This window comes from Ditibartonella apihabitans, from assembly GCF_002007485.1.
Taxonomy (GTDB): domain Bacteria; phylum Pseudomonadota; class Alphaproteobacteria; order Rhizobiales; family Rhizobiaceae; genus Bartonella; species Bartonella apihabitans.
In genome coordinates this window covers 2076170-2133840 of the sequence record NZ_CP015820.1, presented here as the reverse complement: position 1 = coordinate 2133840, position 57671 = coordinate 2076170, and the positions used below count along the sequence as shown (strand labels likewise).

Annotated in this window: 42 protein-coding genes (2 of these 42 running past the window's edge); 16 read left to right on the top strand and 26 right to left on the bottom strand. The window is 45.9% G+C overall.

All coding sequences use genetic code 11. From position 1 onward, the window contains the following. From BBC0178_RS09460 to BBC0178_RS09405, 11 genes are all read right to left on the bottom strand, one after another. Positions 1–257, bottom strand: the beginning of a protein-coding gene (locus tag BBC0178_RS09460; RefSeq protein WP_078039989.1) for an ABC transporter substrate-binding protein. Its footprint begins 931 nt before the window's first position; 257 of the gene's 1188 nt are visible here — the first part of the coding sequence; the start codon lies at positions 255–257; its stop codon lies off the left edge, out of view. Continuing rightward, positions 247–1038, bottom strand: coding sequence for an ABC transporter ATP-binding protein (locus BBC0178_RS09455; protein ID WP_078039988.1), 792 nt, complete (start codon positions 1036–1038; stop codon positions 247–249). The genes BBC0178_RS09460 and BBC0178_RS09455 overlap by 11 nt, the downstream gene beginning before the upstream one ends. 25 nt (positions 1039–1063) lie before the next feature. Beyond that, complete coding sequence (locus BBC0178_RS09450; protein WP_078039987.1) at positions 1064–2122, bottom strand: acyl-CoA dehydrogenase family protein; 1059 nt, start codon at positions 2120–2122, stop codon at positions 1064–1066. A gap of 732 nt (positions 2123–2854) precedes the next feature. Beyond that, complete coding sequence (gene lldD, locus BBC0178_RS09445) at positions 2855–3991, bottom strand: FMN-dependent L-lactate dehydrogenase LldD (protein WP_078040447.1); 1137 nt, start codon at positions 3989–3991, stop codon at positions 2855–2857. Positions 3992–4236: 245 nt separating this feature from the next. Continuing rightward, positions 4237–5880, bottom strand: coding sequence for a lactate permease LctP family transporter (locus BBC0178_RS09440; RefSeq protein ID WP_078039986.1), 1644 nt, complete (start codon positions 5878–5880; stop codon positions 4237–4239). Between the two features lie 674 nt (positions 5881–6554). Beyond that, entirely contained in the window at positions 6555–7409 is an 855-nt protein-coding gene (locus BBC0178_RS09435) for a siderophore-interacting protein (protein ID WP_078039985.1), read from the bottom strand. A gap of 142 nt (positions 7410–7551) precedes the next feature. Further along, entirely contained in the window at positions 7552–7773 is a 222-nt protein-coding gene (locus tag BBC0178_RS09430) for a hypothetical protein (protein WP_078039984.1), read from the bottom strand. 109 nt (positions 7774–7882) lie between these two features. Further along, positions 7883–9667 carry an ABC transporter ATP-binding protein gene (locus tag BBC0178_RS09425; protein ID WP_078039983.1) on the bottom strand — a complete coding sequence of 595 codons (1785 nt, stop codon included), beginning with the start codon at positions 9665–9667 and terminating at the stop codon, positions 7883–7885. Then, on the bottom strand, positions 9664–11538 hold the full coding sequence (locus BBC0178_RS09420; protein ID WP_078039982.1) for an ABC transporter ATP-binding protein: 1875 nt from the start codon (positions 11536–11538) through the stop codon (positions 9664–9666). Before BBC0178_RS09420 ends, BBC0178_RS09425 begins: the two co-directional genes overlap by 4 nt. Before the next feature lie 536 nt (positions 11539–12074). Beyond that, positions 12075–14186 carry a TonB-dependent copper receptor gene (locus BBC0178_RS09415; RefSeq protein WP_418214919.1) on the bottom strand — a complete coding sequence of 704 codons (2112 nt, stop codon included), beginning with the start codon at positions 14184–14186 and terminating at the stop codon, positions 12075–12077. A gap of 491 nt (positions 14187–14677) precedes the next feature. Continuing rightward, a complete protein-coding gene (locus tag BBC0178_RS09405; RefSeq protein ID WP_078039979.1) occupies positions 14678–15121 on the bottom strand; it encodes a hypothetical protein in 444 nt (147 codons plus the stop codon). 506 nt (positions 15122–15627) lie between these two features. On the opposite strand from BBC0178_RS09405, the gene BBC0178_RS09400 reads away from it, so the two are divergent. Continuing rightward, the gene (locus BBC0178_RS09400; protein WP_078039978.1) at positions 15628–16389 is read left to right on the top strand and encodes a dihydrofolate reductase family protein; all 762 of its coding nucleotides are present in this window, start codon (positions 15628–15630) and stop codon (positions 16387–16389) included. 267 nt (positions 16390–16656) lie between these two features. Here the strand turns inward: BBC0178_RS09400 and BBC0178_RS09395 are convergent, their stop codons facing one another. The 3 genes from BBC0178_RS09395 to BBC0178_RS09380 all read right to left on the bottom strand — a co-directional run bounded on the left by BBC0178_RS09395 (position 16657) and on the right by BBC0178_RS09380 (position 19732). Beyond that, positions 16657–17487, bottom strand: a complete 831-nt coding sequence (locus BBC0178_RS09395; RefSeq protein ID WP_078039977.1) for an SDR family oxidoreductase — start codon at positions 17485–17487, stop codon at positions 16657–16659. Positions 17488–17919: 432 nt separating this feature from the next. Further along, the gene (locus BBC0178_RS09385; RefSeq protein ID WP_078039975.1) at positions 17920–18816 is read right to left on the bottom strand and encodes a LysR family transcriptional regulator; all 897 of its coding nucleotides are present in this window, start codon (positions 18814–18816) and stop codon (positions 17920–17922) included. A gap of 259 nt (positions 18817–19075) precedes the next feature. Beyond that, the gene (locus tag BBC0178_RS09380; protein WP_078039974.1) at positions 19076–19732 is read right to left on the bottom strand and encodes a GntR family transcriptional regulator; all 657 of its coding nucleotides are present in this window, start codon (positions 19730–19732) and stop codon (positions 19076–19078) included. 234 nt (positions 19733–19966) lie between these two features. Between BBC0178_RS09380 and BBC0178_RS09375 the strand changes: the two genes are divergently transcribed. The 10 genes from BBC0178_RS09375 (at position 19967) to BBC0178_RS09330 (ending at position 34473) form a co-directional block, all read left to right on the top strand. Continuing rightward, positions 19967–20728: a LamB/YcsF family protein gene (locus tag BBC0178_RS09375; protein ID WP_078039973.1), complete on the top strand. Its 762-nt coding sequence runs from the start codon at positions 19967–19969 to the stop codon at positions 20726–20728. A 17-nt stretch (positions 20729–20745) separates the two neighbouring features. Continuing rightward, positions 20746–22578, top strand: a complete 1833-nt coding sequence (gene pxpB, locus BBC0178_RS09370; RefSeq protein ID WP_078039972.1) for a 5-oxoprolinase subunit PxpB — start codon at positions 20746–20748, stop codon at positions 22576–22578. A gap of 114 nt (positions 22579–22692) precedes the next feature. Then, positions 22693–24441, top strand: coding sequence for an acetyl/propionyl/methylcrotonyl-CoA carboxylase subunit alpha (locus tag BBC0178_RS09365; RefSeq protein ID WP_078040446.1), 1749 nt, complete (start codon positions 22693–22695; stop codon positions 24439–24441). Between the two features lie 583 nt (positions 24442–25024). Continuing rightward, entirely contained in the window at positions 25025–26101 is a 1077-nt protein-coding gene (locus tag BBC0178_RS09360; protein ID WP_078039971.1) for a DmpA family aminopeptidase, read from the top strand. A 411-nt stretch (positions 26102–26512) separates the two neighbouring features. Then, on the top strand, positions 26513–28414 hold the full coding sequence (locus tag BBC0178_RS09355) for an ABC transporter ATP-binding protein (RefSeq protein ID WP_078039970.1): 1902 nt from the start codon (positions 26513–26515) through the stop codon (positions 28412–28414). Next, positions 28411–29943, top strand: coding sequence for a glutathione ABC transporter substrate-binding protein (locus BBC0178_RS09350; RefSeq protein ID WP_078039969.1), 1533 nt, complete (start codon positions 28411–28413; stop codon positions 29941–29943). The genes BBC0178_RS09355 and BBC0178_RS09350 overlap by 4 nt, the downstream gene beginning before the upstream one ends. 88 nt (positions 29944–30031) lie before the next feature. Next, positions 30032–31561 (top strand): glutathione ABC transporter substrate-binding protein, encoded by a 1530-nt coding sequence (locus BBC0178_RS09345; protein ID WP_078039968.1) that lies wholly within the window; start codon positions 30032–30034, stop codon positions 31559–31561. A gap of 117 nt (positions 31562–31678) precedes the next feature. Further along, a complete protein-coding gene (gene gsiC, locus BBC0178_RS09340) occupies positions 31679–32599 on the top strand; it encodes a glutathione ABC transporter permease GsiC (protein ID WP_078039967.1) in 921 nt (306 codons plus the stop codon). After that, on the top strand, positions 32596–33483 hold the full coding sequence (locus tag BBC0178_RS09335) for an ABC transporter permease subunit (protein ID WP_075869114.1): 888 nt from the start codon (positions 32596–32598) through the stop codon (positions 33481–33483). Before gsiC ends, BBC0178_RS09335 begins: the two co-directional genes overlap by 4 nt. Before the next feature lie 60 nt (positions 33484–33543). After that, positions 33544–34473: an isoaspartyl peptidase/L-asparaginase family protein gene (locus BBC0178_RS09330; RefSeq protein WP_078039966.1), complete on the top strand. Its 930-nt coding sequence runs from the start codon at positions 33544–33546 to the stop codon at positions 34471–34473. 330 nt (positions 34474–34803) lie between these two features. Here BBC0178_RS09330 and BBC0178_RS09325 read toward each other — a convergent pair whose 3' ends face one another. The 3 genes from BBC0178_RS09325 to BBC0178_RS09315 form a co-directional block, all read right to left on the bottom strand. Further along, positions 34804–35625, bottom strand: a complete 822-nt coding sequence (locus BBC0178_RS09325; protein WP_078039965.1) for a M55 family metallopeptidase — start codon at positions 35623–35625, stop codon at positions 34804–34806. 278 nt (positions 35626–35903) lie between these two features. Next, positions 35904–36629, bottom strand: a complete 726-nt coding sequence (locus BBC0178_RS09320; protein ID WP_078039964.1) for a CbtA family protein — start codon at positions 36627–36629, stop codon at positions 35904–35906. A 12-nt stretch (positions 36630–36641) separates the two neighbouring features. Further along, positions 36642–36863: a CbtB domain-containing protein gene (locus BBC0178_RS09315; RefSeq protein ID WP_075915101.1), complete on the bottom strand. Its 222-nt coding sequence runs from the start codon at positions 36861–36863 to the stop codon at positions 36642–36644. Positions 36864–37126: 263 nt separating this feature from the next. On the opposite strand from BBC0178_RS09315, the gene BBC0178_RS09310 reads away from it, so the two are divergent. Beyond that, complete coding sequence (locus BBC0178_RS09310) at positions 37127–37681, top strand: histidine phosphatase family protein (RefSeq protein ID WP_149867478.1); 555 nt, start codon at positions 37127–37129, stop codon at positions 37679–37681. 321 nt (positions 37682–38002) lie between these two features. Continuing rightward, positions 38003–38509, top strand: coding sequence for a flavodoxin family protein (locus BBC0178_RS09305; RefSeq protein ID WP_225868310.1), 507 nt, complete (start codon positions 38003–38005; stop codon positions 38507–38509). Positions 38510–38899: 390 nt separating this feature from the next. On the opposite strand, the gene BBC0178_RS09300 is transcribed toward BBC0178_RS09305, so the two are convergent. From BBC0178_RS09300 to BBC0178_RS09260, 9 genes are all read right to left on the bottom strand, one after another. Next, complete coding sequence (locus tag BBC0178_RS09300) at positions 38900–42739, bottom strand: SIR2 family protein (protein WP_188317726.1); 3840 nt, start codon at positions 42737–42739, stop codon at positions 38900–38902. Positions 42740–43278: 539 nt separating this feature from the next. Beyond that, entirely contained in the window at positions 43279–44229 is a 951-nt protein-coding gene (locus BBC0178_RS09295; RefSeq protein ID WP_078039960.1) for a PLP-dependent cysteine synthase family protein, read from the bottom strand. A 15-nt stretch (positions 44230–44244) separates the two neighbouring features. Further along, positions 44245–45132 carry an ABC transporter substrate-binding protein gene (locus BBC0178_RS09290; RefSeq protein WP_188317791.1) on the bottom strand — a complete coding sequence of 296 codons (888 nt, stop codon included), beginning with the start codon at positions 45130–45132 and terminating at the stop codon, positions 44245–44247. 144 nt (positions 45133–45276) lie between these two features. Continuing rightward, positions 45277–46227, bottom strand: a complete 951-nt coding sequence (locus BBC0178_RS09285; RefSeq protein WP_078039958.1) for an ABC transporter substrate-binding protein — start codon at positions 46225–46227, stop codon at positions 45277–45279. 49 nt (positions 46228–46276) lie between these two features. After that, complete coding sequence (locus tag BBC0178_RS12235; RefSeq protein ID WP_269466608.1) at positions 46277–48028, bottom strand: amino acid ABC transporter permease/ATP-binding protein; 1752 nt, start codon at positions 48026–48028, stop codon at positions 46277–46279. A gap of 120 nt (positions 48029–48148) precedes the next feature. Further along, complete coding sequence (locus BBC0178_RS09275) at positions 48149–48733, bottom strand: GNAT family N-acetyltransferase (RefSeq protein ID WP_078039956.1); 585 nt, start codon at positions 48731–48733, stop codon at positions 48149–48151. Between the two features lie 14 nt (positions 48734–48747). Next, complete coding sequence (gene msuE / locus BBC0178_RS09270; RefSeq protein WP_078039955.1) at positions 48748–49362, bottom strand: FMN reductase; 615 nt, start codon at positions 49360–49362, stop codon at positions 48748–48750. A 17-nt stretch (positions 49363–49379) separates the two neighbouring features. After that, entirely contained in the window at positions 49380–50711 is a 1332-nt protein-coding gene (locus BBC0178_RS09265; RefSeq protein ID WP_078039954.1) for an LLM class flavin-dependent oxidoreductase, read from the bottom strand. 21 nt (positions 50712–50732) lie between these two features. Next, a complete protein-coding gene (locus tag BBC0178_RS09260) occupies positions 50733–51737 on the bottom strand; it encodes an MsnO8 family LLM class oxidoreductase (protein WP_078039953.1) in 1005 nt (334 codons plus the stop codon). A 260-nt stretch (positions 51738–51997) separates the two neighbouring features. Here BBC0178_RS09260 and BBC0178_RS09255 point away from each other — a divergent pair, with 260 nt between their 5' ends. The 3 genes from BBC0178_RS09255 to BBC0178_RS09240 form a co-directional block, all read left to right on the top strand. Continuing rightward, complete coding sequence (locus tag BBC0178_RS09255) at positions 51998–52342, top strand: DUF3088 domain-containing protein (RefSeq protein WP_078040445.1); 345 nt, start codon at positions 51998–52000, stop codon at positions 52340–52342. A gap of 766 nt (positions 52343–53108) precedes the next feature. Further along, positions 53109–53882 carry an acetoin reductase gene (locus tag BBC0178_RS09245; protein WP_188317725.1) on the top strand — a complete coding sequence of 258 codons (774 nt, stop codon included), beginning with the start codon at positions 53109–53111 and terminating at the stop codon, positions 53880–53882. 672 nt (positions 53883–54554) lie between these two features. Further along, a protein-coding gene (locus BBC0178_RS09240) for an Ig-like domain-containing protein (RefSeq protein WP_078039950.1) crosses the window boundary here: on the top strand, positions 54555–57671 show its beginning. The gene runs 15105 nt beyond the window's last position; only the first 3117 of its 18222 coding nucleotides appear in the window; it begins with the start codon at positions 54555–54557; its stop codon lies beyond the right edge, outside the window.

The window sequence follows — 57671 nt, the reverse complement described above, 5'->3', positions numbered from 1 at the left end:
AAGGCTTCCACGATCTGTGACCAGCTACGAAAGAGAACCGGTTTTTCGGCTTTCAAACCTTCGCTTTCAAAAAAGCCTTTACCATGAGCCACAAGCAGTGCTGTTGCATCGGTGATTGGCAAATAGCCGACTTTTACCGGCTCATCCTTTTCCTGCGATTTTGCTTTTCCAATATTTAAAAACGGCAAAGCGCCACTTGCCGTCAATAAAGCCGATAGCCGCAAAATGTCGCGGCGGGAAAAATATTCATCTTTCATATTTCATCTCTTTTTTAAGTCCTGCATCTCTCAAAGCTGCAAGTATTTCGATACGGATTTTGCCAAGTTCTTCGACAAAGTTATTGCGTGGTTTCGGGAAATTGATTGTCCATGTGCCGATAATGTTTGCCGGTTTTCCGCCAAGCAGAATAATGCGTTCGCTGACAAGCAATGCTTCGTCAATATCGTGAGTGACAAGAAGTGTTGAAGCGGAGAATTCTTTAACGAGTTTAATCAGCAGATTTTGCATATCTTGGCGCGTCAATTCATCAAGTGCGCCGAACGGTTCGTCGAGAAATAGCAGTTCCGGATTTCTTGCAAAACAACGCGCCAATCCTGCTCGCTGTGCCATGCCGCCGGACAGCTCGGAGGGGCGAAGTTTGCGCGCATAATCAAGCCCCACTTCGTGGATCGCTTTATTCACCCGATTTTGCCGTTCGCTTTTTTCAAGCTTTTCGCGGTTTTTGAAATCAAGGCCAAAGGCCACATTTTTTTCCAATGTCAGCCACGGCAATAAACCCGGATTTTGAAAGGCCACAGCAATATTCGGGTCAACTCGGGTAAGCTCTTTGCCGTGAACAAGAATATGGCCGCCATTGGGCTTTTGCAGGCCGGAAAGCACACGTAAGAGGCTCGATTTTCCGACACCGCTTGGCCCCAGAATGGAAACGGTTTCATTCCTTCCGATTGCAAGGTTGAAATTTTCAAGAATAGCGGGCGCATCGTCGCGATACCGCAAAACGATGTTTTTGGCTTCAAGAAGGGGGGCTTTTTCTGTCATGAATTTGAACGGATAAACGGGTTAATCATGCCAAGGCTTTTTTAAGCTGAGTGACACTGGGGGTAATAATGGGAACAAAACTGGCCTCGCGCAAACGACGGGGAAATCCTTCGGCAGTCTCCATGAGATAGGCACCGCCACCGCGGGTTTCCAATTCAAGCAGAACTGCTTTCCAGAGCCAGTCGGTCAAACTGATGCGGAGCTTGAACAAGTCTTCGGGAGCGCTGACAAAATGGTTGTTGTTTACGCCCTTGATAAGTGCATCGCGCAAGCTTGAAAGCTTTTTGTCTACCTCGTCTATGTCGCCTTTAATCGACGTTCTTCGGGAATTGAAATGTTTTTTGGCTTCGTCAATAAAGCGCGCTGCCAATCCTGAAAATAGCCCGCATTGGAGTGCGATAAATGCCGGACGTAAGGTTTTCAGCCATTCGGCAATATTGTCATGTAAAATCCGGTCAGCCGTTAAAGCAACCTTATCCATGGTGATCGCTTTTGTCCCACTTGAACGCAAAGCCAATAAATCGAGCGATTGGACATTCACCCCTTTGTCACTGTTTTCAAGGCTGAAGACCACAGCGCGCCCGTTATCAAGTTCGGCTGCACAGGCTGCAAAAAAGCCTTGTTGGTCGATATTGGTAATCCACGGCATTTTACCGGTGAGGTAATAGATGCCATTCTCAAGCGAGGCAAAATTTTCCATTTTTTCGAGGCCCGAAAGATGCTTCATCAAATTGGAAAGACCGGCAGAACCGGCCATTTTACCTGATGTCAAAAGCGGTAATTGACGGCTTTTGAGCGCTTCATTCGGGCTTTCTAAAACGCATTCGATATAAGCGCGGTGCGCCCATAAGACGAAGGCAGCCGTGAACGAGGAATAGGCAATGTCGGAAATCGTCAAAATAGCGTCAGCAATGGTTTTGCCATCGCCACCGAATTTTTCCGGAACGCCAATGCCGGTCAATTTTTCTTTTGCGAGGCTCTCCAATATAATTTTCGAGGATTGGACCGTGGTGTCCCATTCCTCTGCATGGGCTTCAGCCCACGGATAGAGCTTATCCGAGCTCTTCAAACGAGGGGATAACATTTTAAAATAGCCTATTGGTGAGGGGAGAAGAAAAAGACAAACACTGTTTTTTCGCGCCGCTTGTTGAAGAAAGGCGCGATTGAAAAACGTTGAATTGTGAAGGAAGAGACATTTTAATTCCCCGCAAACTTGCTATGGACATCGTTAATATTTCTTGTTTTTTAGAAATGTTCAACCTTTTATTTTTTCATCAAGAAAACCCGCATGCATTTTTAAAAATTTTTAAATGAAAAAGCTGGTTTAAAATCGGGCCCGAGGCAACAAATCACATGCCTGTTACACAAGCGGGGGCAATCTTTGGCTCCGAAAAAAGCGGAATGATAAAATTGTTGAACAATTTATCATTGGAAACAAGAGTTTTTAAAAAAATAGTTCTTTAAATTGCCGATAAAAAAGAAAGGAAGCGACATAATTTTTCGCGGGAAGTGGGAAACCGACAAGTTTTTTGAACAGGCAAATGACCATTCATTTTCCAAACAGAAAATCACTTCAACTCCGCTTTAAATAAAGCAAAAAACAGGCAATGCTTGTCATAAAAACAAAAGCTGCGAGATGTGGATTGCGAGATGGAGACTGCGAAATGGGGACTGCGAGATGGCATCACCATTCTGGCAGTCCTTTTTTCAAAAGCAATTTTCAACAGAAGCCAAAAGCGATTTATGAGGTTCTGATGCATTGATTGAAAATCGGCTATGTCGAGACTTATGCAGCTTTAAATCCCGACACAGTTTTTTAGTCTTTGACGAGCATGTCCGCATTAATGTCGCTTATTTTCTTGGCTCCTGTCAGCGTCATTGCAACACGCATTTCCTTTGCTATGAGATCAAGCATATTGGCAACGCCCTTTTCGCCATCGGTTCCCAAGGCATAAGCAAAGGCACGGCCAAGCATAACCGTATCGGCTCCAAGTGCAATCATGCGCACAACATCAAGGCCTGAGCGCACACCGCTATCAACGAGAACTTTGAGATCGGGTTTTAAAACTTCGGCAATTTTCGGCAATGCCTTGACGGTTGAAGGCACGCCATCAAGCTGGCGCCCGCCATGGTTGGAAACAATAACGCCGTCTGCTCCGAAACGCACAGCATCGCGGGCATCTTCAACGTCGAGAATGCCTTTGATAAGCATTGGACCTTTCCAGAATTCACGAATCCATTCAAGGTCTTTCCAGCTTATCGACGGGTCGAAATTGGCACCAAGCCAACCGATATAGTCTTCCAGATTGGTCGGTTTTCCGCGATAGGTGGAAATATTGCCGAGGTCGTGCGGCCTTCCCATGATGCCGACATCATAAGCCCAGGCAGGATGAAGAACAGCTTGTGTATATTGGCGCAATTTGGCAAACGGGCCTGACATGCCCGAATGGCGGTCACGATAACGGGCCCCCGGAACCGGCATATCAACAGTGAATACCAATGTTTTGATGCCTTGGGCAGCCGCTCTTTCGAGTACATTTTTCATGAAACCGCGATCTTTGAGAACATAAAGCTGGAACCAGATCGGATTTGGAACTTGTGACTGGACCTCTTCAATCGGACACACTGAAACAGTCGAGAGTGTAAAGGGGATACCGCGTGATTGGGCAGCCTTTGCAGCCTGAACTTCACCACGGCGCGCATACATGCCGGTAAGCCCCACCGGTGAAAGCGCCACCGGCATTTTCATTTTTTCGCCGAAAAGCTCGGTTTCGAGACTAAGCTCCGACATATTTTTCAAAATGCGTTGGCGAAGCGCAATATCGGACAGATCGGTTGTATTGCGTTGCAGGGTTCGCTCGGCATAAGCCCCGCCATCAATATAATGAAAAAGAAATGGAGGGAGTTTGCGCCGCGCACCTTCGCGATAATCCGAGATAGAAGATATAATCATTTCATTACCCGTCTTGGTTGTTTTATGGCTCGAACGCCGGAGCCAATTCGGCAAAGAGATGAATAAAAATTTTATCCTTTGAAAATGTTGATATTGGTATTGAATGTTTTTCGAGAGGCGTAATAAAATTGACCTTTTACGCCTCCGAAATTCCGCTTTAACTTCCGGTTTTATTTCTATGTTTCAGGAAGACTGTCAGTATTTCCGATATTAACAAGAAACAGTAACGGGAAGTAAAATCAATATTACGGGATCATCCACGAAAGAACATATCCCTGAAGCGTTGTCATGATACCGGCAATGGCACAAAGCCCCAGCGAATATTTGACAGTATAGCGGAAGAGGTCGGATTCTTTCCCGACAAGTCCCACCGCCGCACAGGCAATTGCAATCGACTGCGGCGAAATCATTTTGCCGGTGACACCACCCGTACTGTTGACTGCAACAAGCAGAACATCGGAAACGCCAATCTGATGGGCTGTGGTTGCTTGCAAGGCACCGAACAGCGCATTGGAAGACGTATCCGAACCGGTCACAAAAACGCCGAGCCATCCGAGAAATGGCGAGAAGAACGTAAAACTTTTACCCGTATGTGACAAAGCCAGCGCCAAAGTGGATGAAAGTCCCGAATAATTGGCAATGAAAGCAAAAGCAAGAACAATGCCGATCGAATAAATCGGAAGGGCAAGTTCTTTCAACGTCATGCCGAAAACGCCAATGGCGCGAGCAGGGCGCATTTTCAAAACAAAAGTACTGACGATTGCGGCAAGGATAATTGCAGTTCCCGTGGCTGAAAACCAGTCGAATTTATAAACAGCGCTGATTTTGGCATCGGTTGCAACAATGGGCGCCGTTTTGACAATGATATTATTGAGGAATGATACGTCGAAACTCAACACCCAGCTTTCCAAGGCGCCACCTTTGGCAAATAGTTTTTTGAAAGGCGCAATACTCCAAACCATAACAAAAATCGTCAATATGATAAAAGGTGACCATGCTTTGATAATTTCTCCCATTGAATAATGGGGAACATCTTCTTTGGGCGCAGCTTCGCTTTCGTCAAAGCGGAAAATGCTTTTTGGCTGCCAGAAACGCAAGAACAGCGGCAAAACAACGAGTGTTGCAATAGCGGCTGTAATATCAGGCAATTCCGGCCCGAAATAGTTGGAAGTCAGGAATTGGACAATCGCAAATGTGCCGCCACCGACAAGCACAGCCGGCCAGGTTTCACGAACGCCGCGCCAGCCATCCATGATAATGACAAGCAGGAAAGGAACAAACACCGAAAGAAATGGCAATTGGCGCCCTGCCATCTGGCTTAATAAAAACGGGTCGAGATTTGAAACCTGTCCGGCAACAATAATCGGAATTCCCATGGCGCCGAAGGCAACCGGAGCGGTATTGGCAATAAGACAAAGACCGGCCGCATAAAGCGGGCGAAAGCCCAAGCCTGCAAGGAGCGCCGCAGTAATTGCAACCGGTGCACCGAAACCGGCAGCACCTTCAAGAAAAGCGCCGAAAGCAAAACCCACCAGAATGAGCTGCAGGCGCTGGTCTTCGGTAATTCCTAAAATGGAATGGCGAACAATGTTGAAGTCACCGGTGACAACCGAAATCTTATAAAGAAACACCGCGCCAACGATAATCCATGCGATTGGCCAAAGACCGTAGAAAAAACCATATATCGCAGATGAAACCGCCGGTCCGATGGGCATGCCATAGACAAAAACGGCAATCAGGAATGACAGGATAACAGTGATTGTACCAGCCACATGCCCTTTCATGCGAAGAAGAGTTAAAGCCAGGAAAAAGAAAATAATCGGTATTGCGGCAATTAATGCCGAAAGCCAAATATTTCCAACCGGAATATAATTCTGCATCCACGTCATTGTTTTCTCCTCCCAATACGTGTGCGATAAATGTTGGCTGGTAGGTAGTAAGGCTGAAGAAAACTAAAACGTCAATTTATTTGAGCTTAAAATTTGCATATTATGAACCAAAAATAGGTTTTTATTGGAAAATATTCGGATTTTTATTATAAAAATTATAAAAATGACGTTTTTTAAAAGCAAAGCTGTTATTTAAGACGTTTTGCCATAGTGTTTCATGATTTTTTGAGGCCAGAAGCCAAGCTTTCAAAAACAGGTTAAAAAATATCTGTGTTCCGCATTTGGCTAAGCAGACAGGCGCTCATCAACGCATAGCGCTAATTTTTGAATAAAATACCGATCTACTCAAGAAGGAGTATGCTCTCGAAGAAAAGTCAGCTCTTGAAAAGTGATAGACGCCGGTTTTGACGAGGGCTATTTTTTGGGGCTCGGTATGAGAATAAAAAGGGGAAAAGAAAAATCCAATTCCTTTCACCTCTTTGACCGCCGGTAAAGGCTGGGCAATTTTTAAAAAGGGGAACGCCTCTTGTTGGAGCCGGTATGTCGGTCATATCGGCTTTTCCATCATTTATATTTATTTACCAGTCACCGATCAGCTATTTATCATCGGTCGCTGTTTACCTTTAGGGGACATCTCGTAAATATTGATATTCTATTTTCGAGCCAGCCGCCTATCAAGCCGGAATGTCGAATTCATCGAAATCTTTTTCGGTTTTTCCCTGTGCAATAAGCTCGTTATAATATTTGCCGCGAATTTTTTCGATTTCCGAACTGGCAAGCCCACGGCGCCAATATCCGACGGCTTTGATATTCTGCTTTTTCACATTGCAGTTCGCCATGAAATGTTTCCTGATAGCACGGGCTTCTTCGCGTTCACAGGCAATCCAGATGGAGCAATCTTCGGCATCGGTAATCTTTTCAGCCGAATGAACAAGAAAACCGGTTTGCCCGGGATATTCTTCTTCCTTTCGCACATAGATATGTTTTTTGACCCCCTTGTTATCGGGGAGTTCACCGGCTGCTTCTGCAGTTGCGGATTCGATATAGATTTCGGCTTCGGTATTTTCCGGCCAATGGGAAAGAATGGAAAAAATGGCCGGAATGGCGGTTTCATCAGCAAAAAGCTTCAGTTTTTTATTTTTATATTCTTCCGTTGAAAATTGCGGGCGCGGACCAATCAAATAAGCATGCGCACCGGCTTTCAAACTTTGAAGCCAGTTGATAGCGGGGCTTTCCCCTTCATGTTTGACAAAATCGACTTCGATTTCATGTGTCGCGGTATTAAAAGAACGGATTGTATAAATTCGGTAAACCTTACGGCCTTGTCCGGTTTCGCCTATCTCGAAGCGAACGGCAACATTTGCCTGTTGCCATTCAATCGGGTTCGTCGGGCTGATTGTTCCGGTCAGGCGGATGAGGTGGGGAAAAGGTTCATAAATCCGGCTGACCGTGAGTTCAAGGCGTTCCATCCCGTCCATGTGGTTTTCCGGCGTTAGTTCAGCCGCATTCCTGTTTTCTGTCTTTTCCATCTCTTAAGCTCCCGCACCGATTGTTTTTTTAGGTTATAAAACTATAGATGAATAATAATGAATATAATAGTCAAGTTTTAGTAATCTGGTATTGAAGAAAACTTTGATGTCTGTCAATCAGGTTTTCATGTCGTTTACCGGATTACTGGAACTTGACCGGAATGAACAATCCTTTCATTGGAAGACCGGTAATACAAAAATACCTAGCGCCTTCAAATTGCGCCTGTTGGTTGACAGGACAGCGTGTAATTTCTCTGGTAAAAAGTTTGCTCTCCAATTTTCCCATAAGGAGTATGCCGTCCGCATTCTTTCTTAGAAAGACTGTTCTTTCCCATTCTTTCCGGCAAAGAGCGCGCTGTCGCATTTGGCAATTCTTGGAGACAAAGCTTGAAGACCGGCTCTTCCAGCCCAAAAAAACTTGAAATTTCAAGCTTGATTGGTGGCTGGTGACCCTGTTTTTGTTCACCTTTGGGTCAATTCGGAATGGCTTCGGTTGGAGGGAATACGCCACGCGCTTTATTCTGGTTATTCCATAATTTTTGATAGAGGCCATCGGCTTTTACCAATGTATCATGGGTTCCTTCTTCAACGATTTTTCCATTTTTCAGAACAATGATATGGTCTGCCCGACGAATGCTGTTCAGCCGGTGGGCAATGACAACGACTGTGCGGGTTCTGGTTAAAGCATTCATGGCGCGTTGAATTTCTGCTTCTGCCGACGGGTCAAGGCTTGCGGTTGCTTCATCAAGAAGCAATATCGGGGCGTTTTTCAAGAAAGCGCGGGCAATGGATATGCGCTGCTGTTCGCCCCCTGAAAGCGAGCTTCCATGCTCGTCAAGCACTGTGTCATAACCTTCCGGCAATGCCATGATAAATTGGTGCGCCTCGGCCTGTTTTGCTGCTTCGATGATTTCTTCGGGGCTCGCATCTTCCTTGCCGATTTTGATATTGTCATAGACCGTTCCGGAAAAGAGAAGAACATCCTGAAACACCATCCCGATCAACCGGTGAAGATTTTCGGTCCCTATGTCTTTAAGGTCGATATTGCCGATCGTGATTTTACCTTCCGTTCTTTCCCAAAGACGGGCGATAAGGTGGACAAAACTTGTCTTTCCGGCACCGCTCGGGCCAACTATTGCCGTTAATTCCTGCGGCCTGATCGTGCATGAAATATCATCTAGGACTTTGTGTCCGGCCACTTCTTTTTTGTCAGCTTCTTTTTTGTCATAGCTGAAACCCACATGGTCGAAACGGATTTCATAGTTTTCCGGCATTTTTGGATGTTGCGGCTCTGACAAGGTCGGTTCATGAAGCAGCGCTTCAATGCGCATGAGTGAACGGTTTGCCAGACGCAACATCAACATTGCCTGACCGACTTCATATAATTGGCGGTAGACGGGCAAAGCGATAATCAGGAAAATCAACAATTGAGGGACTGTAAGCTTGTCATTTGCCAACCAATGAATGCCGAAAATAACCAGACTGATATAGCTCATTTCCAGCACAAAACCGAAGCATGACAGGAAAGGCGAGGTTCTTGTTTCGGCGTGGAACCAGGCATTGCGCTGGTTGTCGAGGATTTTTACAAGTCTCTTCCAACTATTGCCGAAACGTCCGAAGCTGCGGATAACCGTAATGCTTTGCACATATTCAAGCAAAGCCGATTGCACGGCACTATTGGCTTTTCCAAGTTTCACGCCCGCACTTTTTCCCATAGCAAGCGTCCATAACAAGGCAAGCAAAGTCAAAGGAAAGCCGCAAAGCATGACAATTGCCAGACGGAAGTCGACAAAGAAAAGAAAAATAGTCAGGAAAACCGGCATTGAAAAACCGGCAACAAATGGCTGGATGAAATGCGACCACATATGTTCGACAAAAGTAATATCGGACGTCAGCCTTCCTGCAAGGTCACCGCTTCTTTGTTTGTTGAACCAACCCATGGGGAGTTTGCGCAAATGTTCTGCCACATTAAGGCGTGCCTCGCCCATCATTGTGAAAGCACCATTATATATTTTCGGCGCTCCGATCGCACTTGCGCCGATGCGCAACAAAAAGCTCAAAACCATACCAGCCCCGAAGAAAATAGCGGCTTTGATTGTCAGCTCTTTGGCAAAGGCCTGTGTCAACATCATAAAAAGGAAAAAGAAGGGGAGTGCTGCAAAAAATCCTTCGACAATCGTCCATGAAATGCCGTGAACGAGTTGTTTGTCGCGCGTTTTCGACAGCCGGAAACCGGACGTTAAAATATCGATTATCATGACTGCCCGCCTTTTTCTGCCAAAACATCCTGTTGTGTTGAAAGCGTGTTATCGTGTTGCCCCTTGGAGCCGGTTTTTTCTTCGGCTTCTCCCGCCTCTTCTCCGAGTGACCAGTCTCCTGCCGAAAGCTGGTCTTGCCATAAAATCCGGTAGGTCGGGCAATTTTTCAAAAGCTCTTCATGGCGGCCTTCGCCCGCTAGCCTGCCATGATCCATCACAATAATTTTGTCGGCAGAAACGAGATTTTGCAAATGATGGCCGACAATGAGAACTGTGCGATTTTTATAAAGTGTTTCGAGAGCTTCGTGGATGAGGTTTTCATTTTCCGGATCAAGACTTGAAGTCGGTTCATCAAGAAGCAGGATTGGCGCATTTTTCAAAAAAGCGCGGGCAATCGAAAGCCTTTGGCGTTCGCCGCCGGAAAGTTGCGAGCCGCGTTCCTGAAGGAGCGTATCATAGCCTTGCGGCAAGGCTTCGATAAAACCGTCTGCTTTGGCAAGGCGGCAGGCCTCTTTAAGTTCGTCATCACTCGCATCGGGTTTGGCAATGCGCAAATTATCGGCAACAGTGCCATAAAGGAGAACAACATCCTGAAAAACAATGCTGGTCTTGTCGAGAAGGTCGTCAAGTCGCCAGTCGCGCACATCAAGCCCACCTATTGTTAAATGCCCATGGTCGAATTCATAAAGTCGCGCAACAAGTTTTAGAAGTGTACTTTTGCCCGAACCGCTTGGCCCCACCAATGCCGTAACTTTATCGGCTTTTGCGCTAAAACTGACATGGTCGATCGCGAGCCTTTTGCCGTAACTATAAGAAACATCGTCAAAAACAATTTCATAGGGGCCTTCAGGCGTTTTGCTGTTGTGATTTTCGATAAGCGGTTTTGCAGTCAAAACCTCGTTGATATGATCCATCGCTTCGATATGGTTCATTTTCTCATGAAGTGCCCCTGAAAGGGTCAATAAAGGTTCAAGCACCAGTGGCGAAAGCAGCAAAAATAACACAAAAGTAGCCGCGTCGAGGGAACCGTTTACATAGAATATGGCTCCGATCGGGGCGACCAGAACAAGATTGCCGCGCAGTAAAATAGCAAATGTCATGAACGAGCGTGTTACTCTGGCCGCAAAACTGTGCGCCCAGTCCACCGCAATATGGATTGTCTTTGAAAGATTGCCAAAAGACCGCGTATCGAGACCGAAACTTTTGATAACGTGGACACCACGGATAAATTCGCTGATCTCGCCTGAAATTTTTTGTTGTAAACCGATCCATTCACGCATGTCATCGCCCATGCCGCGTGTCATCCACCATTGGGCAAAAAAGGCAATCGGCAAGGGGATTAAAACAATAATGGCAAGCCGCCAATCGGCAAAAAATAAAAGGATAAGAGCCGAAAGCGATACAATGGGAGCAGAACTGAGATTAGGCAAAATATGCGCATAAAGGCTTTCGAGACTGTCTATATCATCATAAAGCGTGCGCCTGAGTTTTCCCGAAGACTGGCTTGCAAAAAACGACAGTGGAACCTCTCCCAGTTTTTGCGCTGCTCTTTTTCGGAGCGTAAAGAGAATGGTGAACGCCCCTTTATGGGCAAGCATGTCACTTAAAGATACGAATATCCATCTAAGCAGAACAAGGCCGATCGCAACACCTGCAAGATACCAGAGTCTCGTCGGGTTGACCGTCGGTTTCAAAAGCTCGCCGGCAATAAGCGAAATCACATAGAAGGGCGCAATGCTCAAAGCCGCAGCGATAATGGCCGTAATGATAGCGGAGCCGGTAAAAAAACGCGAATAGCGTAAAAGCCCCAGAAAAGTGGCAGGCTTTTCACTGTCATAAAATGTTGAATTCATGGATGGTTGTTGGCTCATCACGGCTACCGCAAAAATTGTTAAAAACCGACTATGACTTATTTTTGATAATTTTGGTATAGTTTTATTTGTTTACCCATGAAAAACTTTTTTTATCGGTTTTGTTGTCACCGATTTTTTATGAATAAATTTCAGTGTTCTCAGCAGAAAACCGGTCTCCAAACAGGATAATTTTTGGAAAAAAACGCGATCAATTTTATGCGCTTTCCATCAGGCTTTTCAAACCTGTATCACAATCAATCGCAGCTATCGGACAAAAATTATTCTTGTCAGCTATGTTCCGGGTTGAAAAAAATATTTTGTATGAGAAAGCTTCAAGGAATTTCCGGACAGGTGAGAGGCATTAAATCGGCGTTTTCGACCGTTAAAAAGTTTTTGTATCAAGTCTGAGAGGTTATTTGACGGTTTTGATACCCGTGGCACTCAATTCCGTTGTTTTGTGAGGCATAACTTTTAAAAAAATTATGCCTCACAACATAAGCTGAAATATAATGGGCTAAGTTAGCTATTATTTGCCTTCATTCTAGAAACGGATTTCAGAACTTGAAATCGGCTTTTGCCCAGAAGGTGCGCCCCGGCTCTCGTACTTGATAATGGGCGGGAAAGCCGAAACCGGCATCGCCATCGCGGTTCAGATGTTCAAAATAATCCTTGTTGAAGAGATTATCGACCCCGCCGGTCAAAGCGACATTTTTTGAAATCTTGTAGCTGCCATTCAAAGAAAAGACACCGAAGCCTGAACTTTTATCAAAGTCTTTTCCCACCACATTGCCTTTGTTTTCGGCAATGCGCGGTTGATCGGCAACAAGCCTTAAAAGTCCGCCAATGCTCCATTTTTCTTTTTGATAAGTGAGGCCGAGTCTTCCCTCCAAGGGTGGAATTTGCGGCAAAGCTTCATTGTCAGTGGTGTTTTTCCCCCACGAATAGGCAAGGCTTGAATCAAACTTCCAGACATTGAAGAACATATGGGAAAGTCCCAATTCGCCCCCCATAATGGTGGCATCGACATTCGATGCTTTTGACTGCCCACTTGAATAGTCGAAGAGAATATAATCATCAATCCGGCCGACATAAGCAGAAGCCCAGATGTCGCTATTTTCCCCACTATATTGCGCACCGAAATCAAGTTGGGTGGTTTTTTCGGGCTTTATGCCGTCAAATGCATTGAGTGAATTTGCCTCCGATTGTTTTGGCGAAAACAGTTCCCAATAATCGGGGAAACGCTCGGCATGTCCAAGCCCGATATAGGTCGTAACCGGTATTTGATCGAGGTCGCGCTCATAACGAAGAAAACCGCTTGGCAATGTTCTGTCGCGCTTGTCGCCATCTGTCGGACTTGTGCTTCTCTCATCCTTCGCAGAAGCCCGATCAAGTCGGCCACCAAAAACAAGACGTTGATTTTCGGCAAAGCTCCATGTCGCTTCGCTGAACAGTCCGTAATTGAAAAATACCGCATCCTTATCCCAACCGTGAATGCTCATCATATTGCGGCTTTTTCTTTTGCGGTGGGTGTTGGTTTGAACATCAACTCCGCTCACGAGCGATAAATCGCCAAAATCCCAATTGGTGGTAAAGTGGCCGCCCATGGTGCGCCGGTCAAGGCGCGATTCCATAGGCATAGACGACATATCCATTGCGCCACCTGTACCTCCCATTCCGCCCATGCCATTCATTCCTCCCATGCCGCCAATGCCGGCCATGGGATTTCCGCCTCCGCCCATGGCATTTCCCATCATATGGTTCATATTCATTGTCCCACCCGACATATGCCCCATATGACCGGTTCCCGTTTTGCCTGTGTTGACAAACCCGATTGGACGTGGGGAAGCGTTGGTCGCAAGGTGGCGCAAACGGAAATTATCCATAATGTGATCGGCATAATTATAGTAGAATTGCGCGTCGACCTTGGTGAGCTTGTCATTGATATTTTCTTTGATGAATTTGGCACCAAGCGATTCCCGCTTGAATTGGCTGCCATCCATAGCGCGGCCTGCATAGCGGGCTTCACCATCACCGCCGCCGCCCGAAAGCTCGAACAATGTATTTTCGTCTGGAGTGAACCCCAAAAACATATCGCCATTCCATTTATCCCATTTTGACGGGACAATATTGCCATCACCATCATGATAATCATGGGAAAGGGCTTTATTGCCGATAATCCGGATATAGCCGGGGCGTGCGCCGACAGTGCCGTCAAGGCGGGATTCAAAACGGCTATTGGAACCGATGACAATGCTGGAATCGCCTTTAACGGTCGGCTTGTCAAAATGCTGCGGGTCGCGTTCAAACAAAATTGTTGCCGCCGAACCGGTGGGGCCATAGCGCACGGTTTGAGGCCCCTTCACAACAGTGAGCCGGTCATAGCTTTCAGGCGAGATATAGGATGTCGGATTATCCATCCGCCCCGGACAAGCGCCCATGATCGTGCTGCCATCATTGACAATATTAAGACGCGAGCCGAATTGGCCTCGAAAAACGGGGTCGCCATTGGTGCCACCATTGCGAATGGTTGCAAAACCGGGAATGGTTTTGAGATAATCGGCGCCGTCCGAAGCGGGAATAGGCTGGCGTGGGTCTTTCGGATTGGTAACAACAGTGACCGGTGAAGACATGGCAGCCGATGTAACGATCACCGGTTTTAGAACCATGTTTCCTTGGTTCTCGGCCTTTGCAGCCTCTTTTTGTGCGGAACTTGTTGTCGGGTTTTGAAGTGGCGTCATCGTGCTATGCTCGTTATTTGCAACCGTTTCGGCTTTTGCCTTCGTTGGCATTGTGATGAGCAGGGTGGAAAGGGTAGCAATGGCACCAATCAGGGCAGATGATGATTTTAATGCGTTCGAGCGCGCACTAAACTGCCTATCGGTTTGAAAGAGAGAATCCATTTTTTAAAAATCCATAAAGAAAAGTGGATTGAAACTTTGTCAGGCATGGAAAACAAACGGGAATTGCCACACGCGGCATTCTCTGAGCCTCGTTTTTGTGAGACCCCAACCCATGCGTTTTGACGGTGAAAAAAACAGGCTGACCAAGTTTTATAATCACAATTGAAAACCAAAAAATGGCAGCAGTGACTTGCGCCACGTCGGCAAAAAACGCGGCCATTTTTTTAAAAATTCGATGTGATGATCTATTGAACCTGTCAGCTTATGAGTGACAATGGCGGGGAACGCGGCGAGGCGTTGGATTTTACAAAAAACGTGCCGAAGGTTACCGCATGATAGGGCAGTAAAATCTCGACGAGGAAGAGGTGATGTTCGCCGATTTCAAGGCTATCGGGCGGGGTGAGCATTGATGCGCCGATGCGGCAGGCATGACACGCCCCCAATTCATGACATGAATTGTCATTATGATGTTTTTTGCTTAATTTTTGCGGTTTTGAAGATGCGTTTTTCGAGCAAATGTCGCTATCGGAAACCATATGCGAATGGTTCTGCCGATAGCTTTCATGATGGTGTGAAGAATTGCTTGCAAAACTGCTCGGTGCAACCGGAAAATTGCGATTATGGGCAAAGGCGAGGTTGAGCAGTGCGAAAATGCACAGCACCCTGATAACCACAGAAAATGGTTTGCTCGTCCCGATCATTTCGCAAAAACTTTCCCTTTTTAGGAAACTATTCTCCAGTTTTATTTTTTTGCAAGATAGGCCAAAACAACCAACAGGATTTTTAAAAAAATCGGCAAAGAAGAGGGAAATAGAAGACCATCGGGAAGGAGACGGTGAGAAGGGACATCGCAAGATGAAAGGGAACAAGAAGCGGGAGTCATGAGAAGGGAGGAGATGTAAGAAAAAGGAAGGTTAAACAATTCTGAGAAAGAGAGAGGCTTGTCCCACGGATTCAAAGCTTATGATGTGCTTTTTTCCCATATATCCGTTCGCGTGTTATTTTCGCGAGCTTTTAAAAAAGAACGTGTTTAAGCAACGCCCGCTTTTCCATTCCCACTTCTCTATTGATGAATTTTTCTAATAGGCCTTGTGAAAAGAGGCCGGTTTATGAGCGGGCTTCAAGCGTTTATAGGTGAAGAAGACATTTCAAAGAGCCTTCGCTTATCTCGTTGCTCTTTCATGATTTTATTGTTCAAGGAGAAATCATGCGCCCTTTTATAATTTGCCATATGATGACATCGATTGACGGAAAAATAGTGGAAGATCATTGGACTGCGCCTTATGACGGGACAGAAAATGATGAGACGACAATTTCCTATTATGATCTTAGCGACAGTTTCAATTGCGACGCGGAAATGCTGGGGCGGGTTACCGTTCAAAGGCATTTTGCAAAGCAGGAATTCAATGCCCCTCATCCAGTTATCGCGATCGACCCGCAACCTTTTATCGGTAAGCGTGAAACCAAACGGTTATGCATTGTTTTCGATCGCCATGGGCGTATCAAATATGAGGGCGACAGAATTTGCGGCGAAAACATCATTGTCGTTTTGGGCAAAAAAATATCGCAAGCCTATCTGGAACATCTTCGTAGCTTGGGGATTTCCTATGTCTTCGCCGGTGAGGATGGAAATGACCTTGTGGAAGCCATGGAAAGTCTTGGGCATTTTTTCAATATAAAACGAATTGTTTTGCAGGGTGGTGGCACGATTAACGGAGCATTTCTGGAAAACGGGCTTATCAATGAATTGAGTGTGATGATCTATCCCGGAATTGACGGGCGCAAAGCTGCACCTTCCTTATTTGATTGGTCACCTCGCACGGATAATAGTGCAACGGGAGAACCGGTTTTGGTGAAAGGAAATCCGGCTGCCGGCCAGTCACTCGAATTGCTGGAGGTAAAAAACGCCGGTCAGGGTGTTATTGCACTGCGCTATAAAATACACCATCATAAAAATCACAAACAATAGTGCTGAACGGAATAGATCGGGCTTTCGGCCAAATATTTGACGATTGCGGTTGGGAAAAACGCAATCATTTAGCCGTTTCAGCAAGAAGAAACAGACACGACAATTCAGCCCAACGCAATTTTTCGTCTGCCTAAAAATGTTTCTTCTGACTGAAACGGCAGTTCTTTATAGTCGGCTTTGCCGGAGATTTAAGAAATTTCAATATAATCAGGAACGGGGCCATTATATTGAGATCTCCGTTTTATATGAGGCGTTGTTTCATCTCTTTTAAAAATCGGTTGAAGCGGCAAGTTGTTCTTGCCCTTTGAAGTCTTCAAGCCGTTTTTTTAAAACCTCGATGGTGGTTTTTAAAGCACCTGAGCCGAGCACCATACGTAACGGTGCGGGCGTTATATCAACACTATCGATAATGCGGGCAGCCATGCGCTCCGGATCACCTGCGGCCAAGCCGTTTTTTCGATCAAGCATTTTTTGAAAAGCATGGGCGGGCGTGTTGTCATAAGCTTTTATAGGCTTCGCGATTTTTGCGCTTTTATAGCGAAATTCGGTTCTTGCTCCACCGGGTTCGACAATCGTCACGCCAATATTGAATGGCGCCATTTCTTGTGAAAGCGAGTCACAAAATCCTTCGATGCCCCATTTAGTCGCGTGATAAAGCGAATTTCCGGCAAAAGCGACTTCGCCTCCATAGGAAGAAATCTGGATGATACGCCCATGTTGCTTTTTCCTCATAATGGGCAGGAAGGCGCGAATAAAGTCAATCGAACCGGTAAGATTGGTTGCGATAATGTCATCAATCTCTTCATCCGACAATTCTTCGGCCGCACCGAATAATCCATATCCGGCGTTGCTCACAATCACATCAATTGTTGAAAACAATTCTTCCGCTTTTTGCCCGAGTTGTTTTACAGCTTTCCGGTCTCTCATATCGACAATTGCGACATGAAAATGATCAGGATAGCGGGCAACCAGCTCTTCGACAGCTGCCGTTTTGCGCACAGTTCCCAATACGTTATCGCCGCGGCTTAAAACCTGTTTGATCATTTCATAGCCGAAACCGCTTGAAACACCCGTTATCACCCAGTTGCGTTTGACCATCTTTTGAAACCCCTTGACAAAATGCACATATTCAAATTCGCACGATCCTGATCGACAATGCGTGGCTGCTTATTATTGAGATTAATCCGAAAAGCACGTCTTCTAAAAGAAGGGCGCGAAACTAGGCTTTATGCAAAATTTTCATAGAACAATCTATCTTGCCAATATATGGTTCTCAAAGTTTACCGGTCAAAAAACTTCCCGTCCCAACAATTTGAAAAGGCAAGGCTTCAGGAGAGGCAGCAGAAATATCGGGAAATCATAAAACAAATTTACGGGAAGGGGAGAATGACGCAAACAGCAAATCTGGGGAAAAGGAAAAAGGGGCTGGACAGAATGAAAACCGCAATGGAACGAACCGGAATGGCAGATAGTCCCCTTTTTTTAAGCCTTATCGGAAATTGAAATTCAAAATGTGTGGGGCGCGCAATCTTATAAAGCTTTATAGCGCAAACAATCGATAACCAGTTGAAAAGCGGCGGTATGTCGGCGCCGTGTCGGATAATAGAGATAATATCCGGGAAATGGCGGACAATAATTTTCAAGAATGCGTTTAAGCCGCCCGCTTGCCACCCGTTCCACCACTGCATCTTCGGTTGTGTAGGCAATGCCGAAACCGGCTTCGGCAGCATCCAATGCCTGGTCGATTGTGTTGAAGCTCAATTGCCCTTCGACCCTTATTTTGCATTCATGGCCATGTTCTTCAAATTCCCAAACGTAAAAGCCGCCGGATGTCGGCAATCGCAGATTGATGCACTGCTGCTCGAGAAGATCGCGCGGCGTTTCGGGAACAGAATGTTTTTCAAGATATTGTGGTGAGGCGACAGCCGCCATACGGAGATCCGGCCCGATTTTGAGCGCGATCATATCTTTTTCGACCTGTTCACCAAGCCGCACACCGGCGTCGAAACGCTCGGCCACAATGTCGGTCAAGGCATAATCAATCGAGATTTCAAGATGAATATCGGGATATTTTGCAAGAAGCGGGTAAAGCTTTGGCCATAAAATGGCTTTTGCTGCATAATCGGGTGCGGTTATGCGGATTGTGCCGGATGGATGATCGATTGTCTCACAAAGGTGTTTCAGTTCGCTTTCCATCGCCACAAGGTGAGGCGTGTAAAGTTCGAGAAGCCGTTCGCCAATATCGGTTGGTGCAACCGAACGAGTGGTGCGGCGCAACAATTGTAAATGCAGGCGTTCTTCCAGATTTTTTATCGAATGGCTCAAAGCCGATTGGGATATGTTGAGCTTGTGAGCTGCTTTGGTAAAGCTTTTTTCCTCGGCAACAACCATAAAGGCCATAAGATCGGCGATATTTTCTCGAAGCATGACTGTGCCTTCAATTTTTTAAACGGACATAGTCTATCATGGAGCACAGAAAAAACGCAAAACCGTTTGGAATTATATTATTTGAACAAAAGCCGAAATAATACGCTTGAACGGGCGGGTATGTTTAATTAATTCGCCATGCAAGGACTTACTTCATAGAACGACATATATGAAAGAAGTTGGTATTATCATATCGGTTGTTGCAACGGACCGGTTTATCACCAGTCCGTATTTTTTATGTTTATTACAAGAAACACGATTATTTTTGAAGTGCGCTATAGGCCTCGATAATCATTTTTTCGGATTGTTTTAAATAATCGCCGAGAAGCTTGGCAGCTTTTTTGGCTTTTTCTTTTTTTAAGCAATTAACGATAGCGCGGTTCATGGCTACAAAAGGCTGGTGAAGCGAACGCAAGTCGGAAATCAGACCGAAGATTAATCTGAGTTCAACTGTCAGCTCGGCAAAAAGCCGGTCAAGTCGCGGGCTGTTGCCGAGGCTTACCAGCAATTGGTGAAATTCCATATCGGCAGTACCGACATCCTGCCATTTTTCTTCTTCGCAGAGCTTTTCCGCTTTTCCTACGACTTTGTCCATCATGAAAATAGCTGAATGGGGAAAATGCACATTGCGAACGGAGCCAACTTCGATAATTTTACGTAAGCGGTAAACGTCGATAATCGTGTTGAAATCGGGAATAGTTACGAAGACACCACGGTTCGCACGGTATTCGATAAGTCCGTTTTTTGTGAGCATCCTGAATGCTTCACGCAATGTATTACGCGAGACCGACAATTTTTTTGCCAGTATTGCTTCGCTCAAATGCTCGCCAGGATGGTAATGGCCGTTGATAATGGCGGCTTCGATGGCTTTTACAGTCTGATCTGCAAGTGATAGTTCATCGTTCGTTTTTTTCATTCGACCGTTTGCCCCCTTGGTTGGCGGTTCCGTCGATATAAATTACGGAGCCTTTTTCACAAAAATAATTGGAAACAAAATGCAAAGCCGAAAACCTCCCCGGTTCAATATCCTCCAAATATATTTACAAGTTTATTTGAGAAAGAAGATGATTGCAATGCCTGACAATCAAAGTTAGATTGTTCAACAATTTAAAAGCAGCCAATAATTTATATTCGAAAAGGGGAGGTTCATATGAAGTCGATTGATTTGAACAGCGATCTGGGTGAAAGTTTTGGTCCCTGGAAAATGGGCGAAGATAGCGAAATGTTGTCTATTGTTACCAGTGCCAATGTTGCTTGTGGTTTTCATGCTGGCGACCCTGCCGGTATTTTAAGAACACTCGAGGCAGCCAGGAAGAATAATGTGCGCGTTGGTGCCCATATCGGTTATCGTGACCTTGTGGGCTTCGGGCGCCGCAATATGGACCCGACCGATAGCGAATTGACGGGTGACGCCATTTATCAGATCGGTGCGCTTATGGGGCTTGCCAAAGCGGCGGGGATCAAAGTTGTCTATGTCAAGCCGCATGGCGCGCTCTATAACACAATTGCCCATGATATGCGTCAGGCGAAAGCTGTTATCAATGCGATCAAAGCGGTCGAGCCGTCGCTCGTATTGATGGCCTTGGCAGGCTCGACTCTTATTCCTTTTGCCCGTGAAGCCGGACTTGTTGTGGTGGCAGAAGCTTTTGCCGACCGTGCCTATAAGAGCGATGGGACACTTCTATCCCGCCGCGAAAAAGGTGCTGTGCTGAGTGACCCGGCTGTCGTTGCCGAACGTATGGTAAAATTTGTCGAGACAGGCAAAATTACCGCGATTGATGGCAAAGAGATTAGCCTTGATGCACAGTCGATTTGCCTTCACGGCGATAGCCCGAGTGCTGTATTAATGGCTAGAGCTGTCAAAGCCGGTCTTGAAAAAGCCGGTGTTTCCTTAAAGCCATTTGTTGATTGAGGGAGTGTCTTTTTCCCATGCGCTTTCTCGGTGTCAATAATTCGGCCTTTCTGATCGAGCTTGCCGATCTTGAAGAAACATTGGCTTTGTTTGACCGCTTGCAACAAGAAATCCGGCGCGAAGAGAAAGATCTGCAAGATCAAGAAAAGTTTCAGAGTCAAGAAAGTCTTCAAGCCATTGTCGAAATTATTCCGGCAGCGCGGACTTTGCTCATTAAGTTTGATCCGTCTCTCTCCGATGAAAACACGTTGGAGACAAAAATTGCGGGGTTGAAACTTGAAAAAGGCCAACAAAAAAGCGGCAAACTTGTCGAGATACCGGTTGTCTATGACGGGGAAGATCTCGACGATGTTGCCGCTCTTTTAAAAATTGACCGTGAAGAGGTTATCCGTCGTCATGTGGAAAGTCATTATCAGGTTGCTTTTTGTGGCTTTGCTCCCGGTTTTGCCTATTTGACGGGCGGCGATCCCATTTTTAATGTTCCAAGGCGTGCGTCACCACGAAAATCTATTCCTGCCGGTTCTGTTGCACTTGCAGGAAAATTCGGTGGTGTCTATCCGCAACCGAGCCCCGGTGGCTGGCAATTGATCGGGCGGACAAATGTTAAAATGTTTGATCTCGACCGCGACCCGCCTTCACTTTTAAAACCCGGTGACAGGGTGCATTTTGTCGATGTGACGAAAGATTATTCGGCTCGTCCTGAAGGGGCGACAAACTTTTCCTTATCCCGAAATGACGAGGCCGGAAAATCAACGCCTGAAAGAGCGAACAGCAAAGCTTTAAAGAGCAGTGCTTCAACGAAAGCCGCAGAGGCGAATGAAAAAGCGAGTTTAGCAAAAACGGGCGATCATGACGACAACGGAAGATCAGCCACCGAAGCAACGCCGAAACCTCAAGAAAATGCGGTTTTCAAATTGCTAACAACATTGATGCCGGTTACATTTCAGGATCGTGGGCGCTTGTTCCAATCTTCTCAAGGGCTTTCCCCTTCAGGGGCACTTGACCAGAAAGCAATGGCCAATGCCAACCGGCTTGTCGGCAATTCTCTTGAACAACCGGTGCTGGAGTTCACCTATGGAAATGCGCGTATAAAAGCATTGCAACCATCGGTTATTGCTTTTACCGGTGCGAACCTGCCAATTACCATCAAATCGGCAAAAGGCAAAGTTTTTGTTTTTGAAAAAAATATACCGCTTGCCATTGATGAAGGCGATGAAATTATTCTTGGGAGGCCCTTGGCAGGCTTTCGTAGCTATATGGCTTTGCGTGGCGGCTTTAAAGTTGAACCGGTTTTAAAAAGTGCGTCTTTTGACAGTCTTTCCAATTTGGGGCCGAAACCGCTATCAGCAGGTGACAACATCTTTATAGCCAATAACAGCGCTTTGCGGCCGGTTTTATTGTCGCTTGATGATCCTTACTTCTTGCCGGAAGCTGGCGATAATGTGGTGCTTGATGTGGTTATGGGGCCGCGTACCGATTGGTTTACAGAGCAATCAATTGCGATGTTTCTTGAAAAACACTGGCAAGTGACGCCAGCTTCAAACAGAATTGGCTTAAGATTACAAAGTGACGCCCGTCTTGAGCGCTCGCGAAGTGATGAATTGCCGAGTGAAGGCACAGTAACGGGTGCAATCGAAGTTCCTGCAAATGGCGAGCCGGTTTTATTTTTGCGTGATCGGCCTGTTACCGGCGGTTATCCGGTTATTGCCAATCTTGTTGAAGACCAGATCGACCTTGCGGCACAAGTTCCGATAGGAGCTTTCATAAAATTTCGCGCTGTCAGAAATTTTTATGACAGCGAGCAGAAAAGCTTGAAGAATGGTGCCAATAAAACTTCAAAAAAATCATGAAATTAAATGGAAATGGCAAGAACCAAAAAACATAAAGTCGAAACACGGGCTTTGGTAGACACAAGAGACGGGCTTGATTTAAGAAATTACAAATTCGGAGTGATGGGGACGTTCATGAAAAAAATATTGATTGCCAATCGTGGAGAAATTGCATTGCGCATTATTCGCGCAGCACACGATTATGGTGTTTCTTCGGTTGCAATTTATGCCGATATTGATAGTTCAGCACTTTTTGTCAAAGAAGCCGATGAAGCTTATAGCCTCAACGGTAATCGGCCGGAAGAAACCTATCTTGACGGCAATAAGATTATTGAAATTGCCAAACGTTCGGGGGCCGATGCCATTCATCCGGGCTATGGCTTTTTGTCGGAAAGTGCCGAATTTGCCAAAGAAGTGATTGATGCAGGTCTCATCTGGATTGGGCCGGATCCCGAAGTGATTGATCTTTTGGGCGACAAGCTCAAAGCCCGTGCAGTTGCAAAAGAGGTGGGCGCGCCGCTTGTTGCCGGTAGCAACGGTATGATCACAAGCGGTAAGGATGTTATCGCTTTTGCCGAAAAATATGGCTTTCCCGTTGCAATCAAGGCAGCGCATGGTGGCGGCGGGCGCGGCATGAAGGTTGTATGGAAACGGGAAGAGGCCGAAGAGCTTTTCCAATCGGCTGTCCGTGAGGCTGTTCAGGCTTTTGGCCGTGGCGAATGTTATGTCGAACAATTTCTTGATCGGCCCCGCCATGTCGAAGCGCAGGTGATTGCCGACAAACTGGGGCATGTTGTGGTGCTTGGCACCCGCGATTGTTCATTACAAAGGCGCAACCAGAAACTTGTCGAAGAAGCGCCGGCACCGTTTATTTCCGAGAGAGTTGAAACACGTTTGAGAGAAGCGGCTACAAATATTTGCCGTCATGTCAATTATAGCGGTGTCGGAACTGTCGAATTCCTGTTGGGGCGCAATGACGTTGTTTCGTTTCTGGAAGTCAATACGCGGTTGCAGGTCGAGCACCCTGTAACAGAAGAAACAAGCGGGATTGATGTCGTTGTTGAACAATTCCGTATTGCCGAAGGCTTGCCTTTGACAATTGATAAAACGCCGACCCCCATTGGTCACGCCATTGAATTTCGTATCAATGCCGAGGATGTCGGACGCGGGTTTTTGCCGTGCCCTGGAAAAATTACAAAGTTTTCGCCGCCGTCTGGTCCCGGTGTGCGGCTTGATAGCGGTGTGGTAGAAGGCGGCATTGTTGCCCCGCAATTTGACTCGATGATTGCAAAATTGATTATTACCGGAAGAACCCGCGAAGAAACGTTAAAGCGTGCGGCACGGGCTTTGAAAGAATTTGAAATTGAAGGGGTTGCAACGGTCTTGCCATTTGACCGGCTTGTTGTTCAACATCCGGATTTTATTGGAGAAAACGGCTTTAAAGTTTATACACGCTGGATCGAGACCGATTTTGCCGAAAAATTGGCTATGGAAACCAAAGCCGATAAAATTGACCCGCAAATTGAGCGTTTCGATATTGAAATTGATGGAAAGCGGGTGGAACTCGGTTTGCCATTCCGGTTTTTGAAATTGCTTGAAGGGGCGGGAAGTGCGTTGAATGGCAAAGAAATTCCGCATTCCGATGATGGGAAACAAATGACGGCCAATAAGGGCGCTGGTGATATTGCCGCACCAATTCCCGGAACGATCAAAGCATGGCTCGTCGAGAACGGCAAAAAAGTCGAAGAAGGTTCGACTGTAGCCGTAATGGAGGCCATGAAAATGGAGACTGAAATTAAAGCCGAAACAAGCGGAACACTGGAAATTGTAAAACCGGCGGGCAGTATCGCCAATGTCGGGGAAGTGATTGCCCGTATCCGCTAGGAATCGGGCGCTTTAAAAATCGCCATCCGGAACTTAAAACGGTTTTTAAACCGGAGAAGCCAAGAACGGATAAACTACCGGTTAGGCAGTTAAGGCAAGCGTGCTGAAAGAAAGACCAGCCTGTAGAAAGAGGCTGGTTTTTTTAAGAATGTTAATTGTTAAAAATTCAAGCAGTGTTCCCGATATTTCGAGTGCCCACCCTGATGTGTGTTGTGAGCTGTTCGTTAGACGTCGGGTGTCGTCTCAAAATATCGGTGGCTTTCCTCTCGAGAGATCAAAAAAGTCCACGCCCGTTATGCTTTCATAGCTGTCAGTGCGATTTGTAATAGGGGGCGGATTTTGATCTGGCAATGACTAAAGTTGTGCGCGCTATGAGTGCAAACTTGAGAAAAGATAATCGTTCTTGCCGATCATTCAAAATTTAAAAAACAGGGTACATTCGCTGTTGCACCCATGGAAGATAATGATTATCTCGTGACTGCGAGAAAGCCGGACGCGACGCGGGATAATGTTTAAGCTTACTCGTCATTGAAATTGTTATATAATTTGTAAATCCTTCGGGTTGGCATGCCTGAAGGAAAAAATGAAAGGGTTAGCATTGTCATTTCAAAATGATTGTTCGAAACCTTTGCCGGAACATTATGTCACCCGTTACTATAAAAGCGGCCCGCTCAATGCGCTCACCGATGTTGCCGGTGTCAAAGTAGGCCATGTCACGATCAAGGAAGGGGACGCAACCCGCACCGGCGTCACGGCAATTGTGCCGCATTCCGACAATATTTTTCAAAACAGGATACCGGCCGGTTTCAGTGCATTTAACGGTTATGGAAAATTTGCAGGCTCTGTTCAGGTGGAAGAACTTGGCGAGCTTGAAACACCAATATTGCTTACCAATACACTTGCAACCGGTCGCGCGATTGAAGCACTGATCTATTACACTTTGCATGAAAAGGGCAATGAAAACGCAACATCCATCAATGCTGTTGTCGGTGAAACCAATGATTCACGGCTGAATAATATACGGGCTTTGCGCCCGAGCTTTGATGAAATGCTCGAAGCTTTGAAAAATGCCCGAACCGGCCGGTTTGAAGAAGGGGCAGTGGGAGCCGGCACCGGCACAGTGGCCTTCGGTCTTAAAGGCGGTATCGGCACGGCATCGCGCCTTATCGAAATTGGTGACAAAACCTATACAATCGGCATTCTCGTGCAGTCGAATTTTGGCGGGCATCTTGGAATTCTCGAAAAGAGCGACATAAATTACCCCGTACCGAGTGCTGATAAAGACGGGTCGATTATTATGATTGTTGCAACCGATGCGCCCCTTGATTCAAGGCAATTGAAACGGCTAGCCAACCGGACATTCGGGGGGCTTGCCAAAAGTGGAGCAGCTTTGAGCAATGGTTCGGGCGATTTTGCGCTTGCTTTTTCCACCGCAAAAGAACTTCGCCATAGGGAAGAAGAATCGCACATGGTTGATGTTCCCCATATTGACGACCGTGCCCTCTCGCCCATGTTCGAGGCGGTCATAGAAGCAACCGAAGAAAGCATTTTACGGTCTTTATGGATGGCGCATGATATGTCGGGTGTTAATGCCGCAACCATGAAACCTTCGCATTTTACCTCGCTTGCCACACTTATCAACAGTGCCGCAACAGACTGATTTTTAAAGGAAAACAGCAAGCCCCAAAGCAATTTATATGCCAGTTTTAAAAGTTTTTGAAAAAAACACTTGAACGACAAGCACGATTTAGTGAATAAAACCGGCTTTGACGGTTTTAAAAAAAGGTAAAGCAGGAATGCGTCCGCAAAAGATATATTCGGCGGCATTTTTAATTGTGAGCAATCTTTTCTTGTGTCTGAAGGGTCAAGACAGCAAGAGTCTGGCGAGTGTGTCATAGCAAGACAGTTTAAAGGCGTTGTCCGTGACAACGGGGTGCTCTGTCCTTGGTTTTGCCTAAAACAACCATAGTGGGTAGAAAGAATTTGAGAAAAAACCTTTCGTTGAATTTTGAGTACGTTAAAAAAGCGGGTGGAGTCAGCTTTTTCAAACGCGTTCCGGAAAGCGGTTGAAATGTCGGAAGAAAAGAGGTTGGTCAATTTGGATGCACCGCTATTAAACGTAAAAGGCCTTGATGTCGATTTCAAAACCGAAGACGGCAATTTCCGTGCGGTGAAGTCGCTTGATTTTTCGGTCAATGCCGGTGAAACATTGGCGATAGTGGGCGAAAGCGGCTCGGGAAAATCGGTAACATCGCTCTCTATTATGCGTCTTATCGAATTCGGCGGTGGTAAAATTTCTTCCGGCGAGGTGCTCTTCAACGACAAGAGCGCTGTGCGCGATCTCACAAAGCTTACGCAATCGCAAATGAATAGCGTTCGCGGCAAAAATATTGCGATGATTTTTCAGGAACCGATGACATCGCTCAATCCTGTTTTCACCATAGGTGACCAGATTGGCGAGGCGATCCGTCTTCATCAGGGGGGTACGCACAAGGAAGTGCGTCAGGAAGCGCTTGCCATGCTTGAAAAAGTGCGTATTCCCGATGCCAAAGGCCTGCTTGATCGCCACCCGCACCAGCTTTCCGGTGGTATGCGTCAAAGGGTGATGATTGCAATGGCACTTGCCTGTCGCCCGCAGCTTCTCATTGCCGACGAACCGACAACTGCCCTTGATGTAACAATTCAGGCGCAGATTTTGCGCCTTATCCGCATGTTGCAGGACGAGCTTGGTATGGGCGTGGTCTTTATCACCCATGATATGGGGGTCGTTGCCGAGGTTGCCGATCGCGTGCTAGTAATGTGCCGTGGCGACAAGATCGAAGAAGGCACGTCGAACGAAATTTTCAAGCACCCGCAAGCACCTTATACGCAAGCTTTGCTTGCCGCAGTTCCGCAGCTTGGCGCACTCGCCAATGAAAAATTGCCACGTCCTTTCGATATACGCTCAACCGGTAAAGATAAGGTCGAAGCACTGCCGCAGGATACAGTAAAGCTTGATGATATTGTGCTTGATGTCAAGAAACTCGTAACCCGTTACGATGTCAAAAAGAACTTTTTCGGCAAAGTGACAGGGCGGGTTCATGCTGCCGAGCAGGTGAGCTTTTCCATTAAAGCCGGTGAAACGCTGGCACTTGTCGGAGAAAGCGGTTGCGGCAAATCCACTGTCGGGCGCACGATCATGCAATTGACCGAACCGCGGAGTGGCGAAATTCTGCTTCACGGGCGCGACATTTTAAAAATGGATAATGCCGAGCGCCACAAGATACGCCAGAACATACAATATGTGTTTCAGGATCCGTTTGCCTCGCTTGATCCACGATTGACTGTCGGCTTTTCGATTGCCGAACCTTTATTGACGCACAAACTCGTTCCGGCAAACAAGGTTGACGAGCGTGTGCAGGAATTGTTGCAGGCGGTAGGCCTTCCGCCGCATGTGGCGCGCCGTTACCCGCATGAATTTTCCGGCGGTCAGCGCCAGCGTCTCTGTATTGCCCGCGCATTGGCCTGCGGGCCGGAACTCCTCATTGCCGACGAGGCAGTGGCAGCCCTTGATGTTTCCATTCAGGCGCAAATCGTCAATCTATTGATGGACTTGCAAAGAAAATTGGGTCTATCCTATCTTTTCATCAGCCATGATATGGCTGTGGTGGAGCGCATTAGTCACCGTGTGGCGGTGATGTATCTTGGCCAAATTGTCGAAATCGGTCCAAGGCAGGCAGTGTTTAATCATCCGCTTCACCCTTATACGCAGCGTTTGCTTGCCGCCGTACCGATAGCCGATCCGGCGCGCCGTTTTATCAAGCGGCCGCTCATTGAAGGGGAAGTGCCAAGCCCTGTACGGGTACCCGGTGATGAACCTTTGGTCGAGCCGCTCGTTGAAGTGGAGCCGGAACATTTTGTTGCCTGTCATCCGGTGGGCATTTTTGAACGTGTTGAACAATCGGGTCTATTGTTTGAAGGAGAGGGAAAATGAGATTTGTTAAACGATATTTTGCAGCCGGACTGGTTTCGGTATTGGCAGCAATGCCGGTTTGGGCAGAAGCCAAACCGTTGGCTGTCGGTGTCGAATTCAACCTCACCAAACTTGACCCCACCAATATCAATGACACATTGACAATGACATCGCTGCGCACAGTCTATCAGGGGCTGTTGGGTTTCGACAAGGATTACAAGATTATTCCGCTTCTGGCCGAACGTTATGAAGCTTCCAGTGATGCCAAGGAATTTACCTTTTATCTCAGAAAAGGCGTCAAGTTCCATGATGGCACGGATTTTAACGCCGAGGCAGTGAAATTCAATCTTGACCGTTTGGCCAATCCGGAAAACAAATTGTCGCGGCGGGTGTTGATCTCGATGCTCGATCATGTCGACATTGTTGATGATTATACAATCAAAATTTATCTCAAAGAGCCTTACGGGGCGCTGCCTTCTTCGCTTGCCCACCCCGGTACAATGATGATTTCTCCGGCAGCGATCAAGAAATATGGCAAGGATATTGACCGTCATCCTGTGGGAACCGGACCGTTCAAATTCAAAAACTGGAGCGGCGATATTTTCGAGGTGACAAAAAACGAGAATTATTGGGGCAAAGTTGCCGATGTCGATGGCGTTGTCATCCGCTCGGTTCCCGAAAGTGGCGCCCGTTTTGCCATGCTTCAGGCCGGTGAATTGCAATTTGTTCCCGATTTTCCTTCCGAACTTGTTGAAGTTGCCAAAAAAATACCGACACTTGACGTGACAACAGCCCCGTCGATCTATGAATTCTATACGTCGATGAATGTCATGAAAAAACCTTTTGACGACATCAGGGTTCGCAAAGCCCTGAACTATGCCGTGAACAAGGAAGCTTTCTGCAAGGTTGTCCTGAACGGTTATTGTGAACCGGCAACATCGTCCATTCCGCCGCTATTGCGCTTTTATACCAATGTCGGACAATATGAATATAACCCTGAAAAAGCCAAACAATTGCTGGCTGACGCAGGCTATGCAAACGGTTTTGAAACAGAAGTTTTTTCAAGAAACAGCACGGCTGTTATTCGTGCCATGCAGTTTTTGCAACAGGAACTTGCCAAGGTCAATGTCAAGGTTACGGTAACCCCGCTTGAAGCCGGTGTGGAGGCTGACCGCGTCTGGGGCGCCGAGACACCTGAAAAATCCGACGTGCAATTGCTTTATAGCGGCTGGTCGGCTTCAACGGGGGATGCCGATTATGGCCTTCGTCCGCTTTTTGCCAGCGAAAGCTTTCCGCCCAATCTTTATAACACCTCCTATTACAAAAATGAAAAGGTCGATCAGGCTCTCGCCGAAGGGGTAAAGACGGCTGATGATACAAAACGGGCAGAAGCTTATAAAATTGTCCAGCAAACGGTGTTTGAAGATGCTCCGTGGATTTTTCTTGGTGAAAAGCAGAATATTTCTGTAAAAACCAAGAAATTGTCAGGCGTTTATATGCTGCCCGATGGCGGTTTCTCGCTTGATGGCGCCAAATTTACCGGTGAATGACAATAAGGGTGGCAGCCTTGCTGCCGCTTTTTGAAAACTTTTATCAACAAACCGATAAATCTCGACAAACCAACGAAATGGATGATTGATGTTGAATGTGAAACGATTGCTTGCTGCGGGGCTGATCTCTACCACCATGTTGATGCCGGCTCTGTCAGAAGCCAAAACGTTGACGGTTGCCGTTCCTGTCAATCTGACAAAACTCGACCCGACCAATATCAATGATACATTGACCATGACTTCGCTCAGGACGATTTATGAAGGCCTGTTGGGGTTCGACAAGGATTTGAAAATTGTACCGCTTCTGGCCGAACGTTATGAAGCTTCGAGCGACGCCAAAGAATTTACCTTCTATTTGCGCAAAGGCGTGAAGTTCCATGACGGGACAGACTTTAACGCAGAAGCAGTCAAAATCAATCTTGAACGGCTCGCAAATCCGGAAAACAAATTGTCGCGTCGCGTTCTTGTCTCCATGCTCGACCATGTGGAAGTCGTGGATGATTATACCGTCAAGGTTATCCTTAAAGAACCCTATGGTGCTTTTCCTTCTTCCATGGCTCATACCGGAACCATGATGATTTCGCCGGCGGCTATAGAAAAATATGGTCGCGATATTGACCGCCACCCTGTCGGCACCGGGCCATTTGTTTTCAAAAACCGTTCAAGCGACACATTTGAAGTCATAAAAAACGACCACTACTGGAATGGCACTGTCGGCGTTGATGGTGTCACCATCCGTTCGGTACCGGAAAATGGTGCCCGTTTTGCCATGTTGCAGGCGCAAGAAGTGCAATTTGTTCCCGATTTTCCGCCGGAACTTTTTGCCGTTGCGCAAAAAATGCCCAATCTGGTTGTGACCAAAGAACCGTCTATTTCCGAATATTATGTGGCAATCAACACAATGAAAAAGCCGTTTGACGATGTGCGTGTGCGTCAGGCTATGAACTATGCGGTTGATAAAAATGCCTTCTGCAAAGTCGTGATGAACGGTTTTTGTGAACCGGCCACATCACCTATTCCGCCACTCCTGAAATATTACACCAATGTCGGAGAGTATGAATATAATATCGAAAAAGCCAAACAGCTTTTGACAGAAGCCGGTTACCCGAATGGTTTCAATACCGAAATTTTCGGCAAAAACAGCACGATGGTCATTCGTGGTTTGCAATTTTTGCAACAGCAACTGGCGGCGGTGAATATCAAGGTCAATGTTACACCGCTTGAAGCCGGTGTCGAGGCTGACCGCGTATGGGGGGCAAGAACACCTGAAGAATCGACGGTGCAAATGCAGTTTGGCGGCTGGTCGGCATCAACCGCCGATGCCGATTACGGAATGCGCCCGCTTTTTTCCAGCGAAAGCTTCCCGCCCAATCTGTTCAATGTTGCCTATTATAAAAATGCCGAGGTCGACAAGGATCTTTCAGATGCGGTTAAAACGGCAGATGACACAAAACGCGCCGAACTTTACGGAAAAGTGCAAAAGATCATCTTTCAGGATGCACCATGGATATTCCTTGGACAGAAAGACGTGCTTTCCGGCAAAACAAAGAACCTTGAAGGTGTTTACGCATTGCCGGATGGCGGTTTTCTTTTGAAAGATGCAAAGTTTACCGATTGAAACGGAGTTTTTTAAATTGAACCCGTGGTTATCCATTAGAACACGGGTTTTTAAACTGGATAATAACGGAGAATAGGCGCGTGTTCGCGCCGTTCACTCTAAATTTCGGGATTTTCGATGTTTGCTTTTATTATCAAACGCCTGCTTTCCATCATACCGGTGATTTTTGTCATATCACTGATCGTATTCGGTTTTGTGCGGCTTTTGCCGGGCGATCCTGCCCGTCTTGCAGCCGGTGTTGATGCCGATGCCGAAACAGTGGAAGCCATGCGCTCGCAACTTGGGCTTGATCAGCCGATCTGGGCGCAATATGTGACCTTTGTGGAAAATGCTATTCATGGTGATTTTGGCGAATCCTTAAAAACCCGCAAACCCGTTTCCTCGGAAATCGCCGAACGTTTTATGCCAACTGTCTGGCTCACCGTTTTTTCAATGATCTGGTCAACCATATTGGGGCTACTCATCGGTGTTTTTTCGGCGGTCAAAAGAGGGCGTTGGCAGGATTATACCGGTATGGTTGTGGCCGTTTCCGGCATTTCATTTCCGGTGTTCTGGCTTGGCCTTCTCTTGATCAATCTCTTTTCTGTGCGTCTTGGCCTTCTTCCAACCGGCGGTTATGGAACGGCACTTCATTTTATCATGCCGTCTTTTACACTTGGCGTCGGGGTTGCTGCTGTTATGGCGCGCTTTTCGCGTTCGGCCTTTATCGAAATATCGCGTGAGGATTATATCCGCACTGCGCGCGCCAAGGGGGTTCCTGAACGTCTGGTGACATGGAAACACACATTGCGCAACGCGCTTATTCCGGTCATCACCATGGTGGGTCTGCAATTCGGCTTTTTGCTTGGTGGTTCGATTGTTGTCGAAACAGTGTTTTCGTGGCCGGGTCTTGGACGACTGTTGATCGATTCAGTCTCCTATCGTGACTATCCGGTTCTTCAGGCGCTGATATTGCTCTTTTCACTAGAGTTCATCCTTATCAATCTTCTGGTTGATGTTCTCTATGCTTTTGTTAATCCGGAGATCCGTTACTCATGAGTGCGAACACTTCATCCGATACACTTGTTGCCGAGGCAACGCGCAAGCCCTTCGGCGAATTTTTGCGCCGTTTCGCGCGCCAGAAAGCGGCAATTGTGGCACTTGTTTTTCTGCTTCTGTTGATCGGCTCGGCTATTTTCGCTCCTTTATTCATGACGCTTGATCCCAATAGTGCCGATTATAATGCCATTTTGCAGGGGTCATCTGCTGCCCACTGGGCGGGAACCGATGAATACGGACGCGATATATTTACCCGCATCATTTATGGTGGGCGTATCTCTCTCGCTGTCGGTTTCCTGTCTGTTACGCTTGGCGGTCTTATCGGTGTGTTTCTGGGAATTCTCGCAGGCTTTTATGGCGGCTTTCTCGACTCGCTCATTATGCGCATTTCCGATGTGCTGTTTGCTTTTCCCGGCATTTTGCTTGCCATTGCCGTCATCGCCATTCTGGGACCGGGAATTGATAATGTGATTTATGCGGTTGCAGTGTTTTCCGTACCGGTTTTTGCCCGCCTTTCGCGCGGTACCACGCTTTCGATGAAAAAGGCTGTCTATATTGATGCGGCGCGTGCCATCGGTGTTTCCGATCATATGATCGTATTGCGCCATTTGCTGCCGGGAACATTGCCCAATGTGATTGTCTATTTTTCCATGCGTATCGGCACGTCTATTCTGACTGCCGCAAGCCTTTCCTTTATCGGCCTTGGTGCCCAGCCACCAAGCTCCGAATGGGGGGCAATGCTTGCCGCAGGCCGCAGCTATATGGGCGTTGCCGATCACCTCACGCTTTATCCGGGTATTGCAATTTTCGTCACTGTTTTGGCCTTCAATGTTTTCGGCGATGGCTTGCGTGACGCGCTTGATCCGAAAATCGACGTCAACTGACCGGCGTCGGAACGCTATTTTTTTAAAATAGCCTGAAATGTTTTTTGAAAGGACTTTGAAATGTCGTCTCCTGTAAAACCGGTTATCGCCATTCATGGTGGCGCCGGCACAATGCGCTCGAAAGATATGACGGAAGAAAAAGAAAAAGCCTATCGTCATGGATTGACATTGGCACTTGAGGCAGGGCGGGCAGTGCTTAAAGCAAATGGCTCGGCCATTGATGCGGTCACCGCTTCCGTTATGGCACTGGAAGACGATCCGCTTTTCAATGCCGGTCGTGGTGCCGTTTATACCACCAACCGTACACAGGAAATGGATGCGGCCATTATGGACGGGCGCGACAGGAATGCCGGTGCCGTTGCCGGAATTTTCGGGCCGCGTCATCCGGTTCTTGCAGCCCGCGCTGTTATGGAAAAAACCGAACATGTTTTTCTTGCCGGTGAAGGAGCTAACGAATTTTGCCGCGAGATCGGGCTCGAGATCAAACCGGCCGAATGGTTTTATACCGAACGGCGCATGAAAGCGCTTGAACAGGAAATGGAGCGGCGCCGGAGTGGTGGGGAAGAAAATGATCCCTCACGGCGCCATGGCACAGTCGGCGCGGTTGCCTGTGATGTTTTCGGCCATGTGGCGGCGGCAACATCGACCGGCGGAATGACTGCCAAGTTCCCCGGTCGTGTCGGCGATAGTCCGGTTATCGGTGCCGGAACATGGGCAGATGACAAAACCTGTGCAGTTTCGGCAACCGGACATGGCGAATATTTTATCCGCTATGCCGCAGCGCACGAAATTGACGCCCGTATCCGCTGGGGAAAAGAAACACTTGAAGAAGCCGCGCAATCGGTTGTCAAAGATCTCGCAAAAATTGGCGGCGAGGGCGGGCTTATCGCCGTTAATACCAAGGGCGAAGTCTGTCTGCCTTTCAATAGCGAGGGAATGTATCGCGCATGGATGGGCCAAGATGGTGAAATCCATACTGGCATCTATTGATTTTCCGGCAATCGGTGATTGTTCGTTAAGTTTGTTAAATGAAGGGGAAACTGTTTCCCTTTGCTTGGCATCGCTGCTTTGAAGGCGGTTTCAGAATTTTATTTCAATATCGGTTTGTCAGCTTTCTTTTCCGGATCATTTTTAAGCCGGAAAAGTTATAAGCCCGCTTTTGTAAAATGTGCCAAGATCGGCACAGAAATTTGAAGCTTCACAATCGAAAAGCCGGCCTATTCCATCATCGTTTTGAATGTGAAACCGGTTGCCTCAAAAATAAGAAAAAGCGGGCTAAAGCCCGCTTTCATATTTTTAAAAAAAAGTTTAAGCCTTGTCTCACATGACTGAAGTGGCAAGTGCAGAAACAGCGCTCATCCAGCCGATTGCATCACGAACCGAATTGCAGTCAAAGCCGATTGTTACGGCATCAATACGCTTGGCAGGAGGTAGATGTGCGGCCTGATCGGCAAGGGCTGGCCAAAGAACCTCGAATTTCACCATAAAAGGTGGGCGTATAATAAAGGGCTTCATTTCATGCTTGTTTTTGACAGCTTCGAAGGCGGCCGCTTTTATTTTTTCGCACGATTTTGTGGGCGAAAGAGAACGCGCAGCACGATTGGCATAAGCATGTTTGACTGTTGCAAATCTCGCTTTGGGGAAAAATTCCCTGTTTTGTTCTTCAAGGCAATTGTCGCCGGTTAAAAGTCCGACAGGGATACCGAGTTCGCCCGCATAGGCGCCATAAATGCCGGGTTCTCCCAATCGTTTATCGCCAAGATAGACAGCACGGAAAGCGCGGCTGTTGGTGGTGTGGGCGAGCACACCTTCAAGACTTGCACCGGCGTGGTGGCCAACAAGAAAAACCATATCGAAACCGCCATCGGCAAGGCCGCAAGCCATATTTTGCGGTTTCGGTTTTCCCTGAATAAGCTCGGCATCGGGATGGAGGAGTTCGGGAACGAGATTGACCATTGCACCGTGGGAATCGTTCACAACAACCTCTTTTGCACCGGCTTCAAATGCACCGGTAACAGCAGCATTGACTTCGTTGGTCATTAGGCGGCGCGCCCGCTCATATTCGGCATTGCCGGATGAACATTGCTGAGGGATAACCACACCGGCCACCCCCTCTATATCGGCTGAAATGTAAATTTTCATAAAATTCTCATTATCCTGTTTTTTATAAATCCGCGACCGGTCGAAAGCCGCGCCAAAACAAACAGAAGGTTAGAACCTTCTGTTATAGAGACAAAGAGTATGACAGAAAGTGAATTGGTGATGCAAGGAATAGAAGCGGAAACCTGGACAAATTCCTGTCCAAGACAGAAAGTTCATTGTTGAAGACAGAAAGTTCCCCGTTGAAGACAAAAGTATCTTGTCGAAGATAAAAGTTTTTCGTGAAAATTTCCGCTTTAACTATTCCTTGCGATCCCCCGCTAAAGTTTGTTCATATGTCTTTCGGCGAGATAACCGAAGCCGACACCGAGTATCAGCCACAATATGGCTTGAATACCGAAAGTCGCAATGCGGAAATGCCACAAAACATCCGCTGAAAAATCGGCTGGAACTTCGTTGACAACCGGCATAATGAAATAGACGATCCCCATGAATACGGCATAGCCGATCATGGCAATAATCGCCGCATTAAGCCCGCCGAATTTCGCTTTAAGCCGGTTTGCCACAACATAAACCAGAACCATGGCAAGAAGTGACACCAGAATAAGCGCAAAATAGTCTTCGGTACGGGAAACAATTGTTTCGGGTTGGCCGACCGCTGGCGGGTTGGATGGATATTTCAACTGCGGCACCAATACCACCGAAATAAAGGCAGAAGCCGAAATGACGAGACTTGTGGCCATGATGTTCAATTTTCCCAAACGGCCGAAGGCATAGCTGCAAAAACAGGAAAAAAGCCCGCCGGCACCCGCACCAAAAACCACAAGTGCAGTCAAAAGGCCAAAACCGGCTTGTGTTTTTCTGCTGACAACTTCTTCTTCAGCTTCATGGGAATGACCACTTTGTGCTTCCTCTGCCGCTTCATGGGATTCTTCAAAAGCAATGGCACGATCAACATAAGGCTCGCCGTAAAGGCGGGCAAATCCGAACGCAATAAGACCGGCAACGAGGCCGACAAGCATGCCCCGATAAAGGAGTGAACCCATTTTTCTATCTCCTCAGTGACATGGAAAACCGAGAAGATGGCGCCCATCATGAACAAATTCATGAATGGTGGTGCCGCTGAAAAGCGACAATGCACCTTGCTCTGTGGTGATGAAATAAAGTGCGATGAGGCAAATAAGACCGCCAAAAATAGCCCATGGCAAAATGGCTTTGACCGGAATGGTTTTTGCCGGAACAAATATGGTTTGCGGCGCATGCGCCGTTTTAATAGACATGAAACCTCCTTCAGGATAACGCGTCCTTGAGTTTAAGGGAAAAGCATCCAAATCGAAGTTCTGGCTTCTGTCCCATGATTGGTAGACAGTCACAGTGGCGCGACCGCCCCGGATTGACACCGGGTTCCACGAAGTTGAATGTGAGGCTCACCATAGTCTCAAGCAAAATCCCTGTCAAACTCTGTTTGAAAATACTAGATTACTGTCTGTGACAATTTAAAAATTCATAGTGTTTGGATGAAATAAAAAGATCGGGAAGCGAAATGGCGGAAATTATTATTATGACTCATGGCATGACACGCGCCGAACAGCGCGGCATTTTTCCCGGAAATGAAAGTCTTGATAGCGATGTCCTTTTGCCCGAAAATTTTTCAATTCAAAAGAGCATGAATATTGTTTGCGCCAATCTTACCTCGTCTATCCGCACGGTCGAGTTATTGGGGCTTAATTTCAAAATAGATTTTTCAATTCCTGTTATCGATTACGGGCATTGGCAAAGAAAAGCTTTGAAAGAACTCGCAAATGAAGAGGAAGACGAGCTTGAGCAATGGTTGAGCGACCCTTATTCTGCCCCGCATGGGGGAACGTCTTTCAAAAACCTTTATGACAAGACCGCAGAATGGCTTGAACATGCGAATTATGCCGAACCGACATTGATTGTGGCCGATGCCAATTTTTTGCGAATGGTTATGCTTGATGTGTTGAAAGCACCACTTGCATCTTTGTTCAAAATTGATATTGCTCCGCTCACATCTATAAAATTTGTAAAACGTCACGATCATTCGAAAATTTCATTGTTTCCATCAAATATGGAATGATTGACAGATCAATTCCGATTGCTCGTTTTGTGCAGCCTGAGCGGGAAAACAGATCGTTCATAGAGACCCATTTGCGTCGGCGATTTTGCTTGTGTCGTTCTCCAGATTTTTCCCGTTTATGAAAACGTCACTTTCACTATTCATGAATATCAATCATATCTTTAACAAAAAAAGAAAACACAACGATAAAATATTGTTTGAATTAGATTTTCGATGACTGGAAGATAGCGTTTTTCTTTCCCTATCAGTTGCGGTTTTTTAGGGGGGGCGAACAAGAAAATAGCAATTGTTTATCATGGTGGCTTCGGGCACACGGAAAAATTGGCACATTATGTCGAAGAGGGAGCGAGAGACGTACAAAATGCCGAAACATTTTTGATCGGGCTTGATGAAAAAATGGCCGATTGGAACCTGCTTGAAAAAGTCGATGCGATTATTTTCGGCTCGCCCACCTATAATGGAACCGTTAGTGCACGTTTCAAACAATTCATGGAAGATTCACCCGGTCCGGCTTTTGTCGAACAGAAATGGCGCAACAAGATTGCGGCAGGTTTTACCAATTCGGGAGCCGAACATGGCGACAAGCTCAACAGTTTGATGACAATGAGCCTTTTTGCCGCCCAACATGCGATGATATGGGGCAATCCCGGTCTGCTTTCCGGTAAAACACGCAATGATCTTAATGGTATCGGAAGTTGGCTCGGCGCTATGGCGCAGTCTGATAATGCGTCACCGGAGGTCACACGAAAAATAGAAGATTTAAACACAGCCAAATATCTCGGACATCATGTGGCAGAAATTACCAAACAATTTTGTAACGGCAAATAAACAGTTCATTTTCTAGGCGCACTTGAAACCACTCGAAAAGCTTGACACTTTTTAAAATGGTTTAGTTATGTTTTCTTTAGGCATTTGTTTTTTCAAACTTGACGGGCAGAGGGTTCAGTTTAAAAAGCCAATGCGCGTGTTACCTGCAAATATGCAGAGCTGGAAAATGCGCGGCTTAAAATGCCAATTCATATTTCAAACCTTCTGCCGTTTGATCATTCATTGCGATCTCTGTCCAGAGCGAAGTGATAGTTATTCGCTTTGCTTCAACTTTCAAAATCAAATCCAGTCGAATAACCAAAAAAATGAGAGATGATGCCGGATTAAGCTTTGTTTCTAACCAGATGAAGCTTTAAACCCATCCCTCCGATCTCTCATCATTTATAGTTGTCAGGTAGAATAACGTCGTTTCAATTCTATATAACGCGCATCCTTTTTAAGGCTGCTATCAGATTCGACTATTTTTTGAAGAATTTCATCTATTTTGAAAGGTCGTTGACGAGTATCATTCGGCAAAACTGTAAATAGTAATTCCAACAGTTCTCTTGGATAATCCCGAATAATTCTATTGCCAAAATCAGGCGTTATCACGTCATCAAGTTTCAATTGGCCTATATCATATATTTTATTCAAGTGATGTATCATTGATTTCAACAGAAAAGGAAATTGCTCACCACTCCATATAAGTAAGTTGAAAAAACCGATTGATACTTTAGGTGACCAGGCGTCTATCTGCTTTGGCCAAGTAGAAAAAAATTCAGGCAAGCGTGATTTCCATTCATCGGACGAATTGTACGTAGTTAGGCCGCTAATCCAGATTTCAATTTGTTTTAAAATTTTCATCCGTAAATTATCATCGGATTTTAGTAATAATCCACGTAATTCTTCATCTGTGATACACGTTACGCCCGTAGCATTATCCGTTTTACTCCATAATGCCAGAATAAGTCCTGCGTAACGATCGATATATTTTAAATAAAAATACGGACGAGTTTTGTTTATTGTAAACAGATCATCTTTAATGACACTAAAAATTTCTGGACGCGGAAGATAGTAAGTATTAAAAAAACCTGACCATGCAGCGTCGCGGTCGATAGATTTGCGGCTGTGGAAAATTGGTAGCAAATGTTTTTGGGTCCAATCTTTATTGATTAGAAAAAACCAATCAATTTTAGAGAATAAAATAACCAGAACATATTGGCGGGAACTATCTGGCAGCTTCAAGAGAGATTCGATCAAATCGAACCATTCTTTATAAAAATATTCATCACTAAGGTTTTGTTTAAAAGGTTTTTCTAAAAGGGTTTCCGAGAGTATTCCGGCAGGTGCATTGATTGCTTCAGAATACCAGTTAACAGTATCGTTAGAAGTTTTCGTAAAAATTGATTGCCGTTTATGAGACTGCTTTTGCAAAATTCCAACGAGTTTTCTTACAAGATTAAAAAAGACTGGAACACACGTTTTTTCAAGTGTCGAATTTATATCCGATAACCAACGAACAACTTGCTTGATAAATTTTTCTATTTGCTTATCCGGATAATTGAGAAGACGATTGGCAATTAAAAGATTGAAGCGGTTTCGATTGGCTTTGCGAGCTACCGAGTTAAAAAATATGGGCCATGCCCATGGCCGAAAAATGCCTTTTTTTGCTTCAAGACATAATGCAGAAAAAGCAAGTACCGGCTTATTTTCTACCAATCCCGCGAATGGCATATTGGCAAGACTGAATTTATCCGGACTTTGTTGAATTCTTTCTGCTTCAGGCAATAGTTCTGAAAGTGGAATGTTTAATAAAACAGTGTAATCAATATTGGTGGATTCAAAATCGCTAGGTGCGACTTGATCTTGTTCACGTGCTTTTTCTTCACTCCATTCGGGCACGATGAAACGAAGTTTTTGGGCTTTTTTTTGTGTTGCAGCTGATAATTCACATCCCGCGTCTATTAAGCGCTGCAAACGATTTAAGCTTCGCCAAGCCCGCCGTTTTCTTCGGATGAGTTGATCTTTTTCAGTAAAATGAGGTGTATTTTCAAGTAACCTCTTTTCAATCATAGAGCGGGTGGAAATATTTAAATTTACCCAACGCGTTGCCAACATTGACAACAAGTCGTCCTCATGTTCGCAATTCTTGAATGTTTCGTCTGAAAGTGACGCGATAAAATGTTCGAATTCATCATCGGGAACTAGTTCCCGTTTGCCAGCAGCCATTATTCTTAAATTTGCAAATATAATATCATCGTTCTTTGGCCACGTTAAAAATTCTGATTTTGCAGCTTCTAGATCTACATTACATAGTTTATTAAAAAGTAATGAAAAATACATGATCATATCAGCGAGGCCAGTTATTGCATTCAAGTTGCTGATTTGAGTGTCGTGCCAATTAGGACGTTTGAACCCTATGGTGATTTGGAGATCGAATGCTTTTCTGAGCGAGTTTGTTAATTCCAAATTCGTTCGCAATACTTTAATTACTGACGCCAAACAATCATCAGGGATAATTGTATACCATGATTGGTATTTTGGGTAATCAATTGCGAATATCGCAGATTCGTTGGTAATTTCTTTGTTTCGTTGGGATTTTAGCAATTGTAGTTGTAGGAAATTACTAAATTCTACAGAAAGATGAGGACACGTTATTTTTGCAAATTGGGTGAGATCTGTTGCGGTCCATCTCCATTTTTTTCTTCGAAGCTTGAAAAGCAAATCGGAAACTTTGACATTTGTCGTATTCTTTGAAATTTCTATCAACAATTTCCATTTTTCTTGAATGGACATGTTGATTCCAGAAGAATTGCTTGCCAATTTTTTGGAAATATTATTTATGATGATGCTGTTAAGGGATTTTTGTTTAATTGCCCAACAAATTGTAGCTGGATGATCAATGACCTCGGTAATCCATAGCGCTAATTGTTCAAAACAATTGACGAGTTGCGAAGTTTTTCTACATAACGCAATGTTATTTTGAGCGTTTACTGACGTTGGATCGCGTTTACTAATATTTAAAGCATCCCATGCGTCCGATGGAGGTTCTCGCTCTAGGTTCTCATCCTTAGGAGCAAGGAGCAACACATCTGAATCAAGGCTGTATAGAGAAAATGGATCAACAAAATGCTCTTCCGGGAAGAATGGAATTAATTGATCAGGGGGGGCATAGCGACAAAACTTATCAAAAACAAAAAGCCATTCCGCAGAAGGAACCGGTTTTGTATGTGCAAATTTTTTTGCCCCTTCACTCGATGAAACAATATGTGCAATTTGTCCGCGTTCAAATGGTTGTAGCGCGCGAGGGTTACTCGCAAATTTTTTTATGACCTGTTCATACCACTTGTCGGGATTGCGCGCTCTTTTCGCCCAGGCTTCAAGCGTTTTCCATAAAATATCATAACCGCCCGCAGGAAAACAAATTGGCATAACACCTTTGTATTTCCAGCGATTGATGACATCGTCACCATCATTCGACTGGAAAGCATAAATTTTATTATGCGTTGCTTTCATTTTGAATAAAGCTTCAAGCAAATATTGCACCGGCGGGTCGTCAGCACTGTAGCCGACAAAGACGATTGTGTAATTGTCGAGAATTTGGCGAATGAACTGCGTTGCCCAACCTTCGGCAAGATAAGCTTTCCCGAACTGGGATGTCGAAAGAATGAATCCGTCACCTTCTGCGCCTTTATAATCTTTTGTTGCAAGTCCGTGGAGATAAACAATCCCGTCCATCTCGTCGACGCGTGAAGGATCAGGCAATTTCGGCGGCTGCCAAATTTTGACTTTTTTCCGGCATTGTTCAAACAAGCGGTCAAAATTCGTCGTAACCAACCTGACTTTCCCATCTACTCCGGTTGCGAGATCAAGTAAAATTTGATGTGCTTCCAAGTAGTCCGGCTTTTTTGGAGAATCTTGTTTTTCGGGATTCAGAGCTGATGCAACAGCCTCTTCAATATCTCCGGCACGAAAATCTCTTTCTAACAGGCCAAAAATACGATCAGCCGAGATCAAGCCGCTAATGCCTGCATTTTTTTCTATTTCATGCGCCGAGTGGATAAGCCTATAAGCATCGCTATCCTTACCAATTCCAAGATGTTTGGCTACAACATTTGCGAGGCCAAAAAAATCAGGCAAGCCTGCATATGCCCTTGATACGCCTGCACCACAGAAAAAGACCACTTTGCCTTCATCTCTCTCCCACAATAATTCATCGGGAATAGATGGTCCGTTGGCAAAGAATCGCACTGCAAGGTCTCCATTTTGTTTTTTATATATTACTATAGACAGCTTAAAGTCGTAAAGGAAAACGGATTTTCCTTAAAGTGGTATGTTGGTTTTATTATTTCAAAGAGGGAGCGTTGCCACGTGGGCTGCTAAACAAAATAGCGGTGGCGCATTTCGGCTTGATGTCTTTTAAGCTTTCAATATTCAAATTTGGCAAAGGGGTGTGTTCGCCCTGATGATGAGTACTTAAAAACACCCGTCAATTTTGCGAAAAAATTTCCCCCGAAATTTTACAAAAAAATTTAAACACATGGCAATAATACCTTGAAAAGGCCGATCTTCGTTGAGTTGAAGAAAAGGGGGGGAAGCTGTTTAGCGTCATTCATAAACACCAGCAGTCAAAGCCCTTTTTTGCGATTTAGGACCTTGTGCTTTTTACTATAGGAAGTGTGACGAAAAAACAAAATAGGGCTGGGGAAGAAAGAAAAAGTTAGCCGGCAAATTTTCGCACAAAAAGGGTTGCGGGCAGAAGCTCATCTGCCCGCAAATATGCAATTGTTTTAGTTCTTTGTTGCAGCACTCAAATAACGTTCGCCACTATCAGGGAAAATTGCCACAATCATTTTGCCTTTATTTTCTTCCCGTTCGGCAAGGCGGGTTGCTGTCCATAAAATGGCAGCGGCCGAAACACCGGGGAATATTCCCTCTGTGGTTAAGAGATCACGTTGAACATTAAGAGCATCAGCAGTGTCGAGTGAAAAAATTTCATCAACCACTTCTGCGGCATAGTTCTTTGGCAGAGACTCTGCGGGCACTTCACTTACCTTGTGCACGCCGTCAATTTCATCGGGATAGGGATTTTCTTCACTTGGAAGCGAGGTTTCTGCCGGTTCTGCAATAACAACTTTGATTTTTGGATTTTTCGATTTCAAATATTTTCCGGTTCCCGAAACCGTTCCGCCTGTGCCCATGGCACACACCAGAATATCCACCTGACCATCTGTATCTTCCCAGATTTCAGGACCGGTCGAGACAATATGAACCTTCGGATTATCGGGATTGGCCAATTGGTCGATAAAAAAGGCGTCCGGATTTTCCGAAACGATGCGGGCAGCCATTTTTTCCAATGCTTCCGGATCCATGAAAAAAGCGTTTTCAACCGCAACCACTTCCGCACCATAAAGCTTGAGAAGTTTTATTTTGTCGGCGCTGATATTATCGCTCACATAGAATTTCGTTTTATAGCCTTTGGCCGCTGCCACAGCGGCAAGCGCAATGCCCGTATTGCCGCTTGTAACATCGACAATGGTATCGCCCTTTTTCAGTTTGCCGGATTTTTCCGCTTCATTAATCATATTCAAAGCGGCACGGTCTTTTATACTGCCTGCCGGATTAAGATATTCCAGTTTGGCAATAATACGTGATTTCAAATGATGTTTTTTGCCGTAATGATGAAGCTCGACAAGTGGTGTCTTGCCGATAAGTTCAGTAATATTGTGATGGATTTTCATGGGGATAATTCTCCGCTATTCTTCTGCCATGCCTTGGGGATTGGTTTCTGAAACGTCGAGCGCTTCATCTTCCTGATGCCATTTCTCGAGAATTTTTCTGTAAACTCCCGACTTTATAAGTCCGTTGATTGCAATCGTAACCGGTTCGGCAAGACCACTTGATTTTCTCGTCGCGACCGAAACGTCGGAACGATCGGGCCAACCGGCAAGAAGTGTCCCGACTTTGCGCAAATTGCCATCACGCAATGCCATGTAAGCCAGTTTTGCATGTGGAGCGACAATCACATCAGCCCGCCCGGACTGTATGGCAAGAAGTCTTGCAGCACTATCATCATAGTCCTGAAGTGCGATCGGCTTCAGATTTTCACGAGTAACAATATCATTCCAACGCAACATAATGCGTTCTTGATTGGTCCCGCTACCGACGACAACCCGATATCCGGCGAGGTCCTCGGGTTTTTCGACCTTCTTGATCGGGCTGTCGGTTCTTACGTAAAATCCATGGATACCCTGACGATAGCTGGAAAAATCGAACTTCTTTTTGCGTGCTTCGGTAACGCCGACATTTGCTAGCACCGCGTCATACTTGCCGGAAGATAAACCGAGTGGCCAGTCGACCCACGGAATGGGAACAAGCTCGAGCTTTTTACCTAAACTTTCGGCGATTGCAGAGGCAAAATCCGCTTCCGAACCGATAGGCGTTTTGGCATCATTTGCATAAAACAATAACGGCGGATCGCTCGGGGCAACAGCAACAGTAAATGTGTCCTGTTTGACGAAATGATAGTCTGGCGGAATTGCTTTGATTGCATCTTCGTTTTTTTCGACGTGAATGCGTCCCTTCTGTTCCGAAGTGGTGTCAAAAAAGGGCTTCTGGTCAAGCCCCCATACGGTCATCGTCATTCTGAACAGAATAACAATGACCAATAATGGCAATATAATTATTGATTTCTTCATTGTAGTCATCTTGCCGACATTTGGATGTTGGATTTGCCGATAGATCTTGTGGTTACCGGTAAATATTGGATTGATGTTAAAATGGTGGTTTTACTGGGCTTTAGGTTTTGGCAGGCCGGGGGGATTGATTAGCGATTGCGAAACAGCTTCTTCCCACAAATTCCAACGTTTCAGGATTTTTTCATATGTCCCGTCGGCAATCATATCATTGATTGAATCCGAAACGGGTTTGGTGAGCGGGCTGTTTTTCGGCAAACCAACGGCAATATCGGCGGTTAATGGCCAACCACCATTGATAGTGCCAACCAGCCTTGTTTTTCCGGTTGTGGCAGAAATATAGGACTGCATGGCGTTAACGCTGAAAATTGCATCTGCGCGGTCACTATCAAGCGCTAGCGTTTGCAGGGCGCGGTCGTCATAATATTGGACTTCAACCGGTTTTAAACCGGCTTTTACATTCTGGTCGTTCCATTGCAAAAGCAGTTTTTCCTGATTTGTACCGGCATCGGTAATTACCCGCAAACCGGCAATATCTTTTGCTTCTTTGACTTCTTTTATGGGGCTCGATTTCTTGACATAGATACCGATAATATCATGACGATAAGTGGCAAAATCGAATTTTTCTTTGCGCTCTTCGGTAACCGTCAAATTGGCGATAACAGCGTCATATTTGCCGCTCGATAAACCCAATGGCCAATCTGCCCAGACAATTTCAACAAATTCCAGCTTTTTGCCCAAGCGTTCGGCAAGTGCAGAAGCGAGATCGGCATCCAGTCCGATTGGAGTTTTTGCGTCGCTTGCATAATCATGCAAAGGCAAACTACTATTGGTATTGATTGCAATCGTTAATGTATCTTTTTTGACAAAAGGGACATTGGCAACTTCATCAATACGCTGCTGGCTCGCCGCTATATGAGGGCGACCGGGTTGTTCGGGTGAAAAATCGATCGGCACCGTTTCAGACCGGGAGAGCTGTGAATAGGTGATGCCAATGACGACAAGCGCTATTTTGGCATAGGTATTTTTATTAAAGAAACTCATCAAGAAACCTCCCGGTGTTGGGCAAATAGCCTCATCTGGAAATGTTGGATTATTTAAAAACCTTGTTCAGAAAAGCTTTGGTTCTCTGTTGTTTTGTATGGTTGAAGACCTCTTCGGGACTTCCTGTTTCAACTATTTTTCCGCTTTCCATAAATATGATCGTATCAGCAACTTCGCGGGCAAACCCGATTTCATGGGTGACGACGATAAGTGTCGAACCGGTACGGGCGAGCTCTTTGATAACATCGAGAACCTCTCCGACAAGTTCCGGATCAAGGGCGGAAGTCGGTTCATCAAAAAGCAGAACTTTGGGGCGAAGCGCCAATGCGCGGGCAATGGCGACACGTTGTTGTTGCCCGCCGGAAAGCTGGCGGGGATAAACATTGGCTTTGTCTTTCAAACCGACACGGGACAACAGATCAAGCGCTTCTTCAACTGCCTTTTTATGGGGAAGTTTTTTCACTTGTGTCGGCGCTTCGATAATGTTTTCGAGAACAGTCAAATGCGGAAACAAATTGAAATTCTGGAACACCATGGCAATGTCGGCGCGCTGTTTCAAAATGTCTTTTTCTTTGAGTTCATAAAGCGTATTTGCTTCTCTGCGATAGCCGATCAATTCGCCATCTACATCAATAAAGCCGCTATCAACACGTTCAAGGTGGTTGATTGTTCTAAGGAGCGTCGATTTTCCGGAACCGGATGGTCCAAGAATAACGGTTACACTCCCTGCCGGCACTGTAAGGCTGACATTGTCCAACACCTTATTAGCACCGAAATATTTCGACACGTTGTGAACATTGACTTCTGCACCATCACCTGAATAGAGATTGCCGAAGCCCTGATGCTGGCACTCGTCAAGTGAAAAGGCCTCGTCATCGGTTAATGCCTCGACATCTTCCTTGAAGGTCAATTTGTCGTTCGACTCTGTAGTTGACGGCGTTTTGAAAAATGACAACTGTCCGGCAAGATTGCGTACACGGCGGCCAATGCGTGAGAAAGCGAGTTCCGAAGGGTTGCGTACTGCGCCTTTTGCATAGATGCTTTCAATATAATATTGGGCGATCGAAAGCACTGTCATAATGACAAGATACCAGACGGTTGCAACCATCAAAAGCGGTATCACTTCGAGATTGCGCCGATAGATAACCTGAACGGTGTAAAACAATTCCGGCAATGCCAAAACGTAAACCATAGAAGTGCCTTTGGCGAGGCCAATAATTTCGTTAAAGCCGGTGGGAAGAATAGTGCGCATGGCTTGCGGCAAGACTATGCGCAAGACTTGCCGTTTTTTCGACAATCCGAGCGAAGCGGCAGCTTCATGTTGTCCGTTATCGACCGATAAAATGCCGCCTCGTACGATTTCGGCAAAAAATGCCGACTGGTTGAGGGTCAAGCCGATGAAAGCAGCAAGAAAAGGTGTCAACAAAGATACCATCGGGTAATTGACGAGTATTTCGCCATTCAACGGATTTGTGAGGCGGATGCTTTCATAAAGATAGCCCAGATTGTTGAGAATGAGCAAAAGCACAATAAGCGGCACGGAGCGCAATAACCAGATATAGCTCCATGACAGGCCGGAAAGCAGTGGCGATTTTGAAACACGGGCCAATGCCAGACATGTTCCAAGTAACGAGCCAGATATCGTTGCAAGGATGGTCAGCAAAATTGTGCGTCCAAGGCCGGCGAGAACCGGTTCGGATAAAAACCATGTTGCGAAAACCGGCCATCCCCATTTTTCGTTTGTTAAAACCGAATATAAAATAACCGCAATCACAAGAACAGAAAAAACCGTGCCGAACATTCGCAACGGATAGCGCGCAGGTATGACCTTGCAATCCGAATATTGATTTGTTTCAGAATCGAATTTTGCGGACAGTTCGGGAGTATGAATATCTGTTAGTGATGACATGGGGGCTCCTTCTCAAAGGCTTGTTGGCGGCAATGCGCTTTCAGCTTTGACAGGTGAGAATGGCTGCAAATGATGATCGAGGTCATTTTCCCGGTCAGGATTGTGTTCGTGCGTTTTATTGCGGATGTCTTTTTCAAATGGCAAATGGCGATAAGCTTCCCAATCGCCATTCAAATCAAAAAGATTGGTATAGCCATTTTTCAGATAGAGATTGACAGCCTCGGGCTGGCGAAAGCCTGTGGTGAGATAAACGCGTTTGTAACCTTGCAATTGCGCTTGTCGTTCGAGTTTGTCGAGAATGAGGGCCGCAAGCCCCTGACGACGATAACCATTATCAATCCAGATGCGTTTGAATTCGGCTGTTGTGTCATCATAAAATTTGAAAGCACCGCCGCCGATCGTCTCTTCTCCGTCAATCAGGAGAAGAAAATTTCCCCGTGGCGGGGCGAAATCTTCAGCCGGATAACGGTCAAGCTCGGCTTTAGCGCCTTCTTCATCATAGAAGGTGCCGTAACGGCGATCGTATTCTTCTATCAAGGCGGCGCGAAGCCGCGCTGCTCGCGGATCCTTGAGGCTGGTGAAAACAAATTGTTTCATGGGCGTTTCCTCCCTCAAGAATTGGCCGCAAGGGGGAGAACATCATTATTTTCCCTTGTCAGTTGAATGGTGGTTTTTTGACCGGCACCATCGACCGGTTGGCTTTTGAGAAAGGGAAGGAATTGATTTACAGCCTTATCAATGCGGGAAACGAGATCTTGTGACTGGATTGTATTATCCGGTCCGAAATCACGTGACGAAGCATAAATAGCGGTTGGCAGGCTGTGCGCCATGAAGAAACCGAAAAGCGGGCGTAGCTGATGTTCAACCATCAAAGCATGACGGTCGCCACCACCAGTTGCTGAAAGAAGCACAGGTTTTCCATAAAGTCTTTCAGGCTCGATGAGATCAATGAAATGTTTGAACAATCCCGGATAACTGCCTTTATAGACCGGACTGCCGATAATAATGGCGTCTGCCAATGTCAGTTCTTCAATAATTTTTTGCCCTTTCGGCTCAAGCTTGTCGGCACGCTGGGCAAGTCCCAGCGTGGTTCCGATATCCAGAAGATCATAGGTCACAACCTCTGTGCCGAATTTTTTGGCCACTTTTTCACCAATATAATTGACGAGAGCGGTGGTTTTTGATGGCCGGTTGAAACTGCCGGAAAAAGCGATCACTTTGCTCATGTTTTGTCCTTTCGGCTTCAAGCAGCAACGATTTGCTGTTTTTCGGCATAACGGTTCGAGGGAATGGAAAGACCCAGATTTTCACGCAATGTGTTGTGATGGAGTTTGCGATCAAAATAGCCGCGTTCTTCAAGGCGAGGCAGAATTTCGGCAGAAAAATCGTCAAAGCCTTGGCCGCTCACCTGCATAGTGAGGATGAAGCCGTCGGCAGCGCCGCTGTCAAACCATTCGATGATGCGATTTGTAACGTCGTCATAACTGCCGATAAAATCGCCACGTTGTGTGGTTACCTTGAGTGCCACTTCACGTAAAGTCAGGCCTTTTTCTTTTGCCTCTTGCTTGATGTGGTCGCTCGTTGAACGGAAACTGTTTTTCCCGATATCGCCAATTTCGGGGAAAGGTTTGTCGAGATCATATTGCGCAAAGTCGTGATGATCGAAATAGCGGCCAAGATAGGCAAGTGCATCTTCAATATTGACGAGATTGCGGATTTCGCGGAATTTTTCTTCCGCCTCTTCTTTGGTTCGCCCTACAATCGGGTTGATACCTGGGAAAATTTTCACATCATTGAGCGAGCGACCATGTGCAACCGCTCCATCCCTGATGCGCTTGGCATAGTTTCTGGCCTCGTCAATATCTCTGATGTGAGTAAAGACCGCCTCGGCATATTTGGAAGCAAAATGGATGCCGGACTCGGATGCGCCAGCCTGGAAAATGACCGGTTCGCCTTGTTTGGAACGCTGGATATTGAGCGGCCCTTCTACCGAGAAAAACTTTCCGTGATGATTGACGCGGTGCATTTTCTTCGGGTCGAAAAACTGGCCGGTTTCGCGGTTACGAATAAACGCATCTTCTTCCCATGAAGACCATAGCCCTTTCACCACTTCGATATATTCGCTGGCGATTTCATAACGCAATGTATGGTCGGGATGAGGACGGCCATAATTTTTGGCGGTCCCTTCAAGCGGAGTTGTTACAATGTTCCATGCAGCCCGCCCGCCACTTAAAAGGTCGAGCGAAGCAAATTGGCGCGCAACTGTAAACGGGTCGCTGTAAGAAGTTGAAACTGTGCCACCCAAACCGATTTTCGACGTATGTGCGGCAAGAAACGATAGAAGAGTGAGCGGTTCGAAGCGGTTTAGAAAATGCGGAATTGATTTTTCATTGATGTAAAGCCCGTCGGCAACAAAAACGAAAGCGAGCCCCTCGGCTTCAGCTCGTTTGGCAAGATTGACATTGTAAGCAATGTTGACACTCGCATCTGCCGGAACAGAAGTGTGGCGCCATGAATTCATATGGCCGCCTGCACCATGAAGCATGATGCCGAAATTGATTTTATTATGCGTCATCTTTAATCTCCTTGATATAGGTCAGGCGGCGAGTTTTTCTTGCTCGAAAGCAAGGGCGCCAATTGCATTGATGCGTTCTTCGACACTGCTTGCAGGCAATTCCAACATGAATTCACCAATGCCAAACTGGTGATGAAGAGCTTGCAGCTCCTTGTTGACCGTTGCGGCAGTGCCGGCAATAATCTGTGTGCGATGTTCTTCGATGGTGTAATCGGAACGACCGGAAAGACGGCCGAAATCTTCTGCTGCTTCCAAAGTGGTGAGCGAAAATGTTTTGCCATCGGAAAAATGGATTTTATAAATGGCAATTGCATTGGCGCGTTCTTTTGCCCGCTTGTCGGATTTATCAATGACGGCGGCAAGCGCCAATTGCGGAACGCCACCCGAAGTTGCCCGACGAAAAGTGGAAACAGTATTTTTCAACTTCTCTTCGCTGCCATTCAAATGTCCGGCATAGCTGAATTGCCAGCCGAGGCGTGCAGCGAGTTTTGCGCTTTCGGCACTTGCTCCAAGCAGGAAGGTACTTGCACGGACTTCCGGCTTGGGTGTTGCGGCCAATCCGGCAAATCGCCCGTCCTTGATTTCCTCTCCGCCGAGGAGCTTATCGAGAAGTTCCAGTTTCTCTTCGAAACCGATGCGGTTTTCATCCGAAAATTCCGCCTGAAGTGCTGCTGTTGTATGTGGCAAACCACCCGGTGTTTTGCCGATGCCGAGGTCTACGCGTCCCGGTTCGATAGCCGAGAGCACATTGAAGACCTCAGCTATTTTATACGGGCTATAATGTTGCAACATGACGCCACCCGAACCGATGCGGATTTTGCGCGTTGCTGCCAACAGATAGGCAACAAGTATTTCCGGTGCGCTCGACGCAAATTCTTTGGAATGATGATGTTCAGCTACCCAAAAACGACGAAAACCAGCCGCTTCTGCTGCACGGGCTGTTTCTACTGCATTCCGTAACGCTTGCCCTGCATTGCGGTTGATATCAAGCGGGCATTTATCCAAAAGGCTCAAGTCATAGACCATTACAAAATCTCCTGCCGGTTAAACGGTTGTTTCGTCCTTATTCCTTCCGGACACCGTCTCGTTTTTTATAATCGGCGGAGAATTCGGATTTTGATAGCCTATCCATTCTATAGTTTTTCGAAATGTTAAAAAACATTTCCTGCTTTTCTCGGGTTTTTAAATTGGGATAATGGTCAATGAGCGTCAGAAAGGCGTATAAAATTTCAAACCAACATTATTTAGAGAAGTTCAAATCTGTATCATTCAGAAAAGAGGTAACGATGGCCAAAGATATTCTTTTTCTATTGCCGAAGGCTTTTAAAGATCCAAACCAGCCTGATAAATTGTTTTATTGTCCTCATTGCTTGCCGATCGAAGGGGCACTTGCCTCCTTTAAAGACAAGCTTAAAGATCTTGATGTGCGCTATGCCGAATTCACCCGCCCGCGCCAAAACGTTATTGCGCTTGCCGGTGAAGACAATCAGTCTCTGCCACTTCTGATCCTTGGCGAAGGGCGTAAAACAGCGCATAAAACCGGTGACTATAATGGTCATCAACTCGTGGCAGGAGCAAAACCGATATTGGCGGCCTTGGCGGAGCTTTACGGCATTCCGGTCAGTCATTAATTGGGGGTTCGAGAATTTAGTAGTCGATAGTGTGCAATCGGAATTGTTTATCAAATAACGTCCGATTGCTATTCACGCCAAGGCTCGACAATTCTGCCTTCAAACTAATTTCTGCTGAAAAATTGGCAAAAATAAAAGCGCCAAACAATAAAGGCATCGCCTTGGGCAAATATGCAGTGAAGAGAAATATAGAAAATTGCTTTTCCTGTCTCCTGTGGCAATCGGATAATGTTTGGTTCTTCGAAGGAATTTTGCCCTTATCTTTTTTAAAAGAATTGCTTGAAAAACAGGCGTAATCGTCAAAGAAAACCGGACGCGGCATAACAGCGTTTCCGGTTTTTCGATTTTCTCGTCGATTTTGTTATGAAATCCGCATCCGATTGTCGTTTCCGCGGGTTACAATTAAAAAGCGAGCAAGTTTGGTATGGCTTTTTGGCTTTCTTTTTAGCTTATGCAAGCAAGTGACCTTTTGTTTCACAAAAATGGTGTTTTAAACGGATAAAAGAGTAAAACAAATTATGTTCCGGCTTTGCTTTTGAAGAGATTTATGATAGGAATATTGATGTTCAAGTTGTTTGAACGGATTAAATGAAATTTATTGTATGAACTTGCAATGTTACTTCTTTGGCAAGCATGTAATTTATTGAATAAAAACACCTTTAAAACAAAAATATCGTTTTTTTTACTGCGTCATTTTTGCCTCTTGTTTTGTTCCATTGTAAACACTAACTCAAAAAAACACCTCTGTTGAAAAGGGAGAATTTTCATGACGAATAAAGTAGCTGTAGTCACGGGTTCAGGTCAGGGAATTGGTCGCGCTATTGCTTTGCATCTGGCAAAAGACGGCTTCAATATCGGTCTTGTCGATGTCAAGAAAGACAAGATTGCTGCTGTTAAAAAAGAAATCGAAGCTTTGGGGCAGAAAGCCACAACCATCACCGGTGATATTTCTGTGCGTGAAGAGGTTTATGGAGCGATCGAGCAAGCCGAAAAAGACCTCGGTGGTTTTGATGTGATGGTCAATAATGCCGGCATTGCACAGGTCAACGCTTTGACCGATGTGACGCCTGAAGAAGTCGAGAAAATTTTCAAGATCAATGTTCAGGGTGCCTTGTGGGGTATTCAGGCTGCTGCCAAGAAGTTCATTGCCAGAAAACAGAAGGGCAAGATTGTCAGTGCGTGTTCAATTGCCGGACAGGAAGGTTATGCAATGCTTGGCATCTATTCGGCAACAAAATTTGCCGTGCGCGGTTTGACACAAGCTGCTGCCAAGGAATATGCTTCCCACGGGATTACAGTCAATGCCTATTGCCCGGGTGTTGTGGGAACAGATATGTGGGTGGAAATCGACAAACGCTTCCATGAGACCACAGGTGCACCGCTTGGTGAAACCTACAAGAAATTTGTTGGCGGCATTGCGCTTGGTCGTGCCGAAACACCCGATGATGTGGCAAATCTCGTTTCGTTCCTTGCAAGTCCGGCTTCCGATTACATAACCGGTCAATCCATTTTGACAGATGGCGGTATGGTTTACCGTTGATAAAAAAAACTTTTTACATTATTTTCGAGCATTAAGGCCGTTTTTAAAACGGCCTTTTTGTTTTCCAAAAAGGAGTGGTTATGAATAGAGTGAATTTAATTTTATTATAATTATTGTTTAACTTATTATACATTGATGAATGTTATTTGTTTAAAACAAAGTATATGTATAAAACTATAATTAACCTTAAATTAACCATATTATAATTCGTAATAATAATAAATATATATTTAAAAAAACTGAACTATGAGATTTTTTACAGCCTCTTTCAATTGTAGTTTTTTAAAAAACTGTTGGTGTTTCAATGTGTTGCGCAAATATTAATTTGTAAAATATTGACTGACGAAAACAAAAAATAAACTCGTAAAAGCGTTATGAAGGGATAGCGATAAAAAATTTTTTCCATATTTTGTTTTATTGGAATTAAAATCCGTTTTTGATGATAGATGACCGGAATTCGCGCTGTAAAAATATATTTTTAAGTTGCAAAAAACATAAAACAACTATAAGTAGTATTGTCTATTGTCTTTCCCGCGTTAGGTATAAGACAATGTGTCGTTCGCAAGCACATGCTTCGGTGGGTGTTTTGGGGGAAATCGCGACTATTGGGTGCTGAGCATGTGGTGATTGAAACCACATCGATATTTCTATGAGTGACCCAGGTAGCGAGATATGACGAAGTCGGATATTATAAAACAACATCCCGTTGTTAAATTGACAGAAAAGAGTGGTGCGGTTGACAGTGGTGGCAAGCCGCTGAATTTCGTTCTTACGGCAGATAAGGAAAGTATTTCCAATTATAGCCGTGCCGGCAATGACCTGATCATCAATTTTGCAGACGGGAAAACTGTTCGCATCAAGAATTTCTTCAATGCGGGCCATCCGATCTGCAATCTCATTTTCATCGATGACGGGGCAACCTGGCTGACCGACTTCAGTCAGGCTTTGAGCACGAATGGTGACGGTGTTGTTGATAGCAATGTGCTCTATGAAGAAATAACCGACAAGAGCGGTTATTCGAACGCTGTTCTTCTCGGAATTCTGGGGGCTGTTGGCGCGGGTAGTGGTATTGCGGCAGAACATGCCAATGATGGTAACCATCATGACGATGGTAACAGTACACCACCGCCTGCACCCGTCTATACGGTGATAAACAACAATGATCCGAAGAATCTTCTGGCTGTCAGAAATGGCGGTTATCTCAATGATACCACGCCGCTATTGTCGGGTAAGGGCACGCCTGGCAATACAATCAGGATTCACATTGACGGTTATCCGGATATGACCACAAAGGTCAATTCGGACGGTACGTGGAGTTTCGAATTACCGAAGCTTAACGATGGAAAATACATCGCCAAAGTAACCCAGATTGACGCTAACGGTCATGTCAGTACAGAGGCAAATTACGAGTTCAATGTGGATACGCATGCACCCGATGCGCCGAGTGTTGCTCGTGGTATTGACGATGTCTCGCCTAATCCGGTTGGTTCCGACGGAACATTGAAGGATGGTGATTATACCAATGACAAGACGCCGACTTTGACAGGTAAGGGAGAGCCTGGAAGCACGGTCAAGATTTATGATACCGATGACAAAGGCAACAAAACGCTTGTTGGACAGGGCACTGTCGATAAAGATGGCAACTGGTCGGTTGAAACGAACAAAGCTTTAAGTGAAGGTCACCATAAACTCACCACGACATTGACGGATGCTGCCGGCAATGAAAGTGCGGGAACCGATTTTAATGTTAATATTGACTCGAGCAGGCCGTATGGCATTGAAGATTTCCGTGTTGAAGACAATCATCCGGAAGTGACCGGAGCATTGCCGTTAACGGGTGGCACGACCGATGACGAGACACCGGTATTTTGTGGGCGCATCGGTAAAGATGTTACCCATATCATCATCAAACTCAATGGGCATGAATTTGTTATTGATCGCAATACGGTGAATGAAGCGGGGTCCCAAAGAGGGGCGGGCGAAAAAGTTATTCGTGATGATGGCACATTCGCCTTCCGTTTGCCTGAAGCTTATAAGCTTACCAAAGGCAATTATAATTACGAGATTTACGCCAAGAACAAAGTTGGCAATGAAAGCGATCACATCAACGGCAACTTTGCTTTTGACCGGACGCTTCCTCCTGCAATTGGCGAGGAAAATCTTGATGTCATTGATAATGTCGGGGCTGTTACCGGATCTTACAAAGATTGGGCAGAGCGTGACAGCGACCATAAGAAGGTTACCGACGATAACCATGCGGTGTTCAAAGGCAAAATTCCTTCAGGCTACGACGTTTCGAATGTCGATCACGTCAATATTTATGACAATGGCAAGAAGATTGGCGAAGCCAAGGTCAAAGGTGACGGGAGTTGGGAATATAAGCAGGAATGGTTGCAGGGTGACCATCGCTTAAGTGCGGCTATTGTCAATAAATTCGGCACAGTTGGCGAACAGTCAAATCCTGATGATTATGATTTCTGGGTTGATCTGAACCGTGCAGGACCGCCTTCTATCCAGCAGGTACAGGACGATCAGGGGCACTATCATGAATCCGGTTATCCGACCAATTCCAACAGCTTCTTTGTGACAGGTGGCGGACCGTCTTCAGGGAAAGTAACGCTCCGGCTTTATGACAAGGATGGTAATCCTGTCAAAAATTATAAAGGCGAGCCATTGGAATGGACGGCTGACGTTTCGAAAGACGGGTCATGGTCGGTCAATACGGGAGATCTGTCGCATCTTAATCCGCCTTTGAAGGATGGGGAATATAGTTTCAAAGCAAGTGCAGTCGATAGTAAAGGTGCGCCAACCGATGCGTCCGGCTCGCATTGGCTGGAACGCGATACGACAGCGCCGGATGCGCCGGATGCGCCGAAGGCGATGGATAATGTTGGCGAAAAGCAAGGCGAAATTACTGCGGGTTCGACAACAGATGATGATACGCCAACCTTATCGGGCAAGGGGAAAAAGGGCGAAGTCGTCAAGATTTATGACAATGACGGGAAAACGCCGATTGGCGAGACAGTTGTCGGTGATGATGGAACATGGAGTTTCACGCCCAATCCGCCGCTTAAAGGTGGCGACCACAGTTTGACGACGACATTGACGGATGCTGCCGGCAATGAAAGTGAAAAGAGTGGCGCTGTCAAAGTGACTGTCGACAAATCGGGTGTAAATATTTTTGTCGATGGTGCTCATGATGATGAAGGGTCAATCCGTAAGGATGTCGCGGATAATGGTGTCACGGATGATCGCACGCCGACCCTTTACGGGCGTGGCACGCCTAATCAGACAGTCGTGATCACCGACGAGAATGGCAAGGAAATTGGCCGGACCAAAGTCGATGGCGCAGGAAATTGGCAGTTCGAGCTTCCAAACCAGGCAGGCGATAATCAGGAAGTCACCCATAGCTATCACGCAAAAATCACCAATGCGGCAGGCAATACCCAGACTGCCGATTTCCATTTGACGATTGATACAAAAGCACCGGATGCACCGGCCATTGATAAAGTCATCGACAATGTTGGCAATAAAGACAATGCCACCAACAATACGAATGGAGATAAAGTACTTCATAGTGGTGATACGACAGATGATACAACGCCGACATTTTCCGGCAAAGGTACTGTCGGAGACGTTATAAAATTATACGATGGTGACAAGCTTGTTGGCCAATCGGTTGTAAAAGACGATGGCACATGGAGTGTTTCGCCGACAAGCCCGATTAGCAATACAAAAGGAATGCATGAATTTACCACGACGGCAACCGATCCGGCGGGTAACGAAAGC

Bases quoted from the DNA above. Each gene is read 5' to 3' on its own strand.
- BBC0178_RS09405 (WP_078039979.1), bottom strand. From the start codon at position 15,121: ATGATCGGGACGAGCAAACCATTTTCTGTGGTTATCAGGGTGCTGTGC.
- BBC0178_RS09275 (WP_078039956.1), bottom strand. From the start codon at position 48,733: ATGAAACAATTTGTTTTCACCAGCCTCAAGGATCCGCGAGCAGCGCGG.
- pxpB (WP_078039972.1), top strand. From the start codon at position 20,746: ATGCGCTTTCTCGGTGTCAATAATTCGGCCTTTCTGATCGAGCTTGCC.
- BBC0178_RS09290 (WP_188317791.1), bottom strand. From the start codon at position 45,132: ATGACGATGACCGTATGGGGGCTTGACCAGAAGCCCTTTTTTGACACC.
- BBC0178_RS09265 (WP_078039954.1), bottom strand. From the start codon at position 50,711: ATGACGCATAATAAAATCAATTTCGGCATCATGCTTCATGGTGCAGGC.
- BBC0178_RS09350 (WP_078039969.1), top strand. From the start codon at position 28,411: ATGAGATTTGTTAAACGATATTTTGCAGCCGGACTGGTTTCGGTATTG.
- BBC0178_RS09295 (WP_078039960.1), bottom strand. From the start codon at position 44,229: ATGAAAATCCATCACAATATTACTGAACTTATCGGCAAGACACCACTT.
- BBC0178_RS09415 (WP_418214919.1), bottom strand. From the start codon at position 14,186: ATGGTTCTAAAACCGGTGATCGTTACATCGGCTGCCATGTCTTCACCG.
- BBC0178_RS09380 (WP_078039974.1), bottom strand. From the start codon at position 19,732: ATGAAAAAAACGAACGATGAACTATCACTTGCAGATCAGACTGTAAAA.
- BBC0178_RS09440 (WP_078039986.1), bottom strand. From the start codon at position 5,880: ATGACGTGGATGCAGAATTATATTCCGGTTGGAAATATTTGGCTTTCG.
- BBC0178_RS09245 (WP_188317725.1), top strand. From the start codon at position 53,109: ATGACGAATAAAGTAGCTGTAGTCACGGGTTCAGGTCAGGGAATTGGT.
- lldD (WP_078040447.1), bottom strand. From the start codon at position 3,991: ATGATTATATCTTCTATCTCGGATTATCGCGAAGGTGCGCGGCGCAAA.
- BBC0178_RS09435 (WP_078039985.1), bottom strand. From the start codon at position 7,409: ATGGAAAAGACAGAAAACAGGAATGCGGCTGAACTAACGCCGGAAAAC.
- BBC0178_RS09320 (WP_078039964.1), bottom strand. From the start codon at position 36,629: ATGGGTTCACTCCTTTATCGGGGCATGCTTGTCGGCCTCGTTGCCGGT.
- BBC0178_RS09315 (WP_075915101.1), bottom strand. From the start codon at position 36,863: ATGTCTATTAAAACGGCGCATGCGCCGCAAACCATATTTGTTCCGGCA.
- BBC0178_RS12235 (WP_269466608.1), bottom strand. From the start codon at position 48,028: ATGTTCGGCACGGTTTTTTCTGTTCTTGTGATTGCGGTTATTTTATAT.
- BBC0178_RS09255 (WP_078040445.1), top strand. From the start codon at position 51,998: ATGGCCAAAGATATTCTTTTTCTATTGCCGAAGGCTTTTAAAGATCCA.
- BBC0178_RS09395 (WP_078039977.1), bottom strand. From the start codon at position 17,487: ATGGTCAAACGCAACTGGGTGATAACGGGTGTTTCAAGCGGTTTCGGC.
- BBC0178_RS09360 (WP_078039971.1), top strand. From the start codon at position 25,025: ATGAAAGGGTTAGCATTGTCATTTCAAAATGATTGTTCGAAACCTTTG.
- BBC0178_RS09335 (WP_075869114.1), top strand. From the start codon at position 32,596: ATGAGTGCGAACACTTCATCCGATACACTTGTTGCCGAGGCAACGCGC.
- BBC0178_RS09425 (WP_078039983.1), bottom strand. From the start codon at position 9,667: ATGATAATCGATATTTTAACGTCCGGTTTCCGGCTGTCGAAAACGCGC.
- BBC0178_RS09400 (WP_078039978.1), top strand. From the start codon at position 15,628: ATGCGCCCTTTTATAATTTGCCATATGATGACATCGATTGACGGAAAA.
- BBC0178_RS09420 (WP_078039982.1), bottom strand. From the start codon at position 11,538: ATGAGCCAACAACCATCCATGAATTCAACATTTTATGACAGTGAAAAG.
- BBC0178_RS09310 (WP_149867478.1), top strand. From the start codon at position 37,127: ATGGCGGAAATTATTATTATGACTCATGGCATGACACGCGCCGAACAG.
- BBC0178_RS09385 (WP_078039975.1), bottom strand. From the start codon at position 18,816: ATGCTTCGAGAAAATATCGCCGATCTTATGGCCTTTATGGTTGTTGCC.
- msuE (WP_078039955.1), bottom strand. From the start codon at position 49,362: ATGAGCAAAGTGATCGCTTTTTCCGGCAGTTTCAACCGGCCATCAAAA.
- BBC0178_RS09325 (WP_078039965.1), bottom strand. From the start codon at position 35,625: ATGAAAATTTACATTTCAGCCGATATAGAGGGGGTGGCCGGTGTGGTT.
- BBC0178_RS09355 (WP_078039970.1), top strand. From the start codon at position 26,513: ATGTCGGAAGAAAAGAGGTTGGTCAATTTGGATGCACCGCTATTAAAC.
- BBC0178_RS09365 (WP_078040446.1), top strand. From the start codon at position 22,693: ATGAAAAAAATATTGATTGCCAATCGTGGAGAAATTGCATTGCGCATT.
- gsiC (WP_078039967.1), top strand. From the start codon at position 31,679: ATGTTTGCTTTTATTATCAAACGCCTGCTTTCCATCATACCGGTGATT.
- BBC0178_RS09450 (WP_078039987.1), bottom strand. From the start codon at position 2,122: ATGTTATCCCCTCGTTTGAAGAGCTCGGATAAGCTCTATCCGTGGGCT.
- BBC0178_RS09430 (WP_078039984.1), bottom strand. From the start codon at position 7,773: ATGCGACAGCGCGCTCTTTGCCGGAAAGAATGGGAAAGAACAGTCTTT.
- BBC0178_RS09345 (WP_078039968.1), top strand. From the start codon at position 30,032: ATGTTGAATGTGAAACGATTGCTTGCTGCGGGGCTGATCTCTACCACC.
- BBC0178_RS09330 (WP_078039966.1), top strand. From the start codon at position 33,544: ATGTCGTCTCCTGTAAAACCGGTTATCGCCATTCATGGTGGCGCCGGC.
- BBC0178_RS09455 (WP_078039988.1), bottom strand. From the start codon at position 1,038: ATGACAGAAAAAGCCCCCCTTCTTGAAGCCAAAAACATCGTTTTGCGG.
- BBC0178_RS09285 (WP_078039958.1), bottom strand. From the start codon at position 46,227: ATGAGTTTCTTTAATAAAAATACCTATGCCAAAATAGCGCTTGTCGTC.
- BBC0178_RS09260 (WP_078039953.1), bottom strand. From the start codon at position 51,737: ATGGTCTATGACTTGAGCCTTTTGGATAAATGCCCGCTTGATATCAAC.
- BBC0178_RS09375 (WP_078039973.1), top strand. From the start codon at position 19,967: ATGAAGTCGATTGATTTGAACAGCGATCTGGGTGAAAGTTTTGGTCCC.